62 protein-coding genes and 2 pseudogenes (2 of these 64 cut by a window edge) are annotated in these 53,383 nt (G+C 63.4%); 50 read left to right on the top strand and 14 right to left on the bottom strand.

The window, feature by feature from the left end; genetic code table 11:
• The 13 genes from V1286_RS20220 to V1286_RS20160 form a co-directional block, all read left to right on the top strand.
• On the top strand, positions 1–618 hold the 3' portion of the coding sequence (locus V1286_RS20220; protein ID WP_417021266.1) for a biotin/lipoate--protein ligase family protein. 117 nt of this gene lie to the left of the window's left edge; the window shows 618 of its 735 coding nt (coding positions 118–735); its start codon lies off the left edge, out of view; its stop codon occupies positions 616–618.
• A 7-nt stretch (positions 619–625) separates the two neighbouring features.
• Entirely contained in the window at positions 626–1,201 is a 576-nt protein-coding gene (locus tag V1286_RS20215; protein ID WP_334481999.1) for a DUF6505 family protein, read from the top strand.
• On the top strand, positions 1,198–2,220 hold the full coding sequence (locus tag V1286_RS20210) for a DUF6352 family protein (protein ID WP_334481997.1): 1,023 nt from the start codon (positions 1,198–1,200) through the stop codon (positions 2,218–2,220). The genes V1286_RS20215 and V1286_RS20210 overlap by 4 nt, the downstream gene beginning before the upstream one ends.
• A 28-nt stretch (positions 2,221–2,248) precedes the next feature.
• Entirely contained in the window at positions 2,249–2,761 is a 513-nt protein-coding gene (locus tag V1286_RS20205; protein WP_334481995.1) for a DUF3305 domain-containing protein, read from the top strand.
• A complete protein-coding gene (locus V1286_RS20200) occupies positions 2,758–3,456 on the top strand; it encodes a DUF3306 domain-containing protein (protein WP_334481993.1) in 699 nt (232 codons plus the stop codon). The genes V1286_RS20205 and V1286_RS20200 overlap by 4 nt, the downstream gene beginning before the upstream one ends.
• A gap of 131 nt (positions 3,457–3,587) precedes the next feature.
• Entirely contained in the window at positions 3,588–4,376 is a 789-nt protein-coding gene (locus tag V1286_RS20195) for a molecular chaperone TorD family protein (RefSeq protein WP_334481991.1), read from the top strand.
• A gap of 33 nt (positions 4,377–4,409) precedes the next feature.
• Complete coding sequence (locus V1286_RS20190; protein WP_247516516.1) at positions 4,410–4,625, top strand: hypothetical protein; 216 nt, start codon at positions 4,410–4,412, stop codon at positions 4,623–4,625.
• Positions 4,626–4,638: 13 nt separating this feature from the next.
• On the top strand, positions 4,639–7,605 hold the full coding sequence (locus V1286_RS20185) for a formate dehydrogenase subunit alpha (protein WP_334481988.1): 2,967 nt from the start codon (positions 4,639–4,641) through the stop codon (positions 7,603–7,605).
• Positions 7,606–7,618: 13 nt separating this feature from the next.
• Positions 7,619–8,215 carry a formate dehydrogenase FDH3 subunit beta gene (fdh3B, locus tag V1286_RS20180; protein ID WP_028348819.1) on the top strand — a complete coding sequence of 199 codons (597 nt, stop codon included), beginning with the start codon at positions 7,619–7,621 and terminating at the stop codon, positions 8,213–8,215.
• A 69-nt stretch (positions 8,216–8,284) separates the two neighbouring features.
• Complete coding sequence (locus V1286_RS20175) at positions 8,285–9,310, top strand: formate dehydrogenase subunit gamma (RefSeq protein ID WP_334481986.1); 1,026 nt, start codon at positions 8,285–8,287, stop codon at positions 9,308–9,310.
• A 30-nt stretch (positions 9,311–9,340) separates the two neighbouring features.
• On the top strand, positions 9,341–9,496 hold the full coding sequence (locus V1286_RS20170; RefSeq protein WP_334481985.1) for a hypothetical protein: 156 nt from the start codon (positions 9,341–9,343) through the stop codon (positions 9,494–9,496).
• An 8-nt stretch (positions 9,497–9,504) separates the two neighbouring features.
• The gene (locus tag V1286_RS20165; protein ID WP_334481984.1) at positions 9,505–9,891 is read left to right on the top strand and encodes a gamma-butyrobetaine hydroxylase family protein; all 387 of its coding nucleotides are present in this window, start codon (positions 9,505–9,507) and stop codon (positions 9,889–9,891) included.
• 12 nt (positions 9,892–9,903) lie between these two features.
• The gene (locus V1286_RS20160) at positions 9,904–11,229 is read left to right on the top strand and encodes a c-type cytochrome (RefSeq protein WP_417021165.1); all 1,326 of its coding nucleotides are present in this window, start codon (positions 9,904–9,906) and stop codon (positions 11,227–11,229) included.
• 33 nt (positions 11,230–11,262) lie between these two features.
• Here the strand turns inward: V1286_RS20160 and V1286_RS20155 are convergent, their stop codons facing one another.
• Together V1286_RS20155 and V1286_RS20150 are read right to left on the bottom strand one after the other, a co-directional pair.
• Positions 11,263–11,478 (bottom strand): hypothetical protein, encoded by a 216-nt coding sequence (locus V1286_RS20155; RefSeq protein ID WP_334481980.1) that lies wholly within the window; start codon positions 11,476–11,478, stop codon positions 11,263–11,265.
• Between the two features lie 247 nt (positions 11,479–11,725).
• The gene (locus V1286_RS20150; RefSeq protein ID WP_334481979.1) at positions 11,726–11,953 is read right to left on the bottom strand and encodes a hypothetical protein; all 228 of its coding nucleotides are present in this window, start codon (positions 11,951–11,953) and stop codon (positions 11,726–11,728) included.
• A 266-nt stretch (positions 11,954–12,219) separates the two neighbouring features.
• Between V1286_RS20150 and V1286_RS20145 the strand changes: the two genes are divergently transcribed.
• Positions 12,220–12,369 (top strand): hypothetical protein, encoded by a 150-nt coding sequence (locus V1286_RS20145; protein ID WP_334481978.1) that lies wholly within the window; start codon positions 12,220–12,222, stop codon positions 12,367–12,369.
• A gap of 216 nt (positions 12,370–12,585) precedes the next feature.
• On the opposite strand, the gene V1286_RS20140 is transcribed toward V1286_RS20145, so the two are convergent.
• The gene (locus V1286_RS20140) at positions 12,586–12,813 is read right to left on the bottom strand and encodes a hypothetical protein (RefSeq protein WP_334481976.1); all 228 of its coding nucleotides are present in this window, start codon (positions 12,811–12,813) and stop codon (positions 12,586–12,588) included.
• A 134-nt stretch (positions 12,814–12,947) separates the two neighbouring features.
• A complete protein-coding gene (locus V1286_RS20135) occupies positions 12,948–13,142 on the bottom strand; it encodes a hypothetical protein (protein ID WP_334481974.1) in 195 nt (64 codons plus the stop codon).
• Positions 13,143–13,306: 164 nt separating this feature from the next.
• Between V1286_RS20135 and V1286_RS20130 the strand changes: the two genes are divergently transcribed.
• Genes V1286_RS20130 through V1286_RS20120 form a run of 3 tightly spaced genes read left to right on the top strand, consistent with a single transcriptional unit; the run spans position 13,307 to position 13,994 of the window.
• Entirely contained in the window at positions 13,307–13,465 is a 159-nt protein-coding gene (locus V1286_RS20130) for a hypothetical protein (protein WP_190241665.1), read from the top strand.
• Positions 13,466–13,494: 29 nt separating this feature from the next.
• Positions 13,495–13,665: a hypothetical protein gene (locus V1286_RS20125; protein ID WP_334481973.1), complete on the top strand. Its 171-nt coding sequence runs from the start codon at positions 13,495–13,497 to the stop codon at positions 13,663–13,665.
• Positions 13,662–13,994 carry a hypothetical protein gene (locus V1286_RS20120; protein WP_334481972.1) on the top strand — a complete coding sequence of 111 codons (333 nt, stop codon included), beginning with the start codon at positions 13,662–13,664 and terminating at the stop codon, positions 13,992–13,994. Before V1286_RS20125 ends, V1286_RS20120 begins: the two co-directional genes overlap by 4 nt.
• A gap of 450 nt (positions 13,995–14,444) precedes the next feature.
• Here V1286_RS20120 and V1286_RS20115 read toward each other — a convergent pair whose 3' ends face one another.
• Positions 14,445–14,633: a hypothetical protein gene (locus V1286_RS20115; RefSeq protein ID WP_334481971.1), complete on the bottom strand. Its 189-nt coding sequence runs from the start codon at positions 14,631–14,633 to the stop codon at positions 14,445–14,447.
• Between the two features lie 56 nt (positions 14,634–14,689).
• Here V1286_RS20115 and V1286_RS20110 point away from each other — a divergent pair, with 56 nt between their 5' ends.
• The gene (locus V1286_RS20110) at positions 14,690–15,358 is read left to right on the top strand and encodes an NUDIX domain-containing protein (protein WP_334481970.1); all 669 of its coding nucleotides are present in this window, start codon (positions 14,690–14,692) and stop codon (positions 15,356–15,358) included.
• Positions 15,359–15,428: 70 nt separating this feature from the next.
• Here V1286_RS20110 and V1286_RS20105 read toward each other — a convergent pair.
• Positions 15,429–15,998 (bottom strand): annotated as a pseudogene (locus V1286_RS20105) (SDR family NAD(P)-dependent oxidoreductase); the annotation flags it as partial.
• Here V1286_RS20105 and V1286_RS20100 point away from each other — a divergent pair.
• Together V1286_RS20100 and V1286_RS20095 are read left to right on the top strand one after the other, a co-directional pair.
• Positions 15,921–16,226: pseudogene (locus V1286_RS20100) on the top strand (DUF4142 domain-containing protein); the annotation flags it as partial. The pseudogenes V1286_RS20105 and V1286_RS20100 sit on opposite strands and share 78 nt — an antisense overlap.
• A gap of 95 nt (positions 16,227–16,321) precedes the next feature.
• On the top strand, positions 16,322–16,531 hold the full coding sequence (locus V1286_RS20095) for a DUF6496 domain-containing protein (RefSeq protein WP_334481969.1): 210 nt from the start codon (positions 16,322–16,324) through the stop codon (positions 16,529–16,531).
• A gap of 269 nt (positions 16,532–16,800) precedes the next feature.
• Here the strand turns inward: V1286_RS20095 and budC are convergent, their stop codons facing one another.
• The 3 genes from budC to V1286_RS20080 all read right to left on the bottom strand — a co-directional run bounded on the left by budC (position 16,801) and on the right by V1286_RS20080 (position 18,510).
• Positions 16,801–17,565, bottom strand: coding sequence for a meso-2,3-butanediol dehydrogenase (gene budC, locus V1286_RS20090; RefSeq protein WP_334481967.1), 765 nt, complete (start codon positions 17,563–17,565; stop codon positions 16,801–16,803).
• Between the two features lie 34 nt (positions 17,566–17,599).
• The gene (locus tag V1286_RS20085; RefSeq protein ID WP_334481965.1) at positions 17,600–18,031 is read right to left on the bottom strand and encodes a CBS domain-containing protein; all 432 of its coding nucleotides are present in this window, start codon (positions 18,029–18,031) and stop codon (positions 17,600–17,602) included.
• Between the two features lie 152 nt (positions 18,032–18,183).
• A complete protein-coding gene (locus V1286_RS20080; RefSeq protein ID WP_334481964.1) occupies positions 18,184–18,510 on the bottom strand; it encodes a hypothetical protein in 327 nt (108 codons plus the stop codon).
• Positions 18,511–18,722: 212 nt separating this feature from the next.
• Between V1286_RS20080 and V1286_RS20075 the strand changes: the two genes are divergently transcribed.
• Positions 18,723–19,178, top strand: coding sequence for a host attachment family protein (locus V1286_RS20075; RefSeq protein ID WP_334481963.1), 456 nt, complete (start codon positions 18,723–18,725; stop codon positions 19,176–19,178).
• Positions 19,179–19,240: 62 nt separating this feature from the next.
• Here the strand turns inward: V1286_RS20075 and garD are convergent, their stop codons facing one another.
• Positions 19,241–20,776 carry a galactarate dehydratase gene (gene garD, locus V1286_RS20070; protein ID WP_334481961.1) on the bottom strand — a complete coding sequence of 512 codons (1,536 nt, stop codon included), beginning with the start codon at positions 20,774–20,776 and terminating at the stop codon, positions 19,241–19,243.
• A gap of 243 nt (positions 20,777–21,019) precedes the next feature.
• Between garD and ytfQ the strand changes: the two genes are divergently transcribed.
• The 12 genes from ytfQ (at position 21,020) to V1286_RS20010 (ending at position 34,957) form a co-directional block, all read left to right on the top strand.
• The gene (gene ytfQ / locus V1286_RS20065; protein WP_334481960.1) at positions 21,020–21,985 is read left to right on the top strand and encodes a galactofuranose ABC transporter, galactofuranose-binding protein YtfQ; all 966 of its coding nucleotides are present in this window, start codon (positions 21,020–21,022) and stop codon (positions 21,983–21,985) included.
• A 133-nt stretch (positions 21,986–22,118) separates the two neighbouring features.
• The gene (locus V1286_RS20060; RefSeq protein ID WP_334481959.1) at positions 22,119–23,663 is read left to right on the top strand and encodes a sugar ABC transporter ATP-binding protein; all 1,545 of its coding nucleotides are present in this window, start codon (positions 22,119–22,121) and stop codon (positions 23,661–23,663) included.
• Positions 23,663–24,658, top strand: a complete 996-nt coding sequence (locus V1286_RS20055) for an ABC transporter permease (protein WP_334489795.1) — start codon at positions 23,663–23,665, stop codon at positions 24,656–24,658. Before V1286_RS20060 ends, V1286_RS20055 begins: the two co-directional genes overlap by 1 nt.
• Positions 24,655–25,638: a galactofuranose ABC transporter, permease protein YjfF gene (gene yjfF, locus V1286_RS20050; RefSeq protein WP_334481957.1), complete on the top strand. Its 984-nt coding sequence runs from the start codon at positions 24,655–24,657 to the stop codon at positions 25,636–25,638. Before V1286_RS20055 ends, yjfF begins: the two co-directional genes overlap by 4 nt.
• Positions 25,635–26,414 carry a FadR/GntR family transcriptional regulator gene (locus V1286_RS20045; RefSeq protein ID WP_334481955.1) on the top strand — a complete coding sequence of 260 codons (780 nt, stop codon included), beginning with the start codon at positions 25,635–25,637 and terminating at the stop codon, positions 26,412–26,414. Before yjfF ends, V1286_RS20045 begins: the two co-directional genes overlap by 4 nt.
• Positions 26,411–27,343, top strand: a complete 933-nt coding sequence (locus V1286_RS20040) for a Gfo/Idh/MocA family protein (protein WP_334481954.1) — start codon at positions 26,411–26,413, stop codon at positions 27,341–27,343. Before V1286_RS20045 ends, V1286_RS20040 begins: the two co-directional genes overlap by 4 nt.
• Entirely contained in the window at positions 27,340–28,476 is a 1,137-nt protein-coding gene (locus tag V1286_RS20035) for an aldose epimerase family protein (RefSeq protein ID WP_334481952.1), read from the top strand. The genes V1286_RS20040 and V1286_RS20035 overlap by 4 nt, the downstream gene beginning before the upstream one ends.
• A 17-nt stretch (positions 28,477–28,493) precedes the next feature.
• On the top strand, positions 28,494–29,378 hold the full coding sequence (locus tag V1286_RS20030; RefSeq protein ID WP_334489792.1) for an SMP-30/gluconolactonase/LRE family protein: 885 nt from the start codon (positions 28,494–28,496) through the stop codon (positions 29,376–29,378).
• Between the two features lie 113 nt (positions 29,379–29,491).
• A complete protein-coding gene (chvE, locus tag V1286_RS20025) occupies positions 29,492–30,565 on the top strand; it encodes a multiple monosaccharide ABC transporter substrate-binding protein (RefSeq protein ID WP_334481950.1) in 1,074 nt (357 codons plus the stop codon).
• A gap of 89 nt (positions 30,566–30,654) precedes the next feature.
• On the top strand, positions 30,655–32,217 hold the full coding sequence (gene mmsA, locus V1286_RS20020; RefSeq protein WP_334481948.1) for a multiple monosaccharide ABC transporter ATP-binding protein: 1,563 nt from the start codon (positions 30,655–30,657) through the stop codon (positions 32,215–32,217).
• The gene (gene mmsB / locus V1286_RS20015; protein ID WP_334481946.1) at positions 32,214–33,395 is read left to right on the top strand and encodes a multiple monosaccharide ABC transporter permease; all 1,182 of its coding nucleotides are present in this window, start codon (positions 32,214–32,216) and stop codon (positions 33,393–33,395) included. Before mmsA ends, mmsB begins: the two co-directional genes overlap by 4 nt.
• A 218-nt stretch (positions 33,396–33,613) precedes the next feature.
• The gene (locus tag V1286_RS20010; protein WP_334481944.1) at positions 33,614–34,957 is read left to right on the top strand and encodes an IS5 family transposase; all 1,344 of its coding nucleotides are present in this window, start codon (positions 33,614–33,616) and stop codon (positions 34,955–34,957) included.
• A gap of 68 nt (positions 34,958–35,025) precedes the next feature.
• On the opposite strand, the gene V1286_RS20005 is transcribed toward V1286_RS20010, so the two are convergent.
• Together V1286_RS20005 and V1286_RS20000 are read right to left on the bottom strand one after the other, a co-directional pair.
• A complete protein-coding gene (locus tag V1286_RS20005) occupies positions 35,026–35,715 on the bottom strand; it encodes a DUF1045 domain-containing protein (RefSeq protein ID WP_334481942.1) in 690 nt (229 codons plus the stop codon).
• A gap of 20 nt (positions 35,716–35,735) precedes the next feature.
• Positions 35,736–36,929, bottom strand: a complete 1,194-nt coding sequence (locus V1286_RS20000) for an alpha-D-ribose 1-methylphosphonate 5-triphosphate diphosphatase (protein WP_334481940.1) — start codon at positions 36,927–36,929, stop codon at positions 35,736–35,738.
• A gap of 304 nt (positions 36,930–37,233) precedes the next feature.
• Here V1286_RS20000 and phnC point away from each other — a divergent pair, with 304 nt between their 5' ends.
• From phnC to phnE (V1286_RS19980), 4 genes are all read left to right on the top strand, one after another.
• Positions 37,234–38,049 carry a phosphonate ABC transporter ATP-binding protein gene (phnC, locus tag V1286_RS19995; RefSeq protein WP_334481938.1) on the top strand — a complete coding sequence of 272 codons (816 nt, stop codon included), beginning with the start codon at positions 37,234–37,236 and terminating at the stop codon, positions 38,047–38,049.
• A 77-nt stretch (positions 38,050–38,126) separates the two neighbouring features.
• A complete protein-coding gene (phnD, locus tag V1286_RS19990) occupies positions 38,127–39,062 on the top strand; it encodes a phosphonate ABC transporter substrate-binding protein (protein WP_334481937.1) in 936 nt (311 codons plus the stop codon).
• Positions 39,063–39,220: 158 nt separating this feature from the next.
• Entirely contained in the window at positions 39,221–40,105 is an 885-nt protein-coding gene (gene phnE, locus V1286_RS19985; protein WP_334481936.1) for a phosphonate ABC transporter, permease protein PhnE, read from the top strand.
• Positions 40,102–40,950: a phosphonate ABC transporter, permease protein PhnE gene (gene phnE / locus V1286_RS19980; protein ID WP_334481934.1), complete on the top strand. Its 849-nt coding sequence runs from the start codon at positions 40,102–40,104 to the stop codon at positions 40,948–40,950. Before phnE (V1286_RS19985) ends, phnE (V1286_RS19980) begins: the two co-directional genes overlap by 4 nt.
• A gap of 106 nt (positions 40,951–41,056) precedes the next feature.
• Here the strand turns inward: phnE (V1286_RS19980) and phnF are convergent, their stop codons facing one another.
• Entirely contained in the window at positions 41,057–41,785 is a 729-nt protein-coding gene (gene phnF, locus V1286_RS19975; protein ID WP_334489790.1) for a phosphonate metabolism transcriptional regulator PhnF, read from the bottom strand.
• A 173-nt stretch (positions 41,786–41,958) separates the two neighbouring features.
• On the opposite strand from phnF, the gene phnG reads away from it, so the two are divergent.
• The 9 genes from phnG to V1286_RS19930 are packed head-to-tail and all read left to right on the top strand — an operon-like array spanning position 41,959 to position 48,853.
• Positions 41,959–42,372, top strand: coding sequence for a phosphonate C-P lyase system protein PhnG (gene phnG / locus V1286_RS19970; RefSeq protein ID WP_334489787.1), 414 nt, complete (start codon positions 41,959–41,961; stop codon positions 42,370–42,372).
• Position 42,373: 1 nt separating this feature from the next.
• A complete protein-coding gene (gene phnH, locus V1286_RS19965; protein WP_334481933.1) occupies positions 42,374–42,979 on the top strand; it encodes a phosphonate C-P lyase system protein PhnH in 606 nt (201 codons plus the stop codon).
• Between the two features lie 2 nt (positions 42,980–42,981).
• Positions 42,982–44,085 carry a carbon-phosphorus lyase complex subunit gene (locus V1286_RS19960; protein WP_334481932.1) on the top strand — a complete coding sequence of 368 codons (1,104 nt, stop codon included), beginning with the start codon at positions 42,982–42,984 and terminating at the stop codon, positions 44,083–44,085.
• Complete coding sequence (locus V1286_RS19955) at positions 44,082–44,966, top strand: alpha-D-ribose 1-methylphosphonate 5-phosphate C-P-lyase PhnJ (protein WP_334481930.1); 885 nt, start codon at positions 44,082–44,084, stop codon at positions 44,964–44,966. The genes V1286_RS19960 and V1286_RS19955 overlap by 4 nt, the downstream gene beginning before the upstream one ends.
• Positions 44,959–45,759 (top strand): phosphonate C-P lyase system protein PhnK, encoded by an 801-nt coding sequence (phnK, locus tag V1286_RS19950; RefSeq protein ID WP_334481928.1) that lies wholly within the window; start codon positions 44,959–44,961, stop codon positions 45,757–45,759. The genes V1286_RS19955 and phnK overlap by 8 nt, the downstream gene beginning before the upstream one ends.
• 8 nt (positions 45,760–45,767) lie before the next feature.
• On the top strand, positions 45,768–46,466 hold the full coding sequence (gene phnL / locus V1286_RS19945) for a phosphonate C-P lyase system protein PhnL (protein ID WP_334481926.1): 699 nt from the start codon (positions 45,768–45,770) through the stop codon (positions 46,464–46,466).
• A 14-nt stretch (positions 46,467–46,480) separates the two neighbouring features.
• A complete protein-coding gene (locus V1286_RS19940) occupies positions 46,481–47,632 on the top strand; it encodes an alpha-D-ribose 1-methylphosphonate 5-triphosphate diphosphatase (RefSeq protein WP_334481925.1) in 1,152 nt (383 codons plus the stop codon).
• Complete coding sequence (gene phnN / locus V1286_RS19935) at positions 47,629–48,228, top strand: phosphonate metabolism protein/1,5-bisphosphokinase (PRPP-forming) PhnN (RefSeq protein ID WP_334481924.1); 600 nt, start codon at positions 47,629–47,631, stop codon at positions 48,226–48,228. Before V1286_RS19940 ends, phnN begins: the two co-directional genes overlap by 4 nt.
• Before the next feature lie 13 nt (positions 48,229–48,241).
• Positions 48,242–48,853, top strand: a complete 612-nt coding sequence (locus V1286_RS19930) for a pyridoxamine 5'-phosphate oxidase family protein (RefSeq protein WP_334481923.1) — start codon at positions 48,242–48,244, stop codon at positions 48,851–48,853.
• Positions 48,854–48,860: 7 nt separating this feature from the next.
• Here V1286_RS19930 and V1286_RS19925 read toward each other — a convergent pair whose 3' ends face one another.
• Positions 48,861–49,748 (bottom strand): LysR family transcriptional regulator, encoded by an 888-nt coding sequence (locus V1286_RS19925; protein ID WP_108513435.1) that lies wholly within the window; start codon positions 49,746–49,748, stop codon positions 48,861–48,863.
• A gap of 104 nt (positions 49,749–49,852) precedes the next feature.
• Between V1286_RS19925 and V1286_RS19920 the strand changes: the two genes are divergently transcribed.
• From V1286_RS19920 to V1286_RS19905, 4 genes are all read left to right on the top strand, one after another.
• Positions 49,853–51,283 carry an amidase gene (locus tag V1286_RS19920; RefSeq protein ID WP_334481922.1) on the top strand — a complete coding sequence of 477 codons (1,431 nt, stop codon included), beginning with the start codon at positions 49,853–49,855 and terminating at the stop codon, positions 51,281–51,283.
• Between the two features lie 68 nt (positions 51,284–51,351).
• Positions 51,352–52,302, top strand: a complete 951-nt coding sequence (locus V1286_RS19915) for an ABC transporter permease (RefSeq protein WP_334481921.1) — start codon at positions 51,352–51,354, stop codon at positions 52,300–52,302.
• The gene (locus V1286_RS19910; RefSeq protein ID WP_334481919.1) at positions 52,299–53,195 is read left to right on the top strand and encodes an ABC transporter permease; all 897 of its coding nucleotides are present in this window, start codon (positions 52,299–52,301) and stop codon (positions 53,193–53,195) included. Before V1286_RS19915 ends, V1286_RS19910 begins: the two co-directional genes overlap by 4 nt.
• A gap of 2 nt (positions 53,196–53,197) precedes the next feature.
• On the top strand, positions 53,198–53,383 hold the beginning of the coding sequence (locus V1286_RS19905) for an ABC transporter ATP-binding protein (protein WP_334481917.1). The gene runs 828 nt beyond the window's last position; the window shows 186 of its 1,014 coding nt (coding positions 1–186); the start codon lies at positions 53,198–53,200; its stop codon lies beyond the right edge, outside the window.

Genomic DNA, 53,383 nt, shown 5'->3' with positions numbered 1-53,383 from the left:
TGGGTGCGCCGCTACGATCTGGTCGAGTTCGCGGTGGTGCTCGAACCCGACGAACCGCTCCGCTCGGCGCGGCGGGCGTTCTTTGCCGGCATGAACGCGCTGGGGGACGCGATTGCCGCCCATTGTCCGCCGGAGCGTGAGGTTACGTTCGACTGGCCTGACGCCATCAGGTTCGACGCGGGATTGCTCGGTGGCGCAAGGCTGGGCTGGCCGGCCGAATGCACCGAAGACGACATACCCGCATGGCTCGTTTTCGGCGTGATCCTGCGCGCGGCCGACATGGCGCATGTCCCGGAGGTGCAGGCGGCCTCGGGCGTGTCCTTGCTGAGCGAAGGTTTCGAGATGGTCGATACCGATGCGATCATCGAGAGCTTCACCCGTCACCTCATGACCGCCTTCGACCGCTGGAAAGAGCGCGGCTTCGAGGCGATTGCGCGGGACTATCTGGAACGCCTTCCCAAGCGCAAGGCCGGCGAGCGCCGGGGCATCGACGTCAACGGCGATCTTCTGGTCAGCATGCCGGCCGGTAGCGGAACGCCGGAACGGAGCAGTCTTAAGGATGCGCTTGGACGCGCGGCTTGGTATGATCCGCAGGCGCGCGGTCCGAAATTCGGATGAGGCGGACATGTTGAAATTTCCGCGAACCATCAGGCTGGACCCGTCGGATACGTTCGTCTTCGAGCGGGCAGCCGAACCCGGCGAATGGGCGGTTTCCGGCGCGTTCGTGTTCTGGAACCGGGACCCGACGACGCTCGGCCAGAAGCAGCGCGTGGCGCTGCGTTCGGGGTTTCTCGGGATCGACAGTCTCGGTTGGTCGACGCTTGCCATCGTCACCGAAGCCACCGAAGCGGAGCGGGAGGCGATGATCGAGCGGCTCGCAGGGCAGTTGATGGAGAAATTCGGGGCGCCAGACGCCGAGGCAGCGCGCCTTGCCGCCGAGGAGGAGATCGCGTTCGCAGGCTCGCTGTGCGAACATCCGCCGCAGACACTGCTCGCCGTGCAGCGCAGCGTCGAAAACGGCGAAATCCGCGAACGCTTTCGTACCCTCAAGCCGCGCCCGGTTGCCGCAGATGCCGACCGGTTGCACGCGCATGCCAGCGCCTTTACCTTTCATGAGGTCGAAGGCGATCTCGAACCTGCCGAAGAAGTCGATCTTCTCGGGCTGATCAGGACCGACGCCAGGACGACGGATCGCACATGAGAGAATTCTGGGTCGCCTCGGGCCATCACCTCACGCGCCGCGCCGATCATGGCGGGCTGGTCGCGACGCCTGAACTCATCATGGCCTATCTGGCGCGGCCCGAATTGATGCCGCCGGCGGATGCCTGCGAGGCCGAGCGCGATCTGCATGCGAGCCTGATGGCCGATCCGCTGCGCCCGGTGTCGGGCACGGACATCTCCCGGCTTGCCGATGCCGACGCGCGCGAAAACTGGTCCTTCATGATGAATTTCCGCGACCGGCTGATGGCGGCGCCGTCGCTGGAGGCGGTTTATGTCGCGCTGGCCCGAAAAGGGGCCGGCGATCTGCCGCCGATCTTTCTGTCGCAACTGTGCCACCTGATCCTGCGCAACGCACTCGAAGGCTGCGAGGACCCCTATGTATTGCGTGCGGCAGAGCTGTTCTATCGCAGCCAGCTGGCCGCCGTTCACGACGGCACGCTGCTGCTGGCCGATGCGGAGGTGATCGAGGCGGAGCAGCATGCCCAGCACGACCTGCATTCATCGCCGCTGACGGCCATGCTGCAACAGCCGAAGTCCTTTGGCGAGATGGACGTGATGGACGACGAAAACGCCTGGACCTACTGGTCGCGATCGGACGCGCACGCGATGGCCATGAATCTCGGCGGCAATGCCAAGGCGCGCGCCGGGCTGTGCCGGGTCATCGAGCGATGGATCGGCCACTTGCTCGGCATTACCGTCAGCGTCGAAACGGTTCCCTCGATCGAGGACCGCGACTGGCGCTGGTTCGTCGGCCTCGACAGCGACGCGACGCGGATCGGCAATGCGCTGTGGCGCGGCGAGCGGCTGGAGGGCGGCGTTGCCGAGCGCATCGTGGCGCTGATGCGCCTGGGCTTCGAAGATGCGCGGCTGGTGGATGAGCGCGTTGGCGACAAGCCGGTCTATCTCATCCTCGCCATGGGTGCGGACAAGGTGGTGAGATTAAAGCCGCAAAATCTGGTTGCGGGGTTGCCGCTTGCGGCGGCCGCGAATGTCACATGATCCACCGAAGAGAGGATCGGGAATGGCAATGACTGAAGCATCCCGCGAGGTCGGCGTGGTGGTGCGACGCCGTTCGATCGACAATCCTTGGATCGACCAGTTGTGGTCGCCGGCGATGATTTTGGACGAGGTGCCGTCAACGGCGCCGTGGACTGCGCTGTCCACCGAGGCCGATGCGACGACCTATTACGCGGGCTCGGCGAGCATCGATTTGTTCAGCGCGGAAACGGCGAATTATCGCGATAACCTTGCCGATGGCGCGCCGCGCATCTGGGTGGCATTGCGCCGTCAGGACGGCGGCGCCGAGCTGGAGCTGACCAAAATAACGGCCGACCCGACCGAAGGGGAGGCGATGTTCGAAAGCGGCTGCGACGTGATCGGTACCGTGCCGATGCCGCCCGAGATCGCGTCGTGGATTGCCGCCTTTGTCGATCGGTTCCATGTCGAGCGCGTGTTCCACAAGCGCAAGCGGGATCGCGCGAGCGGCGATCGGCCGCGCGTGCCGGGCGGCCGGCCGGATGAGGGAACGGGACGCACATGAGTGGTCCGGACGAAGCCGATCGTGACAAGGGCTTTCTGGCTCGATGGTCGCAGCGCAAGCAGGAGGCAAAACAGCCGGAGCCGCAGCCGGACGCGCCGGCTGCCGAAAGCGTCGAATCGTCAGGCTCGCCCGCACCGCAAGGCGACGACGTCACGCCGGAATTCGATCTCTCAACCTTGCCAAAGCTCGAGGATCTGACTGCTAGCACCGACATGTCAGCATTTCTTCGCAAGGGCGTTCCCGAACATTTGCGGAATGCGGCTTTGCAAAAATCCTGGGCGCTGGATACCGCGATTCGCAATTACGTCAATCCAGCACTCGAATACGCCTATGACTGGAATACCCCGGGCGGGGTCCCCGGCGGCGGCGAACTCGGCGCAGGTGTCGATGTGGCGCGGCTGGTGTCGCAGATCATGGGCGAATCCGCTGCCGAACCGATAAATTTTGACGTAAATTCCGGCGATGAGACGGCACGCTCGCCGGTAGAGCCGCCCGAACGCGAACTGTCGGCAAAAGCGCAGGAAGATCTTGCGGCGCAGCCCCTCGGACGGTCCGATGAGCCGGAAACGGAAGCCGTTTCAAAGGCCGAAGGCGGTACCGCGGAACCCACGCAGACCGACGGGTTCCAACTGGCAAAGCCTGCTGCACCGCAGCAGCCCGTGCGACGTCATGGCACCGCGAAACCGATTGTTTAGACAAAAGTATTTGCGGAAATAGGCAAAGCCTATGATACAGATTCCCAGCTTGGAATAATTCCAGTTCTAAGTTTGTACGCCCGAGGGACACGGGTGGGGCGCGAATGGGCGGGGGAGAAATCGGTAGCACCATGCGTGACACCGGTCTGGAACTAGCAATCAGGGCAGCGGGTGGCGTTGCATCGCTGGCGCGAGGGATAGGCATTGCGCAGCCCTCCGTCTCGGCGTGGTCGCGCATCCCCGCTGAGCGGGTTCTCGCCGTCGAAGCGCTGACGCAGGTCAATCGATTCGTTCTTCGTCCCGATCTCTATGGACAGTCCGAGGACCAGGTGACGTCGAAGCCCGAAATCGACGAGATCGATCAACTGCGCGCCGCGGAATACGGCCTGCTGTCGCTGCTGCTCGGCAAGGCGCCCGATGCCGAGACGCTCAAGCGCGTTGCAACGCTGAAGGGCGACGGTTCCGAACTCGGCATGGCGCATGTGGAACTCGCTGCCGCTGCTGCCGCGACAGACGACCGCGCCGTCAGCAAGGAATTCTTCGATCTCTTCATCGGGCTTGGCCGCGGCGAACTACTTCCCTATGCCTCCTACTATCTGACCGGCTTTCTTCACGAGCGTCCACTGGCGCGGGTGCGCGAGGATCTGCGCGGGCTCGGGATCGAGCGCGCGGGCACCTCGCGCGAGCCGGAAGACCACATCGCTATTTTGCTCGAAGTCATGGCCGGCCTCGCACGCGGCGACTTCGAGGCTGAGTTCGCCGAACAGGCGCGCTTTTTCGAACGGCATCTCAAGTCGTGGGCGGCGCGGATGTTCGCCGATCTGGAAACGTCGCAATCGGCGCGCTTCTACCGCGCCGTCGGCCGCGTCGGCCGTGTCTTCATGGAATTGGAATCGGAGGCCTTCACGCTGTCCGAGTGACGGCGATAGGCAACGCGAAAACGGGAGATCGCAATGAGCAAACCATCTGACAGCAAGGGCAAGTCTCGGGCCACCGGGGTGGATCGGCGCAGCCTGTTTCTGATGGGCGGTTCGGCGGTCGCAGCAGCAGCCGTTGTGCCGTTGACTGGCGGCGAGGCTGTGGCGGACGAGTCGCAGGCCGAGCGCGTCAAGGCGCGCTACAAGGAAACCGATCACGTCAAGAATTTCTATCGCGTCAACCGCTATTGATGGGAACACGCACATGTTGATGAAGCGAAAAGACGGATCCGCGGGCAGGGCGCGTTTGCAGGGTATCGCCGCCGGCCTCGCGTCAGGCGTTCTCGACCGCCGTACGTTCCTGCGGCGGTCCGGTCTGGCGGCGGGTGCAGGTGCTGCGATCGGCCTGATGCCGCTCGGCTCGGTGCGCAAGGCGCAGGCCGGGCCTGAGAAGGTCGGCGCACCGACGGAAATCAGGAAGAATATCTGCACGCATTGTTCGGTCGGCTGCACCGTGATTGCCGAAGTGCAAAACGGCGTCTGGGTCGGCCAGGAGCCGGCCTGGGACAGCCCGATCAATCGCGGCTCGCATTGCGCCAAGGGCGCTGCGGTGCGTGAACTCGTCCATGGCGACCGCCGGCTGAAATATCCGATGAAGCTGGTCAACGGCGAGTGGCAGAAGGTCTCGTGGGATCAGGCGATCAACGAGATCGGCGACAAGATGCTTGAGATCCGCGCCAAGTCCGGCGCCGACTCGGTCTATCTGTTGGGCTCCGCGAAATTCTCCAATGAAGGCGGCTATCTGTTCCGCAAGTTCGCGGCGTTCTGGGGCACCAACTCGATCGATCACCAGGCCCGCATCTGCCATTCCACCACCGTCGCCGGCGTCGCCAATACCTGGGGCTACGGCGCGATGACGAATTCCTACAATGACATGCGCAACTCGAAGACCATCGTCTTCATGGGATCGAACGCCGCCGAGGCGCACCCGGTTTCGCTGCAGCACATCCTCTCCGGCAAGGAGCTCAATCGTGCCAACGTGTTCGTGCTCGACCCGCGCTTCACCCGCACCGCGGCGCATGCCACCGAATATGTGAGGTTCCGTGGCGGCACCGATATCGCCGTCATCTGGGGCATGCTGCACCACATCTTCAACAATGGCTGGGAAGACAAGGAATTCATTAAGCAACGCGTCTACGGCATGGACCAGATCCGCGCCGAAGTCGCCAAATGGACCCCCGAAGAGGTCGAGCGTGTCACCGGAATTCCCGGCGAGCAGTTGAAGAAGGTCGCCGAGACTTTTGCCAAGCAGAAGCCAGCGGCCTTTGTCTGGTGCATGGGCGGCACCCAGCACACTGTCGGCACCGCAAACGTCCGCGCCTACTGCAACTTACTGCTGGCGACGGGCAACGTTGGCTCCTTCGGCAATGGCGCCAACATCTTCCGCGGCCATTGCAACGTGCAAGGCGCGACCGATATCGGCCTCGATATCGTGACGCTGCCGCTCTATTACGGCCTGGTCGAAGGCGCCTGGAAGCACTGGGCGCGCGTCTGGGAAGTCGAATACGATTATCTGCAGTCGCGCTTCGACGAAGTCCCGGCGAAGGCGGGCCGTCCGGCGCGCACCCGCAAGCAGAACATGGAACTGCCGGGCATCCCGTGGACCCGCTGGTTCGATGCGACGCTGGCCAATCCTGACGACGTCGATCAACGCGATACCGTGAAGGGCGTGGTCATCATGGGGCACGGCGGCAATACCGTGCCGCGCATGACGGAAATGGTGAAGGGCCTGGAGAAGCTGGAGCTGCTCGTGGTTGCCGATCCGCATCCGACCACGTTCGCCGCGATCTCGGACCGCAAGAACGGCACCTACCTGTTGCCCGCCTGCACCCAGTTCGAAACCTCCGGCTCGCGCACGGCCTCCAACCGCTCGCTGCAGTGGGGTGAGCAGATCGTCAAGCCGATCTTCGAATCGAAGGACGACTATGAGATCATCTACCGGCTGTCGACGAAGCTCGGCTTCGCCGACAAGATGTTCAAGAACATCAAGGTCGAGAACAACCGTCCGTCTCCTGAAGACCTCTTGCGCGAAATCAACCGCGGCGGCTTCTCGACCGGCTATTCCGGCCAGTCGCCGGAGCGGCTGAAGGCGCACATGGAAAACCAGGGCAAGTTCGATCTGGTGACCTTGCGCGCCAAGGCGGACGAGCCCGAGATCGGCGGCGACTATTATGGCCTGCCGTGGCCGTGCTGGGGCACGCCGCAGATCAAGCATCCGGGAACGCACACGCTCTACAACACCAACCTTCATGTGAAGGATGGCGGCGGCACGTTCCGCGCCCGCTTCGGCGTGGTCTACGAAGAGAAGCAGCCGGACGGTTCGGTGAAGAACGTCAATCTTTTGGCCGAAGGCTCCTACAGCAAGGGTTCGGAGCTGACCGACGGCTATCCCGAGTTCACCTACGGCGTGCTCAAGAAGCTCGGTTGGGACAAGGATCTCACCGCGGACGAACTGGCCACCATCAACAAGATCGGCGGCAACAATCCCGACGGCGTCGGTTGGGCCGTCGATCTGTCCGGCGGCATCATCCGGGTCACGCTGGAGCGTGGCGTGATGGCGTATGGCAACGGCAAGGCCCGCGCGGTCGCGTGGAATCTACCTGATCCGGTGCCGGTGCATCGCGAGCCGATCTACACGGCGCGGCCCGATCTCGTCGCGAAGTATCCGACGCGTCCGGACGGGCGCCAGTTCCGCATGCCCAATCTCGGCTTCTCCGTTCAGAAGGCGGCGGTGGACAAGGGGCTGGCCAAGCAATTCCCGATCATCCTGACCTCGGGACGCCTCGTGGAATACGAAGGCGGCGGCGAGGAAACCCGATCGAACAAATGGCTTGCCGAATTGCAGCAGGACATGTTCGTCGAGGTCAACACATCGGATGCCGCCGAGCGCGGCATCAAGGACGGCGGCTGGGTCTGGGTGTTCGGTCCGGAAAACAGCTCGAAGGCCCGCGTCAAGGCGCTCGTCACCGACCGCGTCGGCAAGGGAGTGGCATTCATGCCGTTCCACTTCTCCGGCTGGTTCCAGGGCGTCGACCAGCGCGGCAAGTATCCGAAGGGATCAGACCCGATCGTGCTGGGCGAAAGCGTCAACACGATCACGTCCTACGGCTACGACCCGGTCACCGGCATGCACGAGGGCAAGGTGACCCTGTGCCAGATCCAATCGGCGTGAGAGGAGAATAGACATGGCTCGCGTCAAATTTCTTTGTGATGCTGACCGTTGCATTGAGTGCAACGCCTGCGTGACCGCCTGCAAGAACGAACATGAAGTGCCGTGGGGCATCAATCGCCGCCGCGTCGTCACCATCAATGACGGCAAGCCCGGCGAACGCTCGGTCTCGATGGCCTGCATGCACTGCACCGATGCGCCGTGCGCCGCGGTCTGCCCGGTGTCGTGCTTCTACACCACCGCCGACGGCGTGGTGCTTCATTCCAAGGACCTGTGCATCGGCTGCGGTTACTGCTTCTACGCCTGTCCGTTCGGCGCGCCGCAATATCCGAAGGTCGGCAACTTCGGATCGCGCGGCAAGATGGACAAGTGCACCTATTGCGCGGGCGGGCCGGAAGCCGACTCCACGCCGGCCGAATACGCCAAATACGGCGCCAATCGTCTGGCCGAAGGCAAGCTGCCGATCTGCGCCGAGATGTGCTCGACCAAGTCGCTGCTCGCCGGCGACGGCGCGATCATTGCCGAGATCTACAAGGAGCGGGTGATGAAGCGCGGTTACGGTTCCGGCATGTGGGGCTGGAAGACCGCCTACAGCGATTCACCGACCGGCTGATAGAACGGCTGTCGCGCTCCGGCGCGGCGGCATCAGCGTAATTCCGATAACCGAAAGGGCGTTGTGCAAATGCCAGGCTCACTTTCAATTCTAAAACTCGCCGGCTTCAGGCCTTTGTTCGCCGCGTTCGCGCTGCTGTTCGTCATGACCTATCCCGCCGCCGCGCAGCTTTCCTTCAGGCCGACGGCCGAAGCCGTCCAGGAAGACCAACTCCTGAATGAGCTGCAGAGAGGCGACAAGATCACCGGCCGGATCACCATTCCGGATGCGAGGGCTGCCAGCCTTATTCAGCCCGCCGGGCGCGACTGGCGCGATTTCCAGCGCAGCAGGTTGCCGATCATTGGCGGCGTCGCCATCATCGGGATGGTAGCCCTGCTGGCGATTTTCCTGATGGTGCGCGGGCGAATCCGCGTCGAGCATGGTTTCTCCGGGACGAAGATACTGCGCTTCGCCGGCCTCGAGCGCTTCGTCCACTGGCTGACGGCAAGCTGCTTCATTGTGCTGGCGCTATCGGGCCTGAACATCAGCTTCGGCCGCATGCTCATTCTGCCGTTGTTCGGTCCCGAAGTCTTCGCCACCATGTCGACTTACGCAAAATTCGCCCATAACTATCTCGCGTTCCCGTTCATGCTCGGCCTCGTCATCATGTTCCTGATCTGGATCAAGGATAACATTCCAGGCAAGCTCGATCTGGAATGGTTCAAGCAGGGTGGCGGCATCCTGTCGGCCGGCAAGCATCCGCCGGCGAAGCGCTTTAACGCCGGGCAGAAGGGTATTTTCTGGATCGTGATCATCGGCGGCGCGCTGATGTCGGTATCCGGCTGGTTCCTGATATTCCCCTACCTTGCGGCCACTGTGACGGCGCTTCAGTTCTGGACCGTGATCCACGCCGTGATCGCCATGCTCTTCATTGCTGTCATGCTGGCGCATATCTATATCGGCTCCATCGGAATGGAGGGGGCTTTCGACGCCATGGGGACTGGCGAGGTCGATCTCAACTGGGCCAAGGAGCATCACTCGCTCTGGGTCGAGGAAGAACAGAAAAAGGCTGGCGCGCCGTCCGACCGCACGCCGCATGCAGTGCCGGCCGAATAGTCCGGCTCAAGTCAAATGTGAGGAAGTGCCATGAAGGTGTTTATTGCGGCTGTGGCTTTTGCTGTGGTTGCCGCCGTCGGCGTCGCGATGGTCCTTAACTCCATCCAGGAGCCAAGCTCCGTCGCCTTTACGACGAGCGGCGCCAGGGTCAGCGATCCCGGCCACAATTTGGTCGGTTCGAGCTGACGCCGGCGGTGCGAGCGCCTGACGTCACGCTGGCGTGGCCGGTCGAAATTCGCCTGCCGAAGGATCGCCGGACGTTGAGCGTTGCTTTTGACGACGGCCGTACCTTCGATCTCCCCGCCGAGTTGCTCCGGGTAACCAGCCCGTCCGCCGAAGTGCAGGGGCATTCCGAAGCCGAGCGCAAGACGGTCGGCGGCAAACGTAATGTGACCATTCTTTCCGTCGATCCTGTCGGCAATTATGCCATCAGAATCGGGTTCGACGACATGCACTCGACCGGTATCTACTCCTGGGCGTTCCTGCGCGACCTCGGCGTGAATGCCGAACGGCGCTTTCAGGACTACCTCGACGACCTCCAGGCCAAGGGGCTCGACCGCGACAGGCCAGGCGTGCGCTGAGGGCCGACGGGAATGGTACGCAGGGTCTTGGCACAAACTCCACGTCGCAACAGAGGCAGATCGGCGCTCCTGGCCGTGTTGATCGCTCTGCCGATCGGAGCCACCTCAGCTTTCGCGCAACTGCGCGGGCATGGCGGGCCGGTGCGGGCGCTGGCGATATCGGCCGACGGGCAAGTCGCGATCTCCGGCAGCTTCGATGCGACGGCCATCCGCTGGTCGCTGACGCGCAATGCGGCCGAGCAGGTGCTTCGTTTCCATTCCGACGCCGTCAACGCGATCGCGCTGCTCGGCGAGGGGCGTGCCGCGACCGCCGGTGCCGATGGCCGCATAGCCATCTGGACTCTTGGCAAGGCAGAGCCCGACGCGGTGTTCGAAGGCCACACGGCGCCGATCGTCGCGCTGGCGGCATCGCCCGATGGCGCTACGCTCGCGTCCGCCTCATGGGACCACACGGTGCGACTCTGGCCGCTCGCAGGCGGCGCACCGCGCATCCTTGATGAGCATACGCAGAACGTCCACGGCGTGGCGTTTACGGCGGATGGCCGCGCCGTGGTCAGCGTCAGCTACGACCTCAGCGTTCGCATCTGGCCGCTGTCGGGAGCGCAAACGCCGACCGTCGTTCCGATGCCGACCCCGCTCAACGCCGTGGCCACCGGCACCGATGGTGAAATTGCGGTCGGCGGCGCGGACGGCAAGGTCTACTTCCTGACCGCCGGCGGCGCGCGTGCCGGCGAGGTTGCGGCAGGGCCAAGGCCGGTGATTTCGATTGCGATTTCGCCTGACGGTGCGCTGGTTGCCGCGGCGGGCATCGGTGGATCGGTGGGCGTAATCGATCGCAAGACGCGCACGCTGGCGCGCACCCTGGTCGGTCCGGGCCTGCCGGTCTGGTCAGTGGCATTCCTGCCCGACAGCCGCACGTTGCTCACGGGCGGCGCGGACAATATCATCCGGCGCTGGAACGCGGCGACGGGTGAGCCGATCGATCCGATTCTGCTGGAGACGGCGGGAGATCCGCTCGCCGCCTATGCCGGCGATCGCGGCGCGGAAATCTTTCGTGCCTGTGTCGCCTGCCATACGCTTGGCGCCGAGCAGGCCAACCGCGCCGGACCGACGCTCGCCGGCATCTTCGGCCGCCGGATCGCCACCGCGCAGGGTTACAATTTTTCCGAAGCGCTCAAGCGGCTCGATATCGTCTGGACACCGGAGACGGTTTCCAAACTGTTCGAGATCGGGCCGCAGGCCTACACGCCCGGCACCAAGATGCCGGAGCAGCGCATCGGTTCGGAGCAGGACCGCGCCGCGCTCGTGCAATTTCTCGAGCGGGCTACCAAGCGATAGGGCCGATCCTCGGCGGCGACTATCCCGGCTTCGTCAATGCTTCGCTGGAGCCGAAAAGACCAGCGACATATCTTCGAAGTCCTCGATCGGAAGTCTGGTTACGCCCGCGGCCGCCGGAGATTTCTTCGACAACGCCACGCCTGTGGTCACGGTGGGGCGCTCGGCGGAAATGATTGAATGCGAACGAAATGTGGTGGCGACAGCGAGCAGGGCGACTGCCACGAATCCGGAAATCAACAGACGCTTCATGGAAAACTCCGTTGGTTCGATATGCAGTGTGGCTTGCACCATCCGCATTACGGCCAACGGCCACGCGCGAATGTGGCCTGCGTCACCTATCACGATCTTGTTTTTGGCAATGTGAGCCGGTTCCACACGAACACATGAGGGGCGGCGCCACCACTATAAGTTGAATTGAATCTCTACGCGTTCACTGCGTGCCGCCACTTGATACGTCTGCGTTGTCCGCGCGAATTGCGCGTGAAATTGATTCTGCCTACGGGGTGGGATGGCGGCCAGTCCGTGGGTTGAGCGGACCTGTCGGCCGGCGCCTCAGCGCTTCCGGCAGAAACTCCTCGTCCGACGCGGGAAGGGCGCTGGAGCGGACGTCTGCCGCGGACTGGGCGCGTTCGTGAGGCGTCTGGTTGTCGTTGAATCTTCGCTTCACGTCGACGCCATCAACGGGATCGTTGACGCCGTGCTGAATGTCCCTGAAATCGCCCATGAAAATTTTCTCCGACGTTCATTGATCGGCACGCTCGAAAAACGCGAGTTGGCGACCAGGGTTCCCTCTCGGTTCGGCCAGCAGAGCAGCTAAATTGAAGCATCGAGTGGAACCGCAGGTGCCATGCCCGATTGATTCCAGACGAAGATAGCTACCGCATCCTTGAGCCATTTGCGGATGTGGAGGCAATCGCCGACTGTGCAAGCGGATGGCCACGACGAAATGAAAGCGTGGTCAGGTATACTAGATGAGTATGGGAGAATGCGATGGGACTCGAAGCCGCGTATTTCCTCGGAGCGCTGGTACTTCTTATCGCGCTCATCTATGGCACCCTGAGCTATCATTATCGCAACAGGGCTGCGACGCGGGCCGGAGGTGAAATCGTTCGTGAACGGTATAGACAGAACCAGGGCTGAGGCGCCGAAAATCCGATACCCTGTTCGACGATTAGTGCACCCGGTAGCTCCGTGAATCGGGTGCAAGAACAAATTCAACCCTGAAACCGAATTCCTGAAAGGCAATCCTGAAACCGCAACGGCGATGCAAGCCGCGTTCGACGAAATCTGCGAGCGCATCGCGCCGAGCCGATTTCAGCACGCAGGTTTGTAGCCCCGCGGCGCGCGTATTGCGTATCACGGCACGCTTTGGGAATCCTTGGCGCCAAGCGCGGTCTTGTTGCCGGCGTCGCGACCGGGAACGCTGACATGGACCTCGTGGCCCTGGCGGATCGCCAGCGACGCAGCCGCGACGGCCGCTTCGAACGCCGCTTCCTTTGTGTCGTAGTTGTGCGGCGCGGTCCCGTCGTGGAGAACCGTCCAGCCTTCCGGCTTGGAAACGATCATGTATTCGGCCAATCCCATCGTTGCCTCCTTGCTATCGGGGGAGAGCAACGTTGAAACACGTTTCCCGGTTCCGATGGTTCACCCGGCGGCGGGCGCTTGCGTGCGGCTACGCGCGCGGCTGTGCCCGCAACAATCCTGTTCGAAGGATTGGATCAGGTTTTCGGTGGACGTCCACGTTTGGCGAAGAGCAATCCCTGCATGTCAGCGGCGTTCTGAAGAATACCCGCGCGCTTCAGCGCTTCGCTTCGCGCACGACCGTGAGGCATGGCCCGCGCTTGCTCCAGCGCCGCCAGCGCCTCGATTTGCAGATCCTGCTTGGACCGAATCTCGGATTTCTTCTTGTCCATTCGAAAACACTAGGAGCGGGAACATCAGCCGTCTGTTCGGTGCCGGACGTTGGAACCAAAGTTAAGTGGATATCCAATCCTGGATGGCAGCCTGGTCCAGTCGAGGGGTCGATTCGGCAGGAACCAAATCGCGGGCTCATCGCTTCCAATTCTGGAGGTGCCCCATGAGCAAGGAAAAGCCCACCGATGACCCGCGTGACCGGACGGACTGGGGATCGCACAAGCAGACCGACAAGCCGTGGAAAGGCAATCCGGAGAAGGAGCAACGGCCGGGACCGTCAAAGCCCGATCTGGAAAAGTGGCATGAGACCAACACCCATTAGCCGCGGCGCGATGGATGGAGATATCGCGGATGCTTGAAGAGAAACTGAAGGAGGCGATCGTCGCAGAGCTGAAAAGGCAGGCGGCGAATGATCCGCAGTCGCTTAGTATCGACGACTCCGAAGACCTCATCGTCAAGGGCAAGATCGATTTGGACGATCTGACGATGGTGATCGCAGGCGCCGTTGCAGGAGGGCCGTGAAGTTTTCCACGGGGTGTGCCTTCGGCCAACAGGCCGAATCAGGAACAGAGATTGCCGCCGGACGTTCTCCCAAAAAATGGTTGGACGTAGACATGACGGAACCGCTACCGCTGCTGATAGAGAGTTCGATTGAGATCGCCTGGGACTATCTCGCGCGTACGGGGGAGTTGGACGATGCGATGGTGGCCGGCCGTTTCCTCAGCGACACGATAGAGTTGATGGTGCGCCGCGGCGAGCGGCGGCGGTTGATGCTGGCCAACAAGGCAATCTCGGCCTATCAGCAATTCAGGCGGCAGCAGTCCCATCACCCGGTGCTCGCCTCGGCGTGATGGCCGTTCAGCTGTTTGCGTCGGAACCCTTTGCGTGAACTCTGGTTGAAGAATCGCTTCAATCAAAGGAGTTCCCCTATGAAGAAAACTATCCTGGCTTGCGCATGCGCTCTGTTACTGTCGACTGGGAGCGTGTTCGCACAAGCTCAGCCGGCCCCCGGTGCGTCAAGCGATCAAAAGGTCGGCCAAGGCCAAGGCGCGACCAAGAGCACGACCAAGCACACGAACATGAAAAAGGGAACGACGACGGGGACGGCTACCGGCAAAATGAAGTCCAGTAGCAGTCCTTCCAGCATGGGTAATGTCGGACCCGGTACCAACAACAATGCTGGACCGCAACCGGGCGGTCGTTAAGCGCTTAGCGAATGCCGTTTGCTTGCGAGAGCAACGGCATTCGCCTGTTACGCGCGGCGACGCGGCAGTGCCGTCTCGATGTGAGGTGCCGGCCAGCTAGCTTCGATGCGTCAGGCCTTGGTGTTGCTCCGCGGCTTTCCACCGAAGTTCTTCGATCATATGCTGCGCGCCCGGACGCGTGAGCAATTCGCCGGACTTGTCGGGAATATCGGCCTGGTCGCAGAGACGCTTGAGTGCCTTCCTCTGCTCTTCCGTCATCGGATCGGTATACGCGTTCAGGACCATGGTGACCTCCGTCGTTCGAACTAACGCAGATGAGGAGGGCGCGTTCCGGTTTATGGATGGCGGCGCTGGTCCTTGCCATGAGCAACAAAATGACAGGACCAAAGTCTGACCAGCGACGTTTAAAGTCCATGAAGACGAGTGGCGAGACCGTGCACATATGCGACGTCGAGATCATTGCCCACAACAAGGGCAAGCTGGTCAGCGTAAGCTACGAACAGCACAGGCGCGACGGCGAGCAGCAACGTCGCAAGCGCGAGATTTACGACAACGGCAACTCGGCCGTCGTTCTTCCCTATGATTCCGAACGCAGAACCGTGCTGCTCACCAGGCAATTGCGCTTGCCGGTATTTTTGCAGGATGGCATCGAGCGAACCGTGGAGGCGTGCGCCGGCAAGCTCGACGGCGAAGAAGCCGAGCAGCGCATTGTGAAGGAGATGCAGGAGGAGCTTGGTTACCGCATCACGAATGTGCAGCGATTGTTCGAGCTCTATGTGAGTCCCGCCGCCATCATGGAAAAGATTTCCTTCTTTACGTGCGCCTATTCGCCGGCCGACAGGGTTTCCGGTGGTGGCGGGCTGAAGGAGGAGGGGGAAGATATCGACGTGGTCGAGACCACGTTGGAGGAAGCTGCCGCGATGATCGCGAACGGTGAAATCGTTGACGCAAAGACGGTGGTTCTCATTCAGTATTTGAGCAGTCGCATGCAGGCTGCGGCTCGTGGCTAACCCCAACCAGCACCGGCAGTGCTGTGTTCGGCGGGCCTTTGTCCGCTACAGGAACGGCTTTCCGCCGGTAACCGCGATTGTCGCGCCGGATACGCAGGATGGGATTGGGCGCATCCGAATTGATCGATGCGGTATTTATGATGCAGCTTCCAGGCTTCATGTGAGCTACGGCGGCCTTGGTGAGATAGAACATCGCGTGAATATTGACCTTGAAAGTCAGTTCCCATTCCTCGTCGCTGATGTCATCGATCGACTTGAAGTTGGCTTGATGCGCCGCGTTGTTGACGAGGATATCGATGCCGCCGAACTCCGATACGGCTTTGGCAATGACGGCCCGGCAATGATCAGGGCGCTGGATGTCGCCCGAAACCAGAACCACCTTTCTGCAGGCTCCCGTCACCAGCCGTTCGGTCTCCCGCGTGTCGTCGTGCTCCTCGAGATAGGAGATCAGGACGTCGGCTCCCTCCCTAGCGAACGCAATGGCGACCGCGCGGCCGATACCGCTATCCCCTCCTGTGATGACCGCCTTCTTGCCGTTGAGCCGGCCGCTGCCCTTGTAAGAAGTTTCGATTTGAAGTCCATGGTTTCGGGCGGCGAGTTGAAAATGGCGCTGCCGACTGAGCTCGATAGCTCGCACCAGAGCAAGATCGACAAGTTGAAGTCGCTGAAGGGCGCCGACTTCAGCTCCCGCTATAACATCAATCAGATCAGCGATCACAAGGACGCAATATCGCTGTTCGAGCGTTACGCCAAGGGCGGCGACCATCCAAAACTGAAGGAGTGGGCGGACAAAATGCTTCCGACGCTGCGCCACCATCTCGAGATGGCGCAGGATCTGGCGGCGGGGAAGACGATCGGAAGGCACTAGAAGGCGCGGCCTTGGCGGCGAGCCTGACACGAATCGCGCGGGAGTGCTGGCGGCGCCGTGCCGGCGCGAACGCTTGAACGCTGAGGAGCGGTAAGATGGCGAAGAAAGCAAAGAAGCGCAGATATTCAAAGGGTGCGGCGAAGAAGGTCGGCCGCGCCATGAAGAAGCGCAAGTCAGGCACGCTGAAGAGTGGCCGATCCGGCAAGAAGGTAAAAAGCAGAAAGCAGGCGATCGCGATCGGCCTGTCCGAAGCCCGAAAGAAGGGCGCCAAGGTGCCCAAGAAGCGTTCGAGGAAGAAATCCTGAAGGGCTCAGTCCGACCGGGTCAGATCGACGGCCGGATAGGCCACCATCCAGTCGTCAAGCAGTTCATCTCCGAAATCATCGAGCGCGCGAAATCGATAGCGCTCGGAATTTCGGGACGGGAAGATTTTGTGGTTTCGAGGGAACGTGCGTTTGTGTGACATCGGTCTTCACCGCTCCGTCGGCGTCCCCTGTCCGCATGATGAGCATTAGAACGGCGAGCGGCTGAACGATGTTCCTGGGACCTCGTGAAAAAAGCGTAGGAGGCGTCGCTACGCCAGCGGCGGCTGACCGTTGGAAGCAGAAACGCCGCCGTCCACGGCTACATTTGCCCCCGTGACGAAGCTTGCGTCATCGCTGGCGAGAAACGCAATGACGGCGGCGACTTCATGCGGCTCGCAAACCCGCCCGAGCGGAATCCGCTCCCGGAACTTCGCGAGCAGTTCCTCGTCCTGCATCATATCGGCCGTCAGGCCGGTCCGGGTCAGGCTGGGACAGACGGAATTTACCCGAACGCCTTTCTTGCCGAGGTCCAGCGCCAGCGACCGCGTCAGGTTCACGACGGCGCCCTTGGCGGCGTTGTAGGGGCTGGTCGCCCAGTCGCCGCCGGTTCCGGATACCGAGGCCGTATTGACGATCGAGCCTGACGTCTTCTCAAGATGGGGGAGGGCCGCGCGGCAACCGAAGAAGACGCCGTCAAGATCGGTCGCCATCACCTTGCGCCACTGCTCGTTGGTGATTTCAGCCAAGTCGCCGCCCTCATAGACGCCGGCATTGTTGACCAGGACGTCCAGCCGCCCAAATCGCTTCACCACCGTCGTCACCATGGCGTCGACGGCTTCGCTATCCGAGACGTCGGCGAGGTGAGACAGGGTGAACTGCGCCGGCAGATCTTTCGAGACATCGGCCAGCGGCATTTCGTTGCGATCCACCAGCGCGACGCATGCGCCTTCGGACGAAAAGCGCCGCGCGGTGGCTTCGCCAATGCCGGAGGCCGCCCCGGTTACGATGACGACCTTTCCCTCAAAGCGCTTCATGCTCGCTCATGTCACAACAGGGGCATTGCACAGATCAAACTTGTGTATGCTGCCCGCCAGGCCGTGAAATTTCACTCAATGCCGCGCCCGTGCCATTGCCGCTCTGGACCAGCGCGATGTCGCCCAGCGCAATGATGCCGACGAGCCGCTTGTTGCGATTGAGCACTGGCAGGCGGCGGACCTGGATGTCGCCCATGTTCGCGCTCACCTCGTCAAGGTCCTGATCCTCGTAGCAATATTTGACGTCGGCGGTCATCACGTCGCCGACCCGTCCCTCCGGGCCTCGGCCCATGCCGATCCCGCGGATCGCGATATCGCGGTCGGAGATCATGCCGACCAGGCGCTCGTTATCGGTCACCGGCAGCAACCCGACGCCGAGCGCCGCCATCGCCTGCGCGGCGTCCTTTAACGTGTCATCGGGAGTGCAGAGCTGTACTTCAGGTGTCATCGCATCGGAAACTTTCATAGGAGCCTCTCCTTTTGCTTTGTCCGTTGCTTCATCCGCTAACAGGCGCCGCCGCCCGCCGTTCCTGAAAGGAAAATGAAATATTTCCGACGCGGGCGGAGAGACTTCAGACTGAGCTGAAGTCTCTCACCGACCCGTTTCTCTTCGTCCGCCTACCAGCGATCGTTGTCGACGCCGACGCCCACGCTTACGCCAGGTGCGCGAATGCCGACGCCGGCTCGCGGCCCATCATCCCAGTCACGGTAGCGTCGATGCTCGATATATCGCTCGCGCGGCGCATAAGCGTATGAATCGCGGACGACCGTGCGGCTGCTGCCGCGGGTGCGATAGCAGCGTCCGTTATCGTCACAGACCATACGAACCTGCTGTATCAGGTCGGAGTTGCTATATTCGCTGCTGGTGTAGATGTCAGACGCATTTGCGCTGCCGGCCAGGAGCGCGCCCGCGCCGGCCAGCAGGCCGATTGCGATCTTCCTCATAAGTTCCTCCTTGCTCGAATGCTGCCCTCGGCCCTCAAAGCATCGCACCCGCTTTGGTTCCGTCGCGGGGAAGCAATGAGGCCGGAGTTCCATTCGTGTGCGCGGGAGCAGGCGGTGTTGAGGTGCCGACCATGGTCGGTGACCTGGGCGCCGTCGTCGCAGAGGCAACCACGCGGCTACTCATGCGTTGGCCCACATGGAGGCATCAAGTAATGACAAATGAGTCTACCCCGGTCATCTCCCACAATGCACTCGTTCTGATCGGCGACGGCCAGAAGGCGCTCTTTCTGCGCAACAAAGGCACCGCGCAGCAGGTCAAGCTCGAAGTCGAGCATATCCTGGAGCAGGATAATCCGGCAACGCGCGAGCAGGGCACCGATCGTCCGGGGCGCTCCGTTTCGAGCGTCGGTACGGCGCGAAGCGCGGTAGAGGAGGTCGACTGGCACCACATCGCAAAGGAGCGGTTCGCCGGAGAGATCGCGGAAGCGCTCTACCGTCATGCCCACGACAATCGTTTCGACAAGCTCATCGTCATCGCGCCGGCGAAGATTCTCGGCAATTTGCGCAAGGCATTTCGTGCCGAGGTGACGGACAAGATCGTGGGCGAGATTCCAAAGGAATTGACGTCGCATCCGATCCCGCAGATCGAAAGGTTGGTCGCGGCCTAGCCACGTATCGGCTGGGCCGTGGCGCTTGCAGCCCATTCCGACGATGGGGCGCCGAGCCGTCGTTATGTCACCGGGCCCGGATTGAACAGCGCAAGCGAGTTGGTGAGATTCCAGTGTTCGGCCCAGGTCTCGCGGCCGCTTGCCACGTCAAGCATGAGACGGAAGAGTTCCCAGCCGACATCCTCGATTGTTGCGTCACCGGTCGCGATACTGCCGGCGTCAAGGTCGATCAAATCGTGCCAGCGTTGCTTCAACTCACTGCGCGTCGAGACCTTGATGACCGGCACGGCGGCAAGCCCGTAGGGCGTGCCGCGGCCGGTGGTGAAGACATGCAGCGTCATGCCCGAGGCCAGTTGCAGCGTACCGCAGACAAAATCACTGGCTGGCGTGGCCGCAAAAATCAGCCCTTTTTGGCTGACCCGCTCACCCGGCGCGAGCACGCCCGCGATCGGGCTGGTGCCGGATTTGATCACAGAGCCCATCGCCTTCTCGACGATGTTGGAGAGGCCGCCCTTCTTGTTGCCCGGCGTGGTGTTGGCGCTGCGGTCGGCTTCGCCGCCGGCGAGATAGCGGTCGTACCAGGCCATCTCGCGCACCAGCGCGTCCGCAACGTCCTGGTTCGCCGCGCGCGGCGTCAGCAAATGGATGGCGTCGCGCACCTCGGTGACTTCGGAAAACATCACGGTGGCGCCGGCGCGCACCAGAAGATCCGCGGCAAAACCCAGCGCCGGATTGGCGGTCACACCCGAGAACGCATCGCTGCCGCCGCATTGCATGCCGACCACCAGCGCCGACGCCGGGCAGGTTTCGCGGCGGCGCTGGTTCAATATCTGCAGCCGCGCGTCGGCCATCTGCACGATGTCCTCGACGATTTCGCCGAAGCCGGTGAGGCCTTCGTCCTGCATGCGCATGATTTCGTCGTCGGCGCTCATGCCCTCAGGCAGCAACAGCTCGGGCTGCAGCTTCTCGCAACCCAGCCCAACGATCATCACCTCGCCGCCGAAATTGGGATTGCGGGCGAGGTTCTGCAGCGTGCGGATCGGGACCGCGGCACCCGGCGCGTTGATCGCGACTCCGCAGCCATAGGCATGCGTGACCGCCACCACGTCGTCGACGTTGGGATATTTCGGCAACAGCTCCTTGCGAATCCGGTCCAGCGCGAACTCGACCGTGCCGGCGACGCATTGCACGCTGGTCGAGATCGCGAGGATGTTGCGGGTGCCGACCGAACCGTCGGCATTGCGATAGCCTTCGAACGTGTAGCCTTCCAGCGGCGGCAGCTTGATCGCGCCGCCGTTCGGCTGCGGCAGATTGTCGAACGACGGTGCGTCGGGCATCTGCACCAGCGATTCCTTGACCCAGCTACCGCGGGCGATCGGCGCTGCGGCACGGCCGATGACCTCGCCGTAGCGGCGAATGGCGTCGCCTTCTGCAATGTCGGCGAGGGCAACCTTGTGGCCCTGCGGAATCTGCTCGACCAGCCGCAAGCCGCACGCGAACTCTGCGCCCGGGTGCAGGCCTCCGCGGTTCGCGACGATCGCGACGTTATCGTCCGCGTGCATGCGGATGTAGAGCGGTTTCGCGGTGACGGGCTGCATGTCGAATCCTTGTTCACGGGCGGCATCAGGCAACGCGTAGCTGCGCGGCATGATCGAGGCAATCAAGGTCAAACCGCGGGTGTGAGGCGTCTAGAGAACTCAATAGTCAAATAATATTACTAGTCAGGGCCGATCTTCCGTGAAATATTGCCCGCGCTGCCGTCAATGGACAGCTTAAACGGTGCCGTGATACCGAATTCGGGCATGCAGGCACCCTGAACAACATTTGGGAGAATGCGCCTCATGACCTCCAAAGCCCTCCTTGCGGCCACCGCGCTGGTCGCCATTACCCTCGCGCTTCCGGCAACAGCCGCTGAGCTTACCGTCGGCTTTTCCCAGATCGGATCCGAATCCGGCTGGCGGGCGGCGGAAACCTCTGTCTCAAAAACCGAGGCCACCAAGCGCAAAGTCACGCTCAAGATCGCCGACGCCCAGCAGAAGCAGGAAAACCAGATCAAGGCGATCCGTTCCTTCATCGCCCAGGGCGTTGACGCCATCTTCCTCGCGCCTGTCGTGTCGAGCGGTTGGGACGCGGTGTTGAAGGAGGCCAAGGAAGCCAAGATTCCGGTTGTGCTGCTCGATCGCGACATCGATCCGTCGGGCAAGGAGCTTTATCTCACCGCCGTCACCTCGGACAGCGTGCACGAAGGTGCCGTCGCCGGCGAATGGCTGGCAAAGACCGTGGGCGGGAAGGCATGCAACGTCGTCGAGTTGCAGGGCACGGTCGGCGCGAGCGTCGCCACCAACCGCAAGAAGGGCTTTGACAGCGTCGTCGCCAAGAACGCCAATCTCAAGGTGGTGCGCAGCCAGACCGGCGACTTCACCCGCGCCAAGGGCAAGGAAGTGATGGAAAGCTTCATCAAGGCCGAAGGCGGCGGCAAGACGATTTGCGCCGTCTATGCCCACAACGACGACATGATGGTCGGTGCGATCCAGGCGATGAAGGAGGCCGGCCTCAAGCCGGGCAAGGACGTCCTGACGGTGTCGATCGATGCAGTGCCTGATATCTTCAAGGCAATCGCGGCCGGCGAGGCCAACGCCACCGTGGAGCTGACGCCGAACATGGCGGGTCCGGCGCTGGACGCCGTCATGGCCTTCAAGGCAAAGGGAACGGTGCCGCCGAAGTGGATCCAGACGGAGTCGAAGCTCTACACGGCTGCCGATGATCCGCAAAAGATCTATGACAGCAAGAAGGGCCTCGGCTACTGATCGGCCGGCGCTACGCCGCCGGGCTCAAGCCAGCCCCGGCCCGGCGGCAAAAGCTTTCTCGACGAATCCGCCGCATGAGGCGAACATGCCGGGCGTTCGCGTTGACGCGAGCGTCGGTGGGAGTGATGCCGGCATGACTGCAAGTTCCGATCATGGCTCGGCCCTGCTGGAAGTGCGGGCCTTAAGCAAAAGCTTTGGCACGCTGCGCGCCCTGCAGGAGGTGGATTTCACCTTGCGGGCCGGCGAAATTCACGCGCTGCTCGGCGAGAACGGCGCGGGCAAGTCCACTTTGATCAAGGCCGTGACCGGCGTGTTCCCGCGCGATGCTGGCATCGTCAGGCTCGGCGGAGTGGAGGTTGCGCCGCGCTCGGCCAAGGCAGCGGTCGATGCGGGGATCGCGACCGTCTACCAGGAGGTCAATCTGCTGCTGAACTTGTCGGTGGCGCAAAACCTCTATCTCGGCAGGCAGCCGACGCGGTTCGGCCTGGTGCGCGAGGGCGAGATGCGGCGCCGCGCCACCGAACTGCTTGCGGAGTTCGACCTGCATATCGATGTCGCCGAGCCGCTCGGAAATTATTCGGTCGCGGTGCAGCATATCGCCGCCATCGCGCGCGCCGTCGACCAGTCGGCGCGCGTGCTGATCCTCGACGAGCCGACCGCGAGCCTCGATCGCCATGAGGTCGAGATCCTCTTCGCGGTCATGCGCAAGCTCGCGCGGCGCGGCATCGGGGTCGTCTTCGTCACGCACTTTCTCGATCAGGTCTATGAGATCTGCGACCGCATCACGGTCCTGCGCAATGGCCGGCTGATCGGTGAGCGGACGACTACCGAACTGCCGCGGATCGAATTGATCCGCATGATGCTCGGCCGCGAACTCGCCGAGACGACCAGTGAACGCGCGGCGACGCAGGCGCGGCAAATGGGGGAGGTCTGCGCGCGCTTCGAGGGTTATGGCAAGGCCGGCTATGTCGCGCCGTTCAATCTCGCGCTTCGCCGCGGCGAGGTGGTTGGCCTCGCCGGCCTGCTCGGATCGGGGCGCACCGAAACCGCGCGGCTGGTGTTCGGCGCCGAGCGGGCCGATAGCGGCAGCGCCACCGTCGAAGGCAAGCCGGTCCGGCTGCAATCGCCGCGCGACGCGGTCGCCCATGGCTTCGGCTATTGCCCCGAAGAGCGCAAGACCGAAGGCATCATTGCTGACCTGACCGTGCGCGAAAACATCGTGCTGGCGCTGCAGGCCAAGCGCGGTCTCGCAAAACCGCTGTCGCGCGCCGAGCAGGACGAGATTGCGATGCGGTTCATCAGGCTGCTCGACATCCGCCCGCCGGAACCGGAGCGGCCGATCGGATTGTTGTCCGGCGGTAACCAGCAGAAGGTGCTGCTCGCCCGCTGGCTCGCCACCGCGCCGCGCGTTCTGGTGCTCGACGAGCCGACCCGCGGCATCGATGTCGGCGCCCACGCGGAGATCATTCGCCTGATCCGCGAATTGTGCGATGACGGCCTGGCGCTGCTGGTGATTTCGTCCGAGCTCGATGAGATCGTGACCTATTCGGACCGGGTGATCGTGCTGCGCGACCGCGCCCATGTCGATGAGCTGGAAGGGGAAGCCATCGACGTCTCCAATATTCTGGCAGCGATCGCTGTCGCCGGCACTGCCGGTGCGGAAGCCGGGCAGCCATGATGCCAAGACTTCTACAAAGACTGCTGCAAAGCCGTGGCCTCGCCCAGATCATCGCCTTGCTGGTGATCCTTGCGGTCGACCGCGCCGTCTCACCGCAATTCTTCGATCTGCGGATGCAGGACGGCCGGCTGTTCGGCAGCCTGATCGACGTCCTGAACCGCGGCGCGCCGGTCGCGCTGCTTGCTTTGGGCATGGTGCTGGTTATCGCGACGCGGGGCATTGATCTATCGGTGGGCGCGGTGATGGCGATATCAGGTGCCATTGCCGCGAGCCTTGCCGATGCCCACGGCCTGCCGCTGGCGCTTGCCGCTGCCCTCGGCGCCGGGCTGCTGTGCGGGCTGTGGAACGGCTTTCTCGTTGCCGTGCTCGGCATCCAGCCGATCGTCGCCACCTTGATCCTGATGGTGGCCGGCCGGGGCGTTGCGCAGCTCATTACCGAGGGCCGCATCGTCACCTTCACCGCGCCCGATCTGGTCTGGCTCGGCAACGGCGCCGTGCTCGGCGTTCCGGCGCCGGTGGTGGTCGTGCTCGGCATGCTGATCGTCACCGGCGCGGTGGTCCGTGGCTCGGCGCTCGGCCTGTTGATCGAGGCGACCGGCGGCAATGCAAAGGCGAGCGAACTGGCCGGGATCGGCACGCGCGGCATGATCCTCGCGGTCTATGTCTGGTGCGGCCTGTGCGCGGCGCTCGCCGGTGTCATCGCCGCCGCCGACATCATGGGCGCGGACGCCAACAATGCCGGGCTCTGGCTCGAACTCGACGCTATCCTTGCGGTGGTGATCGGCGGAACCTCGCTGTTCGGCGGGCGCTTCAGTTTGGTGCTGGCGATGGTCGGCGCGCTGATCATTCAGGCCATGAACACCGGCATCCTGCTGTCGGGCTATCCGCCGGAGTTCAATCTCGTGGTGAAAGCGGCCGTGGTGCTGATCGTCCTGCTGCTGCAGTCGCCGCGCTTCGCCAATGCCGGGGCCGTGCTGGGGAGGGCCCGCCAATGAGGGGTCTGCCGCCGGTCGCGATCACGGCCATGGTGTTCGTCGTCGGATTTGCGCTCTGCACGGTGCAATTTCCCAATTTCGCGTCCACCCGCGTGGCCGCCAATCTGCTGACCGACAACGCCTTCCTCGGCATCGTCGCCACCGGCATGACCTTCGTGATCATTTCCGGCGGGATCGACCTGTCGGTCGGGTCGGTGATCGGCTTCACCACCGTGTTCGTCGCGCTGGCGATCGAGCGCCTCGGCGTGCCGCCGCTGATAGCCTTCGCCGCGATCCTCTTGTTGTGCGCCGCGTTTGGCGCGGCCATGGGCGCCGTCATCCATTTCTTTGACATGCCGCCGTTCATCGTCACGCTGGCGGGCATGTTCCTCGCCCGCGGCGCCAGCTTCCTGATGTCGACGGAATCGACGCCGATATCAGCGCCGCTCTATTCGACGGTGTCGGATTTTGCGTTGCGGCTGCCCGGGGGCGGCCGGCTCACGGCCATCGCCCTCATCATGCTGGCGGTGGTCGCGGCAGGCGCCGTGCTGCTGCATTTCACCCGCTTCGGGGCCAACGTCTATGCGCTCGGCGGCAGCCGCGCGACCACGGCCCTGATGGGCATACCGGTCGGGTCCATGACGGTGCGCATCTATATGCTGTCGAGCGTCCTTGCCGGGCTCGCCGGCATTGTGTTCTCCTTCTACACCGCGGCGGGCTATTCCCTGTCGGCCGTCGGCGTCGAACTGGATTCCATCGCGGCTGTGGTGATCGGCGGTACCTTGCTGACCGGCGGCCAGGGGTCGGTGGTCGGCACGTTGCTCGGCGTGCTGATCCAGGGCCTGATCCAGACCTACATCAATTTCGATGGAACCTTGTCGAGCTGGTGGACCAAGATCGTGACCGGTGTTCTTCTTTTCGCGTTCATCGCCCTGCAGCAGGCCATGCTGGGCATCGCCCGCCGCGCCGGCCCTCGTAAGGCAGGAGTCCTCAAATCATGACGTCCCGGCTTGTCGTCATCCCGACGCGGCGCGCGCATTCCAACCACGCCGAGGTTGCCCGCAGCATCGGCGTCGACATCATCGCCGGCCGTTACGCCGAAGGAGGCCGCCTGCCGGGTGACGTCGAACTCACGGCGATGTTCGGCGTATCGCGACCGGTGTTGCGCGAGAGCGTCAAAACCCTGGTTGCGAAGGGGCTGCTCACCACCAAGGCGCGGGTCGGCACCGTGGTGCGCGAGCGCGGCGCCTGGAACATGTTCGACGCCGATGTGCTGGCCTGGCATCTCGATGCTGGCATCGACCGCCGCTTTCTCAACGATCTCGCCGAGATTCGCCTCGCCGTCGAGCCGCGCGCCGCCGCGCTCGCGGCTGGCCGCCGCTCGGAGGCCGACATCGCCGAATTGCACCGGAGCATGGCGCGGATGCGGCGCGAGGCTTCCGACTCGGTGGGTTTTGCCGACGGCGATCTTGCCCTGCACCTGGCCGTGGCCAACGCCTCCGGCAATTTGTTCATGCGCTCGATCGGCAACGTCATCGAGGCGGCGTTGCGCGCCTCGTTTCTGCTCAGCGCGCCGGTCGAAACGCAGGACCGCGAGACGGTGCTGTTGTGGCACCAGCGCATTGTCGATGCGATCGAGAGCGGCGATGCCGAGGCAGCCACCGCCGCTATGATCGAGGTGATCCATAATGGATTGCGCCGGCATGAGGGTGGTCCGGCATCGTCCGGAGCCGCACCTGCGACATCAGCGGCAGTCGAGTCCGGAGAGCAATCATGAACCCGCTTCGCGTCGCCATCGTCGGCTTCGGCAAGATCGCACGCGACCAGCACGTGCCGGCGATTGCCGCGGCTGATGGCGTGGAACTCGTTGCAGTCGCCAGCCGCAACGCCTCGCTTCCCGGCGTACCGCATGCGGCGACGCTTGATGAATTGTTGCGCGACGGTCCGCCGATCGACGCGGTGGCGCTGTGTACCCCGCCGCAGGTTCGTCACGCGCAGGCGGCGATGGCGCTTGCCGCCGGCAAGCATGTGATGCTGGAAAAGCCGCCGGGGGCAACAGTCGCTGAAATCACTCCGCTCGTGACCGCCGCAAGGGCAGCACAACGCACGCTGTTCGCCACGTGGCACTCGCGCTTCGCGCCGGCGGTCGAGCCGGCGCGGCAGTTGCTGGCCGGCCGGAAGGTCACATCAGTCAAAATTACCTGGAAGGAAGACGTGCGGGTCTGGCATCCGGGGCAGGTCTGGATCTTTGAGCCGGGCGGGCTCGGTGTGTTCGACCCCGGCATCAACGCGCTTTCGATCCTGACGCGCATTCTGCCGCAGCCCTTGTTCGTGACGTCGGCCGATCTCGCATTCCCCGCCAATCGCGACGCGCCGATCGCCGCCACGCTCGCGCTCAGCGATGCGCAGGGACTGAATATCACAGCTGAGTTCGACTTCCTGCAGACCGGCCCGCAGAGCTGGGACATTGATCTCGACACCGACGGCGGCCCGGTCACGCTTTCCATGGGTGGGGCGAGGTTGCGGGCAGGGGGCAAGCAACTCGTCGATGCCGCCGAAGCCGAATATGTCGGGCTCTACCGCCGCTTCCGCGAACTCGCCGCCACCGGCGAGTCCGATGTCGATCTCGCGCCGCTCCAGATCGTTGCCGACGCGTTCCTGCTGGGGCGACGCCGCACGGTCGAGCCCTTCGAGGAGGCGACATGAACGTGTCTTCCAATCCTCACGTCGCGCGTTCCACCTTCGGGCTGCTGCCCGACGGGACCGAAGTCGAGCGCATTACGCTGCAAGCGGCTGATGGACTGGAAGCGCGTATCATGACCTATGGCGCATCGCTGCAGGCATTGCTGGTGCCGGATACTGCCGGTCGTCGCGACGACATCGTGCTCGGTCATGACACGTTCGAGGGATATCTCGCCCGGCGGCAGTTCTTCGGCGCAACCGTCGGACGCTATGCCAATCGCATCGCCGGCGCGCGCTTCAGGCTCGACGGCGCCAAGGTGCAACTCGCGGCAAATAACGGTGCCAATGCGTTACATGGCGGGCTGGAGGGCTTCGATAGCCGCAACTGGCGGATCGTCGCGATCGAAGATGGAGATCATCCGGCCGTGACGCTTGCCTACACCAGCGCTCATGGCGAGGAAGGATATCCCGGCGCGCTGGAAGTGGAGGTGACCTGGCGTCTTGCCGGGCCGATGGAACTTATGCTCGACATGACGGCGCGGACCGATCGCCCCACCGTGGTCAATCTCACCAATCACAGCTTTTTCAATCTGGCCGGTGCGCGGTCGGGCCGGAATATTCTCGATCATCGCCTCACTGTGGCGGCAGATCATTTCCTCGCCATTGATGCCGGCGCGATCCCGCTGCCGCAGCCGCCCAGTGCGGTAACGGATACGCCGTTCGACTTCCGGGCAGGCGTCGAGGTTGGCGCGCGGATCCGCAACGACCATCCGCAACTGCGAGTGGGCCGCGGCTATGACCATAATTTCTGCCTCGCGCCGGCCAACGGCGAGCCTCGCTTCGCTGCGCGGCTCGCGGAGCCCGCGTCCGGCCGCGTGCTCGAACTGTTCACCAACCAGCCCGGGCTGCAGGTCTATTCCGGAAACTTTCTCGACGGCTCCACCGCCGGAAAGGGCGGCCGCCTCTATCGGCAGTCGGACGCCATGTGCCTTGAGCCGCACGCCTGGCCCGATACGCCGAACCGGCCCGACTTCCCGACCGCACGGCTTTCCCCGGGCGAGGTCTATCGCCACACCACGCTGTACCGCTTTACGCATGCAAACGGGGGCGCAATCGGGACACAATCCGAGGTAGAGTTGCCTGGAGGGGGCGGGTAATGATCGGCGATCGCACAATGGAAGAGGTGCCGACGACCGTTCTCTGTAGCGAGCGGTGTCATCTTGGCGAGGGACCGACCTACGACGCCGCCACCGATACGGCCTGGTGGTTCGACATCGTCGAATGCCGGCTGTTCAAGGCGCGGCTCGATACCGGCCGGATCACGATCCATTCGCTCGACGTGATGGGCAGTGCGCTTGGGCGGATCGATGCGCACCGCCAGCTCCTCGTTGCCGATGACGGCCTCTATGTCCGCGATGCGGCCGATGGTCGGATGACGCTGTACTGTCCGCTGGAAGCCGACAATGCGGCGACGCGTTCGAACGATGCGCGGGTTCATCCGTCCGGCACTTTCTGGATCGGCACCATGGGGCGCCAGGCCGAGCGGGAACTGGGCGCCATCTATGCGCTGCATCGCGGCGAACTGTCGTGTCTCTATGAGAGCATCACGATCCCGAACGCGATCTGCTTCTCGCCGGACGGGACGATCGGCTATTTCGCCGACACCGGGAAGAACATGCTGTTCCGCGTCGACCTCGATGCGGCGACCGGCCTGCCGCGCGGCGCGCCGGTCGCGCTGGTCACCCGGCGAGGTGGCGGCGGCATCGACGGTGCGGTGGTCGATGCCGACGGGCTGATCTGGAATGCGCGCTGGGGCGGCGGCTGCATCGATGTCTACAGCCCGCAAGGCGAGCATCTGCGCACGCTCCGCGTTCCGGCACGGCAGTCGAGTTGTCCTGCCTTTGTCGGGCCAGATTTCTCACGCCTGCTCGTTACCTCGGCCTGGCAGGGGATGGCGGAGGAGGCGAAACGCGCCGATCCCGATCATGGCCGCACCTTCGTGCTCGATGTAGCAGCGCGTGGCCGCCCTGAACCGGACGTAAAACTTGCAACAGGTTGATGGAGGAACACGAGGCGCACACAAATGCGCGAGAACGACTGAGTTTCAAGAACCGCATTCAGCGGTCCGACAATCCAGGAACCATAGATCCTCTGATATCAAGGGAGTGAAGCATGACTAGTCTGAAGACCACATTGTCGGCCCTGGCGCTGGCAGCAACCATGGCCGCAACGGCGGTGACCGGCGCTTTCGCCCAGAGCAAGGGAACGGTCGGCATCGCCATGCCGACAAAATCCTCGGCACGCTGGATCGACGATGGCAACAACATCGTGAAAATCCTGAAGGAGCGCGGCTACGGCACCGATTTGCAATACGCCGAGGACGACATTCCGAACCAGCTCTCTCAGGTCGAGAACATGGTGACCAAGGGCGCCAAGGTGCTGGTGATCGCGGCGATCGACGGCACCACGCTGTCGGACGTGCTGAAGCAGGCCAAGGCCAAGGGGATCACGGTCATCGCCTATGACCGGTTGATCCGCGACACGCCCAACGTCGATTACTACGCCACGTTCGACAATTTCCAGGTCGGCGTGCTGCAGGCGCAGTCGATCGAGCAGGGGCTCGGGCTGAAGGAAGGCAAGGGGCCCTTCAACATCGAATTGTTCGGCGGCTCGCCGGACGATAACAACGCCTACTTCTTCTACAACGGCTCGATGTCGGTGCTGCAACCCTATATCGACAGCGGCAAGCTGGTGATCGGCAGCGGCCAGAAGGGCATGGACAAGGTCTCGACCTTGCGCTGGGATGGCGCCACGGCTCAGGCGCGAATGGACAACCTCCTGAGCGCGTTCTACGGCCGCAAGCGGGTCGATGCCGTGCTCTCTCCCTATGATGGCCTGTCCATCGGCATTCTCTCTTCGCTGAAGGGCGTCGGCTATGGCAGCGGCAACATGGCGATGCCTGTCGTCAGCGGCCAGGATGCCGAGGTGCCGTCGATCAAGTCGATGCAGCGCGGCGAGCAGTATTCGACCATCTTCAAGGACACCCGCGATCTCGCCCGCGTCACCGCCGACATGGTGGACGCCTCGCTCAGCGGCAAGGAAGTGACCGTCAACGACACCAAGACCTACAACAACGGTGTCAAGGTGGTACCGTCCTATCTCCTGAAGCCTGTCGTCGTCGACAAGAGCAACTGGGAGAAGGTGCTGATCGACGGCGGCTACTACAAGCGTGCGCAGTTCGACTGAGCGGGACGGCGGCGCCGGCGATTACCGGCGCCGCCACCTGCCTGTGTGCGACCGCAGCGAGATAAACAGATAATGGACGTGATGGCGCGATGACCGCAATTCTCGAAATGCGCGGCGTGAGCAAGAGCTTTTCCGGCGTTCAGGCCCTGCGCGACGTCAACTTCACGGTTGAGGCGGGCCAGATCCATGCGCTGGTCGGCGAGAACGGCGCCGGCAAGTCGACCCTGATGAAGGTTCTCAGCGGCGTCTACCCCCATGGCGATTATGAAGGCAGCATCATCTTCGACGGCGAGGAGCGGCGCTTTCGTGACGTCAATGATTCCGAAGCGCTCGGCATCATCATCATCCACCAGGAGCTGGCGCTGATTCCGCTGATGTCGATTGCGGAGAACATCTTCCTGTCGCATCCGCCGTCCCGTCTCGGCGTGATCGACCGCGACACGGTCTATCGCCGGACCCAGGAACTGCTCGCCCAGGTCGGCCTCACCGAGATGCCCGATACGCTGGTGACGGACCTTGGCGTCGGCAAGCAGCAACTGGTCGAAATCGCCAAGGCCTTGTCCAAGCGGGTGCGACTATTGATCCTCGACGAACCGACCGCCAGCCTGAATGAGAACGACAGCGCGGCGCTATTGGATCGTCTGCTTGCGTTCCGCGCGCAGGGGATCGCCTCGATCCTGATCTCGCACAAATTGTCGGAGGTCGCCCGCGTCGCCGACCGGATCACGGTGCTGCGCGATGGCCGCACCGTCGACAGCATCGATTGCCGGGCCGAGCCGGTGGAAGAGGACCGTATCATCCGCAGCATGGTCGATCGCGACCTGGCCCATCGCTTTCCGCAACGCACGGCCGCGATCGGCGAGCCGGTCTTCGCCGTGCAGGACTGGACGGTGTACCACCCACAACACCGCGAACGCCGGGTGATCAAGGAAGTCGATTTCGAGGTCCGGCGCGGCGAGGTGGTCGGGATTGCCGGGTTGATGGGCGCCGGCCGCACTGAATTCGCCATGAGCCTGTTCGGCCGCGCCTGGGGAGACCGCATCAGCGGCCGCGTCTGGCTCGATGGAAGGGAGGTCCACCTGTCGAGCGTGGCGGCGGCGATCGATGCCGGCCTCGCTTACGTCACCGAGGACCGCAAGCAACTCGGCCTGATCCTTGACAGCGACGTCCGCAAGAACATCACGCTGGCAAGCCTCAGCCGCGTGGCGCGCCAAGGCGTGATCGATGACATGTCCGAATTGCGCGTTGCGAGCGATTACCGCAACCGGATGCGGATCAGGTGTTCCGATGTCTATCAGGAGACCGGCCAGCTCTCCGGTGGCAACCAGCAGAAAGTCGTGCTGTCGAAATGGCTGATGACCGATCCGAAAGTATTGATCCTCGACGAGCCTACGCGCGGCATCGATGTCGGGGCAAAGTACGAAATCTATTGTATCATCAACGAGCTTGCCGAGGCCGGCAAGGGGGTGGTGATGATCTCGTCGGAGATGCCGGAACTGCTCGGGGTTTGCGACCGCATCAGCGTGATGAATGACGGCGCCTTTGTCGGAGAATTCGCGGCCGCCGAGGCCACCCAGGAAAGGATCATGCGGGCCATCATGCGCAACAAGGAAATGGACAAGAAGGTACTTCAGGGAGATTTGCGGCCATGACCGACAAGGCGGTTGCGCTGCCCGGGCACACCGGCTTCATCAAGAACAATCTGCGCAATTACGGCATGCTGCTGTCGCTGTTTGCGATCATGCTGTTCTTCCAGGTCATGACCGACGGCACGCTGCTGCAGCCGCTGAACCTGACCAATCTGGTGCTGCAGAACAGCTACATCGTGATCATGGCGCTCGGCATGCTGCTGATCATTGTCACCGGCCATATCGACCTGTCGGTTGGCTCGGTCGCGGGCTTCGTCGGTGCCGTCGCCGCGGTGCTGATGGTGCGCTATCACATTGCCTATCCGCTGGCCTTCGTCGCCTGCCTGCTCGTCGGCGCGCTGATCGGCGCCGCCCAGGGCTATTGGGTTGCCTATTTCAAGATCCCGTCCTTTATCGTCACGCTCGCCGGCATGCTGGTGTTCAAGGGCCTTGCGCTCGCGATCCTGGCGGGCCAGTCGGTCGGGCCGTTTCCGCCGACCTTCCAGAAGCTGTCCTCAGGCTTCATCCCCGAACTGTTTCCCGGCGCCGGCACGCTTTATCCGACATCGCTGTTGATCGGGGCCGTATTGGCGGTGGCTTTGGTCTATACCAGCGCGAAGAACCGGGCGCGGCAGGCCTCGCACGGTATCGAGGTCGAGCCCTTTGGGTTCTTCGTCGCCAAGAGCGCGGTGCTGTTCGCCGTGATCGTGTTCTTTGCAGGTCTCATCGCCTCGCACCGCGGCCTGCCCAACGTGCTGGTGATCATGACGGCGCTGATCGGGCTCTACGCTTTCGTCACCACCCGCACCGTGATTGGCCGTCATATCTATGCCATCGGCGGCAACGCCAGGGCCGCGAGCCTGTCCGGCATCAAGACCGAGCGGCTGACGTTTCTGACCTTCGTCAACATGGGCGTGCTGGCCGCATTGGCCGGACTGGTGTTCGCCGCGCGGCTCAATACGGCGACGCCGAAGGCGGGAGCCGGCTTCGAGCTCGACGTCATCGCGGCCTGCTTTATCGGCGGCGCGTCCGCCTATGGCGGCGTCGGCCGGGTCGGCGGCGCGGTGATCGGGGCCATGATCATGGGGGTCATGAACAACGGCATGTCCATCCTCGGCATCGGCATCGACTACCAGCAGGTGATCAAGGGGCTGGTGCTGCTCGGCGCCGTCTGCCTCGACGTCTACAACCAGCGGCGATAGGGCAGGATGAGCTCAGGTTGGGCCGTGAAGACGGGCCATTTGGTGCTCCAATCCTACTTTGCATGGTCGTCGGTGAAGAATTCCCAAGTGACTGATATGGAATCTGAAAACGCGACATTTGGGCAGTCGAATTTGCCGGAAACCTGGCGTGCGGAAGGGGATTCCTTGCAAACTTGATTCGTGATTCTCTCGCCTGGGAATGATTTGGCGGGGGCGCGATGCGGCCACGGGAACGGCGAGAAACGGGTGAGCAGGATCTGTTCCGGTCCCGGCTCGATCAGATCATCGACATGAAGCATCCACTGGTGACGCTGGGGCGCACGGTGGATTGGGGGTTCCTGGAAGGGCGCCTCGGCGAGGTCTACACGGACGGCCCCGGCCAGCCGCCGCTGCCGACGCGATTGATGGCGGGGCTGGCGATCCTCAAGCACAGCTATGACCTCTCCGATGAGGTGCTGTGCGAGCGTTGGGTCGAGAACCCCTATTACCAATACTTCTGCGGCGAGGAATTCTTCCAGCACCGGCTGGTGTTCGACCGCTCGTCGCTGACGCGCTGGCGAAGCCGCATGGGCGAGGAGCGGCTGGCTGCGCTGATCCAGGAAAGCCTGTCGGTTGCCACCAGGACCAAGGCGATCAAGCCATCCGAACTGTCACGGGTGATCGTCGATACCACGGTTCAGCCCAAAAACGTGACGTTCCCCACCGATGCGAAGCTTCTGAACCGGGCGCGCGAGAAATTGGTGCGGCTGGCGAAGCTGCGCGGGGTGGATTTGCGCCAATCCTATGCGCGGGTGGGCAAGCTCGCGCTGATCCAGCATCAGCGCTATGCCCACGCCAAGCAGTTCAAGCGCGCCAACCGGATGCTCAAGAAACTGCGCACCTATCTCGGCCGCGTCATCCGTGACATCGCCCGCAAGATCGAGGGCGACGGCGGGCTCGAAGCGGCGTTTACAAAGCTGCTGGCGCTGGCTCGGCGGGTGCGCGAGCAGAAACAGCATCAGCGCGGGCCGAAGATCTATTCCCTGCACGCGCCGGAAGTCGAATGCATCGGCAAAGGCAAGGCGCATCGGCCTTACGAGTTCGGCGTCAAGGTGAGCGTCGCCACCACCCTCAAGCACTGCAAGGGCGGCCAGTTCGTCGCCCATGTGAAAGCGCTGCCCGGCAACCCTTACGACGGTCACACCCTGGCAAGCGTGATCCCGGACATGGAGGCGCTCGTCGGCAGCACCATCGCGCGCATCCTCGCGGACAAGGGATACCGCGGCCACAATGCGCCGCCCGACTACAGGTTCAGGGTCTTCATCTCTGGCCAGAAGCGTGGGGTGACGCCCAAGATCAAGCGCGAATTGCGCCGCAGGTCCGCCGTCGAGCCCGTCATCGGCCATCTCAAGGCCGAGCACCGCATGGGTCGCAACTATCTCTGGTTCCGCCGCGGCGACGCTGCCAACGCCGTCCTCGCCGCCGTCGGCTACAACTTCCGCCGTCTGATCCGCTGGCTCACACTCTTGTTGCGCCAAATCCTGACGGCACTCTTCCCGGAGCCGTCGATCAATCAAACCTGAGATCAGGATTCTTCACGGGCGACTGCATGGGGTTGTTTTCGATATTTTGATTCTGGTACGCTGGCCCGTCATTCCTGCAATGGCCAGCGGCCAATGACCCGAAACCGCGAGTTCGGAGTTTCCTGACGGCATAGGGCAATCGCGTCGATCGCGAGCGGCCCGATGCCCGTTGCCGCAAACCTCTCGCGCAGCATTGCCACAACATGCTCGCGCCGTTCTGCGGGAAGCCGTCCCGTCAGCGTCATATGGAATCGAAATTCCTCGAAGACGTAAGGGTAGCCCCAGCGGTCGAGATAGTCGCGCTGTCGCGCCGTCAGCTTGTCGGGCTTTCGCCGCGCACGGTCTTCCGGGCTGAGGGGAGCCCGGAACGGATCGAATGCCTTCGTCGCTTCGGCGGCGAGCAGTTCGAGCTCTGCCGACGGTTCGGCCGGAATCACCGCGATGAAACCGCTGATCGAATCGACCACCGGTTGGATCACCGGTACGGGCCGGGCCAGATCGGCGAATAATTCGCATGCCGCGGCAAGCCGTGCCTCGGCCTTGCCGTCGGCCAGCGCCATCGGCGCCTTCAGCGTGGCGTGAAAGCCGTATTTGCGGGGATCCTGCGTCAGGTCTCGCCAGTCCAATGGGAGCCCATCCGGAAAGGGCAGTTCGTCGCCGCCATGGGCGTCGTAACCGAGCAGCGAGGCACCGAACCGGTCGAGCACGCTGCCTTGCGCTGAGGTGTAATAGATCGCGTAACGGGGATAATTTGCCATCGCGCCAGAATAAGGCCGTCTTACGCGGCTGCAACTGCCTTGCGGGAAGCGACGGACGAGCGGACGAGACGGTTTGCCTCCGTCAGATGCACCAGGCGCCCCGCGGCAACGACCGCGACGATTCGTGGCCGCCGCGGCGCCGTGTCGTCGACCAGAACGATGTCGGCGCGCAGTCCCGCGGCGAGCATGCCGCGATCGGCGAGGCCGGCGGCGCGCGCCGGTGCTGACGAGATCAGTTGCCATGCCGCGGCCAGCGGCAGCACACCGTCGGCCGCAAGCCGGAATGCCGCCAGCAGCGGCGCCGGGTAGTAATAATCCGACGCCAGCACCGAACACAGACCCTTGGCGACCATGTCGGAGGCCTTGGTCCAGCCGGTGTGGCTGCCGCCGCGCACGACATTGGGCGCGCCGAACACGATGAAGTCAGAGGCTGCGGCAGCGTCGCGGGCGGTTTCCTCGTTGACCGGAAATTCGGCGATGGCAACGCCCTGCGCACGATAGGCTTGCCGCATCGCCGGGCTTTCATCGTCATGCGAGAGCATCCGGACATCAGCCGCGCGGGCGGCCTGCGCCAGCCGGGCGATCGAAGCCGGCACGTCGTGGCCGCGGGTGACCACGCTTTGCACCAGGCGGTCGAACGCCTCATTGGTGAGCCCCGTGCGCTCAACCATCCGGCTGCGCTTCAGCGGCTTGGCGAGGCTCGCGACGGTCGAGTCCATGTGGTCGTTGAATGCGAACAGGTCGACGCGGCCTTCCGACAGCCAGTCGATGATTTCGCTTTCGGCGTCGATATTGTAGGTCTCGTGACGCAAATGGAAGCGGGTGTCGGCGGCGAGCTGCGGCCGCATCTGCTCGATCGCCTCCAGCAAGCACCTGGCATTGTCCGCGCTGCGCAGGCCAGGCTCCCACGACCAGGTCGTGGCGTGATAGACGGTCGTGATGCCGTTGCCGACCGCCTGCCGGTCGCTGTCGATCAGTGCGACGTCGATCGGAAAATCGACGCCTGGCCGCGGCATCATCTGCCGCTCGAAGGCATCGCCATGCAGATCGACGATGCCCGGCAGCACCAGCAAGCCGCCGGCATCGATGCCGGGCGAGCTGTGGCTGTTGTCCGTGCCCACGGCGACGATCTCGCGGCCGGCAATCCGCAACGTGGTTTCTGATATCTCATGGCCGAGCAGCGCCCGGCCACCTTCAATGAACAGTTCGGTCACGATGCGGCACTCTGGTTGAATTGCTGACGGACGGATGCTTCGGCCGATTCGTACTTGTCGAGAAAGGCCTCGACATCGAGCTCGCGGAAATCGGGCAGGGCGCCGGCCATCGGTGTGGGTCCATCAGCAATCGAGGAAAGGATCATTGGCGCCGCCCGTCTTCGATGCGCTTGATGACGGGATCATGACGGATACGTGACGCTGGCCGGGACTGTGGACGAGCGCCGCACCGCAGCACTCGTGTCACACAACTGTAAGATCGAGTCGTTAGCGATGCTCTACGACTGGAACTCTGGAGCAGTGCATGCTGGTGGTGGAAGGTTTGACGTGTCGGTTCGGCACCAAAGCCGCGGTGGACAACGCGTCATTTTCGATTCAGCCCGGCAGCTTCGTCGGTGTGATCGGCCGCTCCGGCGCCGGCAAGTCGACGCTGCTCCGGATGATCAACCGCCTCGCTGAACCTTCCGAAGGGCGCATCCTCTTCGAAGGTGTCGACGTGACCGCGCTACGCGGCAAGGATCTGCGGCAGTGGCGTGCGCGCTCGGCGATGATCTTTCAACAGTTCAATCTGGTCGGTCGGCTCGACGTCCTGACCAACGTGTTGATGGGAAGGCTGGCCGAAATTCCGTCCTGGCGCTCGCTGACGCAGCTTTGGCCCCAAGAGGACAGGGCGCTGGCGATGTCGGCGCTGGAGCAGTTCGATATGGCTGGTATCGCCGCCCAGCGCGCCGACCAGCTTTCCGGCGGCCAGCAGCAACGCGTCGCGATCGCACGCGCGCTGGTGCAGGAGCCCGACATTATCCTTGCCGACGAGCCGATTGCTTCGCTCGACCCGCGCAACACGCGGATCGTGATGGACGCACTGCTGCGCATCAACAAGCATTTCGGCATCACCGTGATCTGCAACCTGCATTCACTCGACCTGGCGCGAAGCTATTGCGACCGCCTGATCGGCATGTCGGCCGGGCGCGTGGTGTTCGACGGCGCGCCTGAGACGCTGACCGATCGTATCGCGCGTGAACTCTACGATCTCGAAGCCGATGACGTCATGGGTGCCGCACCCGCGCAGGCACCCGACGGTGCGGCGATGCCTGAACTGGGCACGGCCGCCGCAGCCTGAGTTTCACTTCGGTACAGGGTAGCCGGTTGCAAACCTGCAACCGGCGAAGAGGCGTAACCACAACAAGAGGGCTCACCATGATCACTCGTCGTATCGTTCTTGCAGGCGCGGTCGCGCTGGCGTTTACCGCTTCCGCCTCGGCGCAGGACTGGAAGAGCAAATATCCGGAACTGACTTTTGCGGTGGTGCCGGCCGAAAACGCTTCGGGCGTGACCGAGCGTTGGACGCCTTTCGTGGCCTATTTGTCGAAGGAGCTCGGCATCAAGGTCACACTGCGCATCGCCAATGACTACGCCGCCGTGATCGAAGGCCAGCGCGCCGGCAACATCCATATCGCAAGCTACGGCTCGGCGTCGTTCGCCCGCGCCCGGCTGACCGGCGTCAAGACCGATGCCTTCGCCAACGACATCAATGCCGACGGTTCGACCGGCTATTATTCCGTGTTCTTCGTCAAGGCGTCGAGCTCTTACAAGAATATCGATCAGTTGAAGGGCAAGAACCTCGGCCTGGTCGATCCGAATTCGACGTCGGGCAACAACGTGCCGCGCTTCGAGCTCGACAAGCTCGGCATTTCCGACGCCGATGGCTATTTCGGCAAGGTCGTGTTCACCGGCAGCCACGAGAACGCCATGCTGGCGCTGTCGCAGGGCACCGTCGAGGTCGCCGCCAACCAGTGGACCAACGACGAGGATTCGACGCTCTCCCAGATGCTGCACAAGGGCATGCTGAAGAATGCCGACGGCTCGCCGATGAAGAAGGACGATTTCCGGATCATCCACAAATCGGCTCCGATCATCAACGGACCCTATGCCTATAATTCGGATTTACCCGCCGATCTGAAGGCCGCGATTGCCAAGGCGTTCACCGAAGCGCCGACCAAGGACAAGGCGGCGTTCGACCGCCTGTCCGACGGCCAGAAGAAAGGTTTCAATCCGGCCACCACGAAGGATTGGGATGGCACTATCGAATTGATCAAGTTCGTCGATGCGTTGCGTAAAAAGAAGGCGTCCTAATCAATAGACCTAGACGAGCCTGGCCGGGTCCAAGCGACCCGGCCTTTTTCTGTCTGACACCCGTTCTGTTTAACACTCGTTCTGTTTAACACTCGTTCTGTTTAACACTCGTTCTACTTAACGCTCGTTCTACTTAACTCCTGGGCACAGTGATCCCGATGGCGAATGCCATATCCATCCTTCCAGACCAGCAACTTGCGGTGCTCAACGATACCTATCGCAAGGCGGTCGCGCGCAAGCGTTTGAAGGTGACTTTGGCGGCGGTGGCATTCTTCGCCGCGTTGATTATCGCAGCGATCGGCGCGGAAGTGAATCTGCGCACGCTCTTCAGCTATTTCGGCAACTTCATCAGCTATTTCGACCGCATTCTTACCCTGGAAGACGGCACGCGGGTATGGACCAATTTCGGTGAATGGTTCTGGGGCTGGCAGAAGTGGCTCAAGATGCTCGGCGAGACCATTCTCATCAGCTATGTCGGCACCCTGACCGGCGCGGTCATTGCCTTTGTGCTGAATTTCTTCGCCGCGCAAAACACGTCGCCTGCGCCATGGCTGCGGTTCGTCGTCCGACGTCTCCTCGAATTCGCGCGCACCGTCCCCGGCATCGTATTCGCGCTCATTTTCGTCATCGCCTTCGGCCTCGGGCCGATGGCGGGCGTACTTGCAATCGCCGTGCATTCCGCCGGTGCGCTCGGAAAGTTGTTCTCCGAGATCGTCGAGAACGCCGACATGAAACCGGTCGAGGGTGTGCGTTCGACAGGCGCAAGCTGGCTCTCCTGCATGCGCTTTGCGGTGTTGCCGCAGGTCACGGCCGGCTATGCCAGCTACGCGCTGTTGCGCTTTGAGATCAATGTCCGCGAGGCCTCGGTGATGGGTTTTGTTGGCGCCGGCGGCATCGGGCAGGAGCTCGTCGTCGCGATCCGCAAGTTCTATTACTCCGACGTGAGCGCGATCCTCGTCACCATCATCGTCACCGTCTTCGTCATCGATATCACGACCGGCTGGCTGCGCGGAAAACTGTTCGGCAAGGAGGCGCGTGCATGAGCCAGTTGCCGAAACCGGATACAGATGCGCTCCGGACCAAATATCCTGACGTCTTCGACCGGCCCGCATCCGCGCGCCTCGCCATGCCGGCGATGATTTTGGCTGTGTTCGCGATCTTCGTATTCGGGTTGGTCGATCTCGGCTTCTCGCCGGCCAAATTGGTGTCGGGCCTGAGCCAGCTCGGCTGGATCACGGTGATGATGATTCCACCCGATCCCGGCTCCTCGCTGCCCGCCTATCTCGCAGCCCTCGGTGAGACGCTGTCGATCGCGCTGCTCGGCACGACCTTGGCCGCCGTTGCGGCGCTGCCGGTCAGCCTGCTGGCGGCGCGGAACATCATTCCGTCGAACCTGCTTCGCTTCCCGGTGCGCCGGTTCCTCGATTCCGTCCGCGGTGTCGATACGCTGATCTGGGCGCTGGTGTGGATCAACGTCGTTGGCCTCGGCCCGTTTGCCGGTGTGCTGGCGATCGCGCTGTCCGACTTCGGCGCGTTCGGCAAATTGTTTTCCGAAGCCATCGAGGCCGCCGACAGGAAGCAGGTCGAGGGCATCAGGGCTTCCGGCGGCAACGCGCTGCATGAAATACGCTTCGGCCTGATGCCGCAGGTGCTGCCTGTTATAGCGGGGCAGGTGCTCTATTTCATTGAATCGAATACCCGCTCGGCCACCATCATCGGTATCGTCGGCGCGGGTGGCATCGGCTTGCAGCTGGCCGAGCAGATCCGGGTGCTGGAGTGGCAGAAGGTCTCGTTCCTGATCCTGATGATTTTGGTCGCGGTCGCCGCGATCGACTGGATCTCGGGCAAATTGCGCTTTGCCATCATCGGACAGCGGGCAATCGCGTGATGAATCCGTAACTCAGTGGGGTGGGCAAAGCGAAGCGTGCCCACCATCTTTCCGAATCTTTGGCATAAAGGGTGGGCACGCTTCGCTTTGCCCACCCTACGAGCTGTCAACTATTCTCCACCAAAAACTCGACGCGTTCCGCAGCAAAGCGCGAACGCTTGGTCGTCAGCGGCTCGCCGCCGGTATCGACGTCGGTGCTGTCGACCACGAGCACGGGACGTCCGAGCGCCAGGTCCAGCCGCGCGGCGTCGGTCGCGTCGACGATACCGGCGGTGATCCGGGTCGACGCACGGCGAAAATCCCGGATACCGTAATGCGCCACTAGCTTGGTCATCGAACGCACATCGGCAAACACCTTCCCGGCGTTGGGAAAGCGTTCGGCCGAAAGCCAGGTGGTGCTGACGCAGATCGGTGCGCGGTCGGCCAGCCGCACCGATTCGATCCGGATCAAGGGTGCCCCGGTCTTCAGTCCGAGTTCCCGCGCCAGCTCGCGCGTAGCGGCTTCCTCGGTCGCGTCGATGAATTGGCCGCGCGGCTCGCGGCCGCCGGCGCCGACGATTTCGGAAAACCGCGTTCGCGAGTGCAGCGGGTAGGCGAGGCGCCGGGTCTCGACATAGGTGCCGCTGCCGCGCTCGGCGCGCACCAGGCCGCGTTCGGCGAGCGTGGCGAGCGCTCGGCGAACGGTGTGGCGGTTGACCCGATAGGTTTCGGCGATCTCCATCTCGCCCGGCAGCTTTTCGCCGGCAACAAAGCGGCCGTCGGCGATGCCGCGTTCGATGCCGTCGGCGACCTGCCGCCACAGCGCGACGCCGGAGGGCGTATCCTGGATGCTCATGGCGTAAAGCGGGCCATCTGGAAAAATCACCTCATTGTCACGAAATCGTCATGGCGCTTCGCTATCAAGTTGTCTAGTATCATAGACAACTTGATTCCGGCAAGGCCGATATGATGGTGAGCGACGAAAGTATGGAAAACAAGGGTGGCGGGCAGGCGCGGCGCAGGGCCATGATGGCGGTGCTGGCTCATTCTGCAACGGCCGACATAGAAGGGCGTCTCGGAATGGTCGCGTTGCCCGCGCACGAAGACCTGCGCGCGCCCGAGAATGGGCTCGTCATGGTGCGCGGCCGCGTCGGCGGCGACGGCGCGCCGTTCAATCTCGGCGAGGCGACGGTATCGCGTGCCGCGGTGCGGCTGTCGACCGGCGAGGTCGGTTTTGGCTACGCGCTCGGCCGCGATCGGGAGAAGGCCCGGCTGATCGCGCTTTGCGACGCCATGGTGCAGTCAGCTGAGCTTGCTGGCGCGATCGAAACCCAGGTCGTTGCACCGCTGCGTGCGGCGATGATCGAAAAACGAAACCGCAAGGTCGCAGAGGCCGCGGCAACACGGGTCGATTTCTACACACTGGTGCGGGGTGAGGGCTGACATGACGAGCGTTGCCGAACTGCCCGCAGGATTTGCCGACAAGGTGTTGTCGGCGCAATCGGTCTTCCGTTCCGTGATGGATGCGATGGCGCGTCCCGGCAGCGTCCAGCGCGTCCAGCCTGCAGCGGGCGGGCCTGATACGATGATGCGTGGCGCCGCCGCCATCGCGCTGACCTTGTTCGACCACGATACGCCGGTCTGGCTCGACGGCCGGATGTCGGCCGCAGCTGATGTCGCCAAGTGGCTCAAGTTCCACACCAGCGCGCCGGTCGTTGTGGATTCGTCGATTGCCAGTTTTGCATTGATAGGCGATCCGCAGAGCCTGCCGGCGCTCGATCGCTTCGCGTTCGGCAGCAATGAATATCCGGACCGTTCGACGACGCTGATCCTGCAGGTCGAGAGCCTGACGGATGGCCCCGTGGTCGAGCTGCAGGGCCCCGGCATCGACGGCTCGGCAGCGCTTCGCGCTTCAATCCAGCCGCGTGATCTGTTCGAGCGGTTGGCCATAAACGCCGCACTGTTTCCGCGCGGCATCGATGTCGTGCTGGTTCATGACGATTCCATCGTCGCCATACCGCGCACGACGCGGCTCGTGAGGGGAGGCTGACCATGTACGTTGCCGTCAAGGGAGGCGAACGCGCCATCGAGAATGCCCACCGCCTGCTGGCGCATGAGCGGCGCGGCGATCGTGATGTTCCCGAACTGTCGCTGGCTCAGATATCCGAGCAGCTTTCGCTTGGCGTCGACCGCGTCATGACGGAGGGCTCGCTCTACGACCGCGAACTCGCGGCGCTCGCCATCAAGCAGGCGCGCGGGGACCTGATCGAGGCAATTTTCCTGGTGCGCGCGTTCCGCGCCACGTTGCCTCGCTTTGGCGCGACCGAGCCGGTCGACACCGGCGCGATGCAGGTGCGACGACGGATTTCGTCGACGTTCAAGGATGTTCCGGGTGGACAGATTCTTGGTCCCACCTTCGATTACACCCATCGCCTGCTCGACCCCCAGCTCGCCGATGGCTTCTCACCCGAGGTGCCCGCGATCGGAGAGGCGTCCACTGCTGCGACCCCGCGCGTCACCGACATTCTCGGCCGCGATGGATTGATCGAGCCGTCGCCGGCGGCAGATGCCGATGCACCGGTTGGTGATCTCACGCGCGAACCGCTCAATTTCCCGGCGGATCGCGATCTGCGCCTGCAAAACCTGGCGCGTGCCGACGAGGGCTTTCTGCTGGCGCTCGGATATTCCTCGCAGCGCGGCTATGGCCGCAACCATCCCTTTGCCGGCGAGATTCGTTTCGGCGAGGTGGAGGTTGAATTCATGGCCGAGGATGCCGGCTTTGCCGTTCCGCTCGGTTCGGTCGCGCTGACCGAATGCCAGATGGTCAATCAGTTCAAGGGATCGGCGACCGAAGCGCCATGTTTTACACGCGGCTATGGCCTGGCGTTCGGGCAGAGCGAGCGCAAGACCATGTCGATGGCGCTGGTCGATCGCAGCCTGCGCGCCCGCGAACTCGGCGAGGAAGTGATCGCGCCCGGCCAGGACGAGGAATTCGTGATGTCGCACTCGGACAATGTGCAGGCGACCGGTTTTGTGGAGCATCTCAAATTGCCGCACTACGTCGACTTTCAGTCCGAACTCGGCTTGCTGCGCAAATTGCGCAAGGAATTTGCCGAGGCGAATGAGGCTCCGCAAATGCAGGAGGCCGCCGAATGAATGCGCCAGCTTACAATTTCGCCTATCTCGATGAGCAGACGAAGCGGATGATCCGCCGCGCGATCCTCAAAGCGATCGCGATTCCCGGCTATCAGGTGCCGTTCGCCAGCCGCGAGATGCCGATGCCCTATGGCTGGGGCACCGGCGGCGTGCAGGTCACGGCGGCAATCCTTGGGCCTGATGACGTGCTCAAGGTGATCGACCAGGGCTCGGACGACACCACCAACGCGATTTCGATCCGGAAATTCTTCGGCAAGACGGCCAGCGTCGCGACCACCACGTCGACGACGGATGCCACCGTGATCCAAACCCGGCACCGGATTCCTGAAGCGCCGCTGCATGCGGGACAGGTGCTGGTCTATCAGGTGCCGATCCCCGAACCGCTGCGGTTCCTGGAGCCGCGCGAGACCGAGACGCGGCGCATGCATGCGCTCGGAGAGTATGGCCTGATGCACGTCAAGCTGTACGAGGACATTGCACGCTTTGGTCATATCGCGACCTCCTACGCCTATCCGGTGAAAGTGAATGCGCGCTATGTGATGGACCCGTCGCCGACGCCGAAATTCGATAATCCGAAGATGGACAATTGTCCGGCGCTGCAACTGTTCGGCGCAGGGCGCGAAAAGCGCATCTATGCGATCCCGCCGCACACCGACGTGGTATCGCTCGATTTCGAGGATCACCCGTTCACGCGCTACCGCTTCGACGCGCCCTGCGCGCTGTGCGGCGCCGGCGATTCCTATCTCGATGAAATCGTCACTGACGACAAGGGCGGCCGAATGTTCGTCTGTTCCGACACTGATTATTGCGAGTCTCGCCAGTTGGCCGGTCATCGCGGCAGCGAGAACGCCGCGCCGCACAAGGAGAGGGCGCATGGCTGAGCTGCCAGACGTTGTGCAGGACGATGAGCCGCTGTTGGTCGCCGAACACCTCGGCAAGAACTACGGCCGGCTGACTGCCTGCCGCGATGTATCCTTTGCGCTCTACCCCGGTGAAGTGCTGGCCATCGTCGGCGAGTCCGGGTCGGGGAAGTCGACGCTGTTGCAGCTGTTATCGGCGCAACTCGCGCCGAGCGCCGGGCGGGTGTCGTATCGGATGCGCGACGGCGTGTTGCGCGATCTGGCCGCGTTAGGTGAAGCAGAGCGCCGTTTTCTGTTCCGTACCGACTGGGGCTATGTGCATCAGGACCCCGCGCTGGGTCTGCGGATGGCGGTTTCGGCCGGCGCCAATGTCGGCGAGCGGCTGATGGCGGTAGGCTGGAATCACTACGGCCGCATCCGCGATACCGCCTCGTCCTGGCTGGAGCGAGTCGAGATCGATACCGCGCGCATCGATGACGCGCCGCGAACCTATTCGGGCGGCATGCGGCAGCGGCTGCAGATCGCGCGCAATCTGGTGACAGAACCGCGCCTGGTGTTCATGGACGAGCCGACCGGCGGGCTCGACGTATCGGTGCAGGCGCGGCTGCTCGATCTGATGCGCAATCTCGTCAGTGAGCTCGGCCTTGCTGCCATCGTCGTCACCCATGACCTCGCCGTGGCGCGGCTGCTGTCGCATCGCGTGATGGTGATGAAGGGCGGTCGCGTCATCGAGACCGGCCTGACCGACCAGGTGCTCGACGACCCCCGCGAGCCCTACACCCAATTGCTCGTTTCCTCGATTTTGCCGGCATGAGCGCGCCAATGACAGCGATGATCGACATCACCAACGCCGAAAAGACCTTTACGATGCACCTGCAAAGCGGCGTCGAGCTGCCCGTGGTGCGCGGCGTCTCGTTCCATGTCGAGCCGGGGGAATGCGTGGTGCTGTCGGGTCCTTCAGGCGCCGGCAAATCCTCGATCCTGAAAATGATTTTTGGCAATTACCGCTGCGATGGCGGCCGGATCGGCATCCGGCATCAAGGCAAGGTGATCGATTTGGCCACGGCCGAGCCGCGGCAGGTGCTCAGCGTGCGTCGTTCGACCATCGGCTATGTCAGCCAATTCCTGCGCGCGGTGCCGCGGGTCGCCACCATCGACGTGGTGGCGGAGCCTCTGATTGCGAACGGATCCGCACGCGCGGAAGCCCGCGAGAAGGCGGGCTCGCTGCTGCGCCGCCTCAACATTCCCGAGCGGCTGTGGGCGTTGCCGCCGTCGACGTTCTCCGGCGGCGAACAGCAGCGGGTCAACATCGCGCATGGCTTCATCTCCGACTTGCCGATTTTGTTGCTGGATGAACCCACGGCCTCGCTCGACGCGGCCAATCGCGCGGTCGTGGTCGAGTTGATTGGAGAGAAGAAGCGTCAGGGGGTTGCAATGGTGGCGATCGTCCATGACGATGAAATACGCCATCTGATCGCCGACCGGATCGTCGACGTGACATCATTTGCCGCCGCCGCTTGAAGGAAGAATGCGAGATGACAAGGCACGAAACAGTCCTCGGTAACGCCCGCATCGTGCTGGCCGATCGCGTGATCGAGCGCGGCTGGGTTGCCTTCGCCGACGGCCGCATCGCCGAGTTCGGGGAAGGAAGCGCGCCCGCAGGTAGCGAAGACGCCGGTGGCGACCTGATAATGCCTGGCCTGATCGAGCTGCACACCGACCATCTGGAAATGCACTATGTGCCACGCCCAAAGGTATTCTGGGATCCGATCGCGGCGGTGGTATCCTATGACGGACAGTTGGCCACTTCGGGCATCACCACCGTGCTGGATTCGCTGCGGGTCTGGCGCGAGGATGGCGCCGAGGAGGTTGACGGCAGGGCGGGCGTGCTGGCGGAGGCGATCACATCCGCCCGCGATGCGAACCTGCTCCGTGCCGATCACTTCCTGCACCTGCGCTGCGAAATTCCGATGCCGAGCGTGGTTGAGGAAGCCAGGGAGCTGATCGATCGGCCGGACGTGCGGCTGATGTCGCTGATGGATCACACGCCGGGGCAGCGCCAGTTCCGCGATGAGGTCAAGCTGCGCGACTATTATCGCGGCAAGGGGGGCGGCAAAACCGACGCCGAACTCGATGCGCTGTTCGAGAAGCGCTTCCACTATCAGAAGACTTATGCCGCAAGCAACATGCGCGAAATCGTGGCCCTCGCGCATCAGTATAAAATCCCGCTTGCCAGCCACGATGATACGACCGAAGAAAATGTCGCCGACGCGATACAGGATCGCGTTGCGGTGGCGGAATTCCCGACCACGATGGAAGCCGCGCGCGGGCTGCATCAGGCCGGCATCGGCATTCTGATGGGGGCGCCGAACGTGGTCCGGGGCGGCTCGCATTCCGGCAACATCGCCGCCGTCGATCTCGCCCGCGAGGGGTTTTTGGATATCCTGTCGTCCGACTACATCCCCTCGAGCCTGCTGATGGCTGCACTGCAACTGCCGCGACACGTGCCCGCGATCGATCTGGCATCGGCCGTTCGCACGGTGACAAAAACGCCGGCCGAAGCCGTGGGCCTTGCGGACCGTGGCGAGATCGCACCCGGCAAGCGCGCCGATCTGATCCGGGTGCATGTCGCCCGCGACATTCCGGTGGTGCGCAGCGTCTGGCGGGAAGGGACGCGGGTCGCATGACGGAGACGCTGACACCCACAACCGAAGACAAGACCGCTGCAATCGGGCCGGGCCGCTTGGTGCTCGTGGTCGGCCCAAGCGGCGCGGGCAAGGATACGCTACTCGGCCTTGCCAGGGCAGCCTGTGCCGATGCTGGCAACATCGTGTTTCCGCGCCGCGTGATTACGCGTGAAGCCTCGGCATCGGAGGAAAACGAAGAGGTCAGTGCCGGAACGTTTCAGGAGGCGCTGACGCGTGGCGAATATGCCATGCATTGGGAAGCCCACGGTCATTGCTACGCGCTGTCGCGCGCGATCGATGACGAAATCCGCGCCGGACGCACCATCGTCGCCAACGTATCGCGCACGGTGATCGGTGCGATGCGCCGCGCCTATGCCGACGTGGTGGTGATTTCGATCACCGCGCCGCCAGACGTTCTGGCCGAACGGATTGCGATGCGGGCACGAAGCAGCGACGGCAGGGTCGAAAACCGTCTGCGCCGCACGGTGGAAGACGCCTCGGCAGCGCCCGACGCGACCATCGTCAACACCGGCAGCGCCGAATATCATTCCCGCCAGCTCGTACGCGTCATCAAGGGCGAGAAATGGGACGATTGAAAGGAGACCGGAAATGACCGTCGTCGCGACGATCGAGCAGCTCGAGGCCATCTACGGCTTTCCCAACGATGCCTCGACGGTCAAGGTCGCGGACAGGGTCACGCCGGCCTATCGGGTGTTGATGGACAAGTCGCCGTTCGCGGCGCTGGCAACCTGCGGGCCGGAGGGACTGGACTGTTCGCCGCGCGGCGACCTGCCGGGCTTCGTTCGCATGCACGACGAGAAGACACTGATGATGCCGGATCGCCGCGGTAATAACCGCTGCGATTCGCTGCGCAATATCGTGCGCGATCCGAGGGTCGCGCTCCTGTTTCTCGTCCCGGGCTCCGGCAGCACGCTGCGCATCAACGGCCGCGCGCATGTCTCGACCGATCCGGAACTGCTCGCGTCGTTCAAGATGGAGGGCAAGGCACCGCGCACCGTCATCGTCATGACGGTGGAGGAGGTTTACTTCCAGTGCGCGCGCGCCATCGTGCGCGCCGATCTCTGGAATCCCGACAAGCGCGTCGATCCCCGAAGCTTGCCGACGCCCGGCCAGATCCTCGCCGAGATGAGCGAGAACACCGTTGGCGGCGAGAAATACGATCGGGAATGGCCGGAGCGCGCGCGGCAGACGATGTGGTGATGTGCTGTCAGGCGTAGCGGATCACCTTTTCCGCGCATTTGAGAAAATTCCGGACCAGCGGATTGAGAGAATCCCTCCGCCAGCAAACCGCGACGTCGATGGCATCGTCGGCGTCGAGGAAAGGCCTGAACACGACGCCGGTCGGGCATCCGAGCTGGGCGCAGGCGGGAAGGATCGCCATGCCCTCTCCGGCAAGGACGAGGCTGAGCGCCGAGTGCACCGTCTCGACCCGGTTCGCGACCGGCATGCTGACCTGATGCCGCCGCAGCAGCGACGTGACAACGGAGGTCGACGGATCCTCGGCAGCCCCGGGCAAGCTTATCAGCGGGCGGCCCTGCAGCTTTCTCACCGGCACGGCCGCTGAGCGCGCCAGCTGCGAGCCGGCCGGCATGGCCAGCATCAATCGTTGCTTTCCGATCGTGGAAATCTCGATCTCGCTGTGGCGAATGGCGGGCATGCACAGCGCGACAGTCACGCTGTGATCCAGCACCCGTGCCTCACGCGTCGATGCGCTCAGTTCGATGAACTCCAGATCGACCTTTGGAAGGGACCGTCGAAGTTCCGGAACGAGCCTCGGCAACACGGCGTGGGCCAACGCGAACATGTAACCGACCGACAATCTTCCCCGGCGTCCCGCCGCCACCGCGCGGGCTGCCTCAAAACCTTCGGCCGTCAGGGCCAGCGCTTCACGCGCGCGCGATAGCAAGGCGCGACCGGCCGCCGTCAGCTCCATCCCCCGCGTGCCGCGGCGAAACAGCGGTGTTCCTACTTCCGATTCCAATTTGCGGATCTGGACCGACAGTGGCGGCTGAGCCATGCGCAGGCGGACGGCGGCCCGGCCAACGCTGCGTTCTTCTGCGACGGCAACGAAATACCGGAGACGCCGGAGATCCATTTTTGCCATACCAAAATCGTATGGGTCAGTTGTGCGATGGTATTGGACCTGAAGTCAATGTGAATGTCATCCTTGCGTCATTCGACCCTGGGGACTTTAGCGCGATGAGCGATGAACTGTGCTTTCTGCCTGCGACCGAACTCCGCGCGCGGATCGTCCGCAGGGATGTTTCACCGGTCGAAATTACGCGTGCCGTTCTTGCGCGCGCCGAGCGGATGCAGCCCGAGTTGAACTGCTTCATCACGCTGTGTGGGGATGAAGCCATGGCCGAGGCGAGGAACGCAGAGCGCGAGGTCGTGGCCGGGGGGCGGCTCGGCCTTCTTCACGGCATTCCGTTCACCGTGAAAGATCTGGTCAACACCAAGGGAGTGCGAACGACCTTCGGCGCGGTCCCCTACAAGGACAACGTGCCTGACCATGATGCGGTCGCCGTGGCGCGAATGCGGGCAGAGGGTGCCATTCTCGTGGGCAAGACCACGACGCCAGAGTTCGGCACCAAGTGCCTGACGGATTCGCCGTTGTTCGGCCGCACGCGCAATGCCTGGAGTGGCGCACGCTCGAGCGGTGGTTCAAGCGGGGGAGCGGCGGTCGCGGTTGCCAGCGGCATCGCGCCGCTTGCCATCGCGACGGATGGCGGCGGCTCGACGCGGATTCCGGCGGCCTGCAACGGCGTCGTCGGGCTGAAGCAAAGCAACGGCGTTATTCCGCACAGCCAGGTGCAGGACGCGTTCGGCAACCAGACCTATGTGACGCCTACGACGCGCACCGTCGCAGACACCGCCCTGATGATGCAGGCGATGTCGGGAGAAGACGCTTCCGATCCGTGGTCGATCGGATTGCCGCCGTCGAATTTTGTCGAGGGATCGGCGCCAAACGGCGATCTGCGCGGGCGCAGGATTGCATTCTGCCTCGCGCCGCTCGGCCGGCCGGTTGCGGCCGATGTCGTCGCTGCATTCAAGGTCGCGCTTGCCAGGCTGGAAGCCCTCGGGGCCGAGGTCGAGGAAATGTCCGCCGACGGATTTGAGGTGGAGCCGATCTGGCGCGCCATCAATCACACCGCGTGGCGCGCGCGGTTCGAGAAGCTGGCGGCCGACCATGGCGACGTGCTGAGCGAGACTTTCATGAAGCAACTGGCGCTGGCCACGAAGGTCAGCGGTGTTGACTATCAGCGGGCGATGTTTGACCGTACGGCGCTGTTTCGGCGGGTTCAGACATTGTTGCAAAGGGTCGACATTCTCGCGATGCCAACCATCACCCGAACCGCGCTTCCGATCGACCAGGACCTGTTCGGCACGATCGAAATCGACGGCCGGGTCTTCAGCGACGTGCGGCCGAGCTGGTTTCCCTGGACGATGCCGTTCAATATGACCGGTCATCCCGCCGTCAGTCTGCCCTGCGGCTTTGATGCGGACGGCCTGCCGATCGGCATCCAGTTGGTCGGGCAATTCCGTGGAGACGTCGAATTGCTGCGCATCAGCGCGCTGTTTGAGGCCTCGCAAGATCTTCTCGGCCGGTGGCCGAATCTAGCCGGCTAAACGAAAATGCGGCTGCCACCACACTTGATCGCTAACAAGGGATTGGCCGCTAACAAGGGAATCGGGACTTGAGCGTCTTCATTTTCCGCCGATTTCTGACGCTGATAGCGACGCTGGTCGGCGCGTCGCTGATTATCTTCCTCGTTCTGGATGCCTTGCCCGGCAACGCCGCACAGATGCTGATGGGCGCGGATGCGACGCCTGATGCGGTCCGGGCGCTGACGGTCAAGCTCGGGCTCGATCAACCGCTGCACTATCGGTACATCCATTGGATCGCGGGGATGCTGACGGGCGACCTCGGCAACAGCTATGCCTATGGCACGCCTGTTGCAGGATTGATCGCCGAGCGTCTCACGCTGACAATTCCATTGGCGATCATGTCCATGTCCATGACGGTCGTGCTGGCCCTGTCCGCCGGCATCTATACGGCGGCAAATCACAACAAGCTCGGCGATGTGGGCGTGATGTCGCTGACGCAGTTCGGCATAGCGCTTCCCAACTTCTGGTTCGCCATCCTGCTTATTCTGTTGTTCTCGGTGAAGCTGCAATGGCTTTCGGCCGGCGGATTTGCGGGCTGGGACGAAAGCATCATTGCCGGGATCAAGTCGCTGCTGTTGCCTGCGATCTCGTTATCGGTGGTGCAGGCGGCGATCCTCGCTCGCGTCACGCGCTCCGCGGTGCTCGAGGTGCTGCGCGAGGATTTTGTGCGCACCGCGCGCGCCAAGGGCTTGAGCAAGCGCGACGTATTGTGGCGGCACGTGCTGCGCAATGCGATGATCCCTGTCATGACGGTGATGGGCCTGCAGTTCGCCAACCTGCTGGCGGGCACGATCGTGATCGAGAACGTGTTCTATCTGCCGGGTCTTGGCCGGCTGATCTTCCAGTCGATCGCCAATCGCGACCTGATCGTGGTGCGCAACTGCGTGATGCTGCTGGCAGCCGTGGTCGTCATCGTGAACTTCGTGGTCGATGTGCTCTATGCCTTCATCGATCCGCGCATCAAGGTACACAACCTATGAGCACCCCGCTGAGCGCCTCAGTCGAGGTTGCGGCCACCACTGCGCGTCCGCGGCTTGCGAACGGCTTCTGGCGCCGCGCGCTGCGCCATCGCAGCTTCGTTGCGGGCGGCACGCTCAGCCTGATGGTGCTCTGCGCCGCCTTGCTGTCGCTGGTCTGGACGCCGTGGTCGGCCTATGAAATCGACGTGGCCTCCAAGCTGCGGCCACCGTCGGCGGCGCACTGGCTCGGCACCGATGTGCTTGGCCGCGATATCGTGTCGTTACTGCTGGTCGGCGCCCGCTCCACCATCATGGTCGGCATCATCGCGGTCGGGATCGGCCTCACCTTCGGGGTGTGTCTCGGGCTGATCGCCGCCGCGCGCAAGGGCTGGACCGAAGAGCTCATCATGCGGATGAGCGATTTCACCTTCGCGTTTCCCGCGGTGCTCTCGGCCATCATGCTGGCAGCCGTCGCCGGCCCGGGCATGGTGACCTCGATCATCGCCATCGGCATCTTCCAGATTCCAACCCTGGTCCGGCTGACCCGTGGATCGGCCAATGCGATCTGGGCGCGGGAGTTCGTGCTGGCCGCGCGCGCCTCCGGCAAGGGTGGCTTCCGCATCACCATCGAGCACGTGCTGCCGAACGTCCTGCCGATCCTGATCGTGCAGGGGACGATCCAATTCGCACTCGCGATCCTGGCCGAAGCGGCGCTATCCTATCTCGGGCTCGGCACGCAGCCGCCGCAGCCGTCCTGGGGCCGCATGCTGAACGATGCACAGACGCTGTTGTTCCAGTCGCCGATGCTCGCGGTCTATCCGGGCGCTGCGATCGCCGTCGCCGTGCTTGGTCTCAATCTGCTCGGCGACGGGTTGCGCGATCTGCTCGATCCCCGGCTGGCGCGGGAGCGTTGAATATGAGCAAGTCCGCCAACGCACCTCTGATCGAAGTCCGGGATCTCGGCGTCCGGCTCAACACAAGCCGCGGGCCCGCGCAGGCCGTTCGTGGCGTCAGCTTCGCGCTGAAGCGTGGCGAGACCTTGGGCCTCGTCGGCGAATCCGGCTGCGGCAAGTCCGTCACCGCGCTCGCGCTGATGGGCCTG

Source organism: Bradyrhizobium algeriense, from assembly GCF_036924595.1.
Classification (GTDB): domain Bacteria; phylum Pseudomonadota; class Alphaproteobacteria; order Rhizobiales; family Xanthobacteraceae; genus Bradyrhizobium; species Bradyrhizobium algeriense.
This window is presented reverse-complemented; position numbering and strand designations above follow the sequence as displayed.

What these genes read in the sequence shown, in the direction of transcription:
- V1286_RS19960 (WP_334481932.1), top strand. Translation starts at nt 42,982, where the DNA reads ATGTACGTTGCCGTCAAGGGAGGCGAACGCGCCATCGAGAATGCCCAC.
- ytfQ (WP_334481960.1), top strand. Translation starts at nt 21,020, where the DNA reads ATGACCTCCAAAGCCCTCCTTGCGGCCACCGCGCTGGTCGCCATTACC.
- yjfF (WP_334481957.1), top strand. Translation starts at nt 24,655, where the DNA reads ATGAGGGGTCTGCCGCCGGTCGCGATCACGGCCATGGTGTTCGTCGTC.
- mmsB (WP_334481946.1), top strand. Translation starts at nt 32,214, where the DNA reads ATGACCGACAAGGCGGTTGCGCTGCCCGGGCACACCGGCTTCATCAAG.
- V1286_RS20055 (WP_334489795.1), top strand. Translation starts at nt 23,663, where the DNA reads ATGCCAAGACTTCTACAAAGACTGCTGCAAAGCCGTGGCCTCGCCCAG.
- V1286_RS20010 (WP_334481944.1), top strand. Translation starts at nt 33,614, where the DNA reads ATGCGGCCACGGGAACGGCGAGAAACGGGTGAGCAGGATCTGTTCCGG.
- V1286_RS20095 (WP_334481969.1), top strand. Translation starts at nt 16,322, where the DNA reads ATGGCGAAGAAAGCAAAGAAGCGCAGATATTCAAAGGGTGCGGCGAAG.
- V1286_RS20080 (WP_334481964.1), bottom strand. Translation starts at nt 18,510, where the DNA reads ATGAGGAAGATCGCAATCGGCCTGCTGGCCGGCGCGGGCGCGCTCCTG.
- phnE (WP_334481936.1), top strand. Translation starts at nt 39,221, where the DNA reads ATGGCGAATGCCATATCCATCCTTCCAGACCAGCAACTTGCGGTGCTC.
- V1286_RS20140 (WP_334481976.1), bottom strand. Translation starts at nt 12,813, where the DNA reads ATGGGATTGGCCGAATACATGATCGTTTCCAAGCCGGAAGGCTGGACG.
- V1286_RS20195 (WP_334481991.1), top strand. Translation starts at nt 3,588, where the DNA reads ATGCGTGACACCGGTCTGGAACTAGCAATCAGGGCAGCGGGTGGCGTT.
- V1286_RS20030 (WP_334489792.1), top strand. Translation starts at nt 28,494, where the DNA reads ATGGAAGAGGTGCCGACGACCGTTCTCTGTAGCGAGCGGTGTCATCTT.
- V1286_RS20130 (WP_190241665.1), top strand. Translation starts at nt 13,307, where the DNA reads ATGAGCAAGGAAAAGCCCACCGATGACCCGCGTGACCGGACGGACTGG.
- phnD (WP_334481937.1), top strand. Translation starts at nt 38,127, where the DNA reads ATGATCACTCGTCGTATCGTTCTTGCAGGCGCGGTCGCGCTGGCGTTT.
- V1286_RS20210 (WP_334481997.1), top strand. Translation starts at nt 1,198, where the DNA reads ATGAGAGAATTCTGGGTCGCCTCGGGCCATCACCTCACGCGCCGCGCC.
- fdh3B (WP_028348819.1), top strand. Translation starts at nt 7,619, where the DNA reads ATGGCTCGCGTCAAATTTCTTTGTGATGCTGACCGTTGCATTGAGTGC.
- phnG (WP_334489787.1), top strand. Translation starts at nt 41,959, where the DNA reads ATGGCGGTGCTGGCTCATTCTGCAACGGCCGACATAGAAGGGCGTCTC.
- V1286_RS20110 (WP_334481970.1), top strand. Translation starts at nt 14,690, where the DNA reads ATGGCGGCGCTGGTCCTTGCCATGAGCAACAAAATGACAGGACCAAAG.
- budC (WP_334481967.1), bottom strand. Translation starts at nt 17,565, where the DNA reads ATGAAGCGCTTTGAGGGAAAGGTCGTCATCGTAACCGGGGCGGCCTCC.
- V1286_RS20155 (WP_334481980.1), bottom strand. Translation starts at nt 11,478, where the DNA reads ATGAAGCGTCTGTTGATTTCCGGATTCGTGGCAGTCGCCCTGCTCGCT.
- V1286_RS19940 (WP_334481925.1), top strand. Translation starts at nt 46,481, where the DNA reads ATGACAAGGCACGAAACAGTCCTCGGTAACGCCCGCATCGTGCTGGCC.
- V1286_RS20115 (WP_334481971.1), bottom strand. Translation starts at nt 14,633, where the DNA reads ATGGTCCTGAACGCGTATACCGATCCGATGACGGAAGAGCAGAGGAAG.
- V1286_RS19920 (WP_334481922.1), top strand. Translation starts at nt 49,853, where the DNA reads ATGAGCGATGAACTGTGCTTTCTGCCTGCGACCGAACTCCGCGCGCGG.
- V1286_RS20215 (WP_334481999.1), top strand. Translation starts at nt 626, where the DNA reads ATGTTGAAATTTCCGCGAACCATCAGGCTGGACCCGTCGGATACGTTC.
- V1286_RS20125 (WP_334481973.1), top strand. Translation starts at nt 13,495, where the DNA reads ATGCTTGAAGAGAAACTGAAGGAGGCGATCGTCGCAGAGCTGAAAAGG.
- V1286_RS20035 (WP_334481952.1), top strand. Translation starts at nt 27,340, where the DNA reads ATGAACGTGTCTTCCAATCCTCACGTCGCGCGTTCCACCTTCGGGCTG.
- V1286_RS20135 (WP_334481974.1), bottom strand. Translation starts at nt 13,142, where the DNA reads ATGGACAAGAAGAAATCCGAGATTCGGTCCAAGCAGGATCTGCAAATC.
- phnN (WP_334481924.1), top strand. Translation starts at nt 47,629, where the DNA reads ATGACGGAGACGCTGACACCCACAACCGAAGACAAGACCGCTGCAATC.
- phnK (WP_334481928.1), top strand. Translation starts at nt 44,959, where the DNA reads ATGGCTGAGCTGCCAGACGTTGTGCAGGACGATGAGCCGCTGTTGGTC.
- V1286_RS20145 (WP_334481978.1), top strand. Translation starts at nt 12,220, where the DNA reads ATGGGACTCGAAGCCGCGTATTTCCTCGGAGCGCTGGTACTTCTTATC.
- mmsA (WP_334481948.1), top strand. Translation starts at nt 30,655, where the DNA reads ATGACCGCAATTCTCGAAATGCGCGGCGTGAGCAAGAGCTTTTCCGGC.
- V1286_RS20190 (WP_247516516.1), top strand. Translation starts at nt 4,410, where the DNA reads ATGAGCAAACCATCTGACAGCAAGGGCAAGTCTCGGGCCACCGGGGTG.
- V1286_RS20170 (WP_334481985.1), top strand. Translation starts at nt 9,341, where the DNA reads ATGAAGGTGTTTATTGCGGCTGTGGCTTTTGCTGTGGTTGCCGCCGTC.
- phnE (WP_334481934.1), top strand. Translation starts at nt 40,102, where the DNA reads ATGAGCCAGTTGCCGAAACCGGATACAGATGCGCTCCGGACCAAATAT.
- phnL (WP_334481926.1), top strand. Translation starts at nt 45,768, where the DNA reads ATGACAGCGATGATCGACATCACCAACGCCGAAAAGACCTTTACGATG.
- V1286_RS20200 (WP_334481993.1), top strand. Translation starts at nt 2,758, where the DNA reads ATGAGTGGTCCGGACGAAGCCGATCGTGACAAGGGCTTTCTGGCTCGA.
- V1286_RS19925 (WP_108513435.1), bottom strand. Translation starts at nt 49,748, where the DNA reads ATGGATCTCCGGCGTCTCCGGTATTTCGTTGCCGTCGCAGAAGAACGC.
- V1286_RS20085 (WP_334481965.1), bottom strand. Translation starts at nt 18,031, where the DNA reads ATGAAAGTTTCCGATGCGATGACACCTGAAGTACAGCTCTGCACTCCC.
- V1286_RS19910 (WP_334481919.1), top strand. Translation starts at nt 52,299, where the DNA reads ATGAGCACCCCGCTGAGCGCCTCAGTCGAGGTTGCGGCCACCACTGCG.
- V1286_RS20075 (WP_334481963.1), top strand. Translation starts at nt 18,723, where the DNA reads ATGACAAATGAGTCTACCCCGGTCATCTCCCACAATGCACTCGTTCTG.
- V1286_RS20185 (WP_334481988.1), top strand. Translation starts at nt 4,639, where the DNA reads ATGTTGATGAAGCGAAAAGACGGATCCGCGGGCAGGGCGCGTTTGCAG.
- V1286_RS20005 (WP_334481942.1), bottom strand. Translation starts at nt 35,715, where the DNA reads ATGGCAAATTATCCCCGTTACGCGATCTATTACACCTCAGCGCAAGGC.
- V1286_RS20160 (WP_417021165.1), top strand. Translation starts at nt 9,904, where the DNA reads ATGGTACGCAGGGTCTTGGCACAAACTCCACGTCGCAACAGAGGCAGA.
- V1286_RS20205 (WP_334481995.1), top strand. Translation starts at nt 2,249, where the DNA reads ATGACTGAAGCATCCCGCGAGGTCGGCGTGGTGGTGCGACGCCGTTCG.
- V1286_RS19955 (WP_334481930.1), top strand. Translation starts at nt 44,082, where the DNA reads ATGAATGCGCCAGCTTACAATTTCGCCTATCTCGATGAGCAGACGAAG.
- garD (WP_334481961.1), bottom strand. Translation starts at nt 20,776, where the DNA reads ATGCAGCCCGTCACCGCGAAACCGCTCTACATCCGCATGCACGCGGAC.
- phnH (WP_334481933.1), top strand. Translation starts at nt 42,374, where the DNA reads ATGACGAGCGTTGCCGAACTGCCCGCAGGATTTGCCGACAAGGTGTTG.
- V1286_RS20060 (WP_334481959.1), top strand. Translation starts at nt 22,119, where the DNA reads ATGACTGCAAGTTCCGATCATGGCTCGGCCCTGCTGGAAGTGCGGGCC.
- V1286_RS20045 (WP_334481955.1), top strand. Translation starts at nt 25,635, where the DNA reads ATGACGTCCCGGCTTGTCGTCATCCCGACGCGGCGCGCGCATTCCAAC.
- V1286_RS20175 (WP_334481986.1), top strand. Translation starts at nt 8,285, where the DNA reads ATGCCAGGCTCACTTTCAATTCTAAAACTCGCCGGCTTCAGGCCTTTG.
- phnC (WP_334481938.1), top strand. Translation starts at nt 37,234, where the DNA reads ATGCTGGTGGTGGAAGGTTTGACGTGTCGGTTCGGCACCAAAGCCGCG.
- V1286_RS20040 (WP_334481954.1), top strand. Translation starts at nt 26,411, where the DNA reads ATGAACCCGCTTCGCGTCGCCATCGTCGGCTTCGGCAAGATCGCACGC.
- chvE (WP_334481950.1), top strand. Translation starts at nt 29,492, where the DNA reads ATGACTAGTCTGAAGACCACATTGTCGGCCCTGGCGCTGGCAGCAACC.
- V1286_RS19930 (WP_334481923.1), top strand. Translation starts at nt 48,242, where the DNA reads ATGACCGTCGTCGCGACGATCGAGCAGCTCGAGGCCATCTACGGCTTT.
- V1286_RS20150 (WP_334481979.1), bottom strand. Translation starts at nt 11,953, where the DNA reads ATGGGCGATTTCAGGGACATTCAGCACGGCGTCAACGATCCCGTTGAT.
- phnF (WP_334489790.1), bottom strand. Translation starts at nt 41,785, where the DNA reads ATGAGCATCCAGGATACGCCCTCCGGCGTCGCGCTGTGGCGGCAGGTC.